The organism is Qipengyuania sp. ABI-127-1 (assembly GCA_022953095.1).
Classification (GTDB): Bacteria; Pseudomonadota; Alphaproteobacteria; order Sphingomonadales; family Sphingomonadaceae; genus Qipengyuania.
The window spans coordinates 1-55605 of the sequence record JALJCR010000003.1; the positions used below are offsets into that span (position 1 = coordinate 1).

General features: G+C 61.8%; 57 protein-coding genes and 1 pseudogene (1 of these 58 only partly in view). 28 read left to right on the forward strand and 30 right to left on the reverse strand.

The window, feature by feature from the left end; genetic code table 11:
* From MUY37_RS12700 to MUY37_RS12715, 4 genes and pseudogenes are all read right to left on the reverse strand, one after another.
* Positions 1-732 (reverse strand): outer membrane protein (locus MUY37_RS12700; RefSeq protein ID WP_499195733.1); only part of this gene is annotated, 732 nt, incomplete at its 3' end.
* Positions 733-949: 217 nt separating this feature from the next.
* Positions 950-1321 carry a DUF2793 domain-containing protein gene (locus tag MUY37_RS12705; RefSeq protein WP_499195734.1) on the reverse strand — a complete coding sequence of 124 codons (372 nt, stop codon included), beginning with the start codon at positions 1319-1321 and terminating at the stop codon, positions 950-952.
* 94 nt (positions 1322-1415) lie between these two features.
* Positions 1416-1898: pseudogene (locus MUY37_RS12710) on the reverse strand (terminase large subunit domain-containing protein); the annotation flags it as partial.
* Entirely contained in the window at positions 1816-2493 is a 678-nt protein-coding gene (locus MUY37_RS12715) for a hypothetical protein (protein ID WP_499195735.1), read from the reverse strand. The pseudogene MUY37_RS12710 and the gene MUY37_RS12715, both read right to left, overlap by 83 nt.
* Positions 2494-2740: 247 nt before the next feature.
* Between MUY37_RS12715 and MUY37_RS12720 the strand changes: the two genes are divergently transcribed.
* On the forward strand, positions 2741-3391 hold the full coding sequence (locus MUY37_RS12720) for a YqaA family protein (protein ID WP_499195736.1): 651 nt from the start codon (positions 2741-2743) through the stop codon (positions 3389-3391).
* Between the two features lie 16 nt (positions 3392-3407).
* Here the strand turns inward: MUY37_RS12720 and spt are convergent, their stop codons facing one another.
* The 3 genes from spt to MUY37_RS12735 form a co-directional block, all read right to left on the reverse strand.
* Positions 3408-4658: a serine palmitoyltransferase gene (gene spt, locus MUY37_RS12725; protein ID WP_499195737.1), complete on the reverse strand. Its 1251-nt coding sequence runs from the start codon at positions 4656-4658 to the stop codon at positions 3408-3410.
* Entirely contained in the window at positions 4658-4900 is a 243-nt protein-coding gene (locus tag MUY37_RS12730; protein WP_499195738.1) for an acyl carrier protein, read from the reverse strand. The genes spt and MUY37_RS12730 overlap by 1 nt, the downstream gene beginning before the upstream one ends.
* A gap of 233 nt (positions 4901-5133) precedes the next feature.
* On the reverse strand, positions 5134-5502 hold the full coding sequence (locus tag MUY37_RS12735) for a response regulator (RefSeq protein ID WP_236925562.1): 369 nt from the start codon (positions 5500-5502) through the stop codon (positions 5134-5136).
* 99 nt (positions 5503-5601) lie between these two features.
* On the opposite strand from MUY37_RS12735, the gene MUY37_RS12740 reads away from it, so the two are divergent.
* Genes MUY37_RS12740 through MUY37_RS12760 form a run of 5 tightly spaced genes read left to right on the forward strand, consistent with a single transcriptional unit; the run spans position 5602 to position 8794 of the window.
* On the forward strand, positions 5602-5838 hold the full coding sequence (locus MUY37_RS12740; protein WP_499195739.1) for a DUF3572 family protein: 237 nt from the start codon (positions 5602-5604) through the stop codon (positions 5836-5838).
* On the forward strand, positions 5835-6464 hold the full coding sequence (locus MUY37_RS12745; protein WP_499195740.1) for an HAD family hydrolase: 630 nt from the start codon (positions 5835-5837) through the stop codon (positions 6462-6464). The genes MUY37_RS12740 and MUY37_RS12745 overlap by 4 nt, the downstream gene beginning before the upstream one ends.
* Positions 6461-6916, forward strand: coding sequence for a RidA family protein (locus MUY37_RS12750; RefSeq protein ID WP_499195741.1), 456 nt, complete (start codon positions 6461-6463; stop codon positions 6914-6916). Before MUY37_RS12745 ends, MUY37_RS12750 begins: the two co-directional genes overlap by 4 nt.
* A complete protein-coding gene (locus tag MUY37_RS12755; RefSeq protein WP_499195742.1) occupies positions 6891-7661 on the forward strand; it encodes a glycerophosphodiester phosphodiesterase family protein in 771 nt (256 codons plus the stop codon). The genes MUY37_RS12750 and MUY37_RS12755 overlap by 26 nt, the downstream gene beginning before the upstream one ends.
* Positions 7658-8794: a GNAT family N-acetyltransferase gene (locus MUY37_RS12760; RefSeq protein ID WP_499195743.1), complete on the forward strand. Its 1137-nt coding sequence runs from the start codon at positions 7658-7660 to the stop codon at positions 8792-8794. The genes MUY37_RS12755 and MUY37_RS12760 overlap by 4 nt, the downstream gene beginning before the upstream one ends.
* On the opposite strand, the gene MUY37_RS12765 is transcribed toward MUY37_RS12760, so the two are convergent.
* Entirely contained in the window at positions 8791-9120 is a 330-nt protein-coding gene (locus MUY37_RS12765; protein ID WP_499195744.1) for an SEL1-like repeat protein, read from the reverse strand. The two genes, MUY37_RS12760 and MUY37_RS12765, sit on opposite strands and share 4 nt — an antisense overlap.
* Positions 9121-9410: 290 nt before the next feature.
* Here MUY37_RS12765 and dksA point away from each other — a divergent pair, with 290 nt between their 5' ends.
* From dksA to kynU, 7 genes are all read left to right on the forward strand, one after another.
* Positions 9411-9866 (forward strand): RNA polymerase-binding protein DksA, encoded by a 456-nt coding sequence (gene dksA / locus MUY37_RS12770; protein ID WP_115415716.1) that lies wholly within the window; start codon positions 9411-9413, stop codon positions 9864-9866.
* A gap of 96 nt (positions 9867-9962) precedes the next feature.
* Positions 9963-10346: a PilZ domain-containing protein gene (locus MUY37_RS12775; protein ID WP_499195745.1), complete on the forward strand. Its 384-nt coding sequence runs from the start codon at positions 9963-9965 to the stop codon at positions 10344-10346.
* A 44-nt stretch (positions 10347-10390) separates the two neighbouring features.
* Positions 10391-11851 carry an ABC transporter substrate-binding protein gene (locus MUY37_RS12780; protein WP_499195746.1) on the forward strand — a complete coding sequence of 487 codons (1461 nt, stop codon included), beginning with the start codon at positions 10391-10393 and terminating at the stop codon, positions 11849-11851.
* Positions 11852-11856: 5 nt separating this feature from the next.
* Entirely contained in the window at positions 11857-12273 is a 417-nt protein-coding gene (locus tag MUY37_RS12785; RefSeq protein ID WP_499195747.1) for a DUF4112 domain-containing protein, read from the forward strand.
* A 49-nt stretch (positions 12274-12322) separates the two neighbouring features.
* A complete protein-coding gene (locus MUY37_RS12790; RefSeq protein ID WP_499195748.1) occupies positions 12323-13114 on the forward strand; it encodes a tryptophan 2,3-dioxygenase in 792 nt (263 codons plus the stop codon).
* A gap of 10 nt (positions 13115-13124) precedes the next feature.
* Complete coding sequence (gene kynB, locus MUY37_RS12795; protein WP_499195749.1) at positions 13125-13775, forward strand: arylformamidase; 651 nt, start codon at positions 13125-13127, stop codon at positions 13773-13775.
* Positions 13768-14985 carry a kynureninase gene (gene kynU, locus MUY37_RS12800; protein ID WP_499195750.1) on the forward strand — a complete coding sequence of 406 codons (1218 nt, stop codon included), beginning with the start codon at positions 13768-13770 and terminating at the stop codon, positions 14983-14985. The genes kynB and kynU overlap by 8 nt, the downstream gene beginning before the upstream one ends.
* Before the next feature lie 175 nt (positions 14986-15160).
* Here kynU and MUY37_RS12805 read toward each other — a convergent pair whose 3' ends face one another.
* On the reverse strand, positions 15161-15769 hold the full coding sequence (locus MUY37_RS12805) for an HNH endonuclease (protein ID WP_499195751.1): 609 nt from the start codon (positions 15767-15769) through the stop codon (positions 15161-15163).
* 138 nt (positions 15770-15907) lie between these two features.
* On the opposite strand from MUY37_RS12805, the gene gluQRS reads away from it, so the two are divergent.
* The 5 genes from gluQRS to MUY37_RS12830 all read left to right on the forward strand — a co-directional run bounded on the left by gluQRS (position 15908) and on the right by MUY37_RS12830 (position 19233).
* Entirely contained in the window at positions 15908-16750 is an 843-nt protein-coding gene (gene gluQRS / locus MUY37_RS12810; RefSeq protein WP_499195752.1) for a tRNA glutamyl-Q(34) synthetase GluQRS, read from the forward strand.
* Between the two features lie 12 nt (positions 16751-16762).
* Positions 16763-16993 (forward strand): hypothetical protein, encoded by a 231-nt coding sequence (locus MUY37_RS12815; protein WP_499195753.1) that lies wholly within the window; start codon positions 16763-16765, stop codon positions 16991-16993.
* 13 nt (positions 16994-17006) lie between these two features.
* Positions 17007-17585 (forward strand): cob(I)yrinic acid a,c-diamide adenosyltransferase, encoded by a 579-nt coding sequence (locus tag MUY37_RS12820; protein WP_499195754.1) that lies wholly within the window; start codon positions 17007-17009, stop codon positions 17583-17585.
* Positions 17586-17758: 173 nt separating this feature from the next.
* Entirely contained in the window at positions 17759-18631 is an 873-nt protein-coding gene (locus MUY37_RS12825) for a 3-hydroxyacyl-CoA dehydrogenase NAD-binding domain-containing protein (protein ID WP_499195755.1), read from the forward strand.
* A gap of 257 nt (positions 18632-18888) precedes the next feature.
* Positions 18889-19233, forward strand: a complete 345-nt coding sequence (locus tag MUY37_RS12830; RefSeq protein WP_499195756.1) for a hypothetical protein — start codon at positions 18889-18891, stop codon at positions 19231-19233.
* Here MUY37_RS12830 and MUY37_RS12835 read toward each other — a convergent pair whose 3' ends face one another.
* From MUY37_RS12835 to mutS, 3 genes are read right to left on the reverse strand one after another with little or no spacing between them, the layout of a single operon-like run.
* Positions 19234-19641, reverse strand: a complete 408-nt coding sequence (locus tag MUY37_RS12835; RefSeq protein WP_499195757.1) for a YidH family protein — start codon at positions 19639-19641, stop codon at positions 19234-19236. It abuts the gene before it with no gap.
* 42 nt (positions 19642-19683) lie between these two features.
* Positions 19684-20088, reverse strand: coding sequence for a hypothetical protein (locus MUY37_RS12840; RefSeq protein ID WP_499195758.1), 405 nt, complete (start codon positions 20086-20088; stop codon positions 19684-19686).
* A 25-nt stretch (positions 20089-20113) separates the two neighbouring features.
* Entirely contained in the window at positions 20114-22738 is a 2625-nt protein-coding gene (gene mutS, locus MUY37_RS12845) for a DNA mismatch repair protein MutS (protein ID WP_499195759.1), read from the reverse strand.
* A 113-nt stretch (positions 22739-22851) separates the two neighbouring features.
* Between mutS and MUY37_RS12850 the strand changes: the two genes are divergently transcribed.
* On the forward strand, positions 22852-25110 hold the full coding sequence (locus MUY37_RS12850; protein WP_499195760.1) for an NADP-dependent malic enzyme: 2259 nt from the start codon (positions 22852-22854) through the stop codon (positions 25108-25110).
* A 135-nt stretch (positions 25111-25245) separates the two neighbouring features.
* On the opposite strand, the gene MUY37_RS12855 is transcribed toward MUY37_RS12850, so the two are convergent.
* Genes MUY37_RS12855 through MUY37_RS12865 form a run of 3 tightly spaced genes read right to left on the reverse strand, consistent with a single transcriptional unit; the run spans position 25246 to position 26199 of the window.
* Positions 25246-25458: a hypothetical protein gene (locus tag MUY37_RS12855; protein ID WP_499195761.1), complete on the reverse strand. Its 213-nt coding sequence runs from the start codon at positions 25456-25458 to the stop codon at positions 25246-25248.
* Entirely contained in the window at positions 25455-25904 is a 450-nt protein-coding gene (locus tag MUY37_RS12860) for a MarR family winged helix-turn-helix transcriptional regulator (protein ID WP_499195762.1), read from the reverse strand. The genes MUY37_RS12855 and MUY37_RS12860 overlap by 4 nt, the downstream gene beginning before the upstream one ends.
* Before the next feature lie 4 nt (positions 25905-25908).
* Positions 25909-26199, reverse strand: coding sequence for a putative quinol monooxygenase (locus MUY37_RS12865; RefSeq protein WP_499195763.1), 291 nt, complete (start codon positions 26197-26199; stop codon positions 25909-25911).
* A 591-nt stretch (positions 26200-26790) separates the two neighbouring features.
* On the opposite strand from MUY37_RS12865, the gene hutC reads away from it, so the two are divergent.
* The 4 genes from hutC (at position 26791) to MUY37_RS12885 (ending at position 31851) form a co-directional block, all read left to right on the forward strand.
* Positions 26791-27510, forward strand: coding sequence for a histidine utilization transcriptional repressor HutC (gene hutC, locus MUY37_RS12870; protein ID WP_499195764.1), 720 nt, complete (start codon positions 26791-26793; stop codon positions 27508-27510).
* Between the two features lie 176 nt (positions 27511-27686).
* Positions 27687-30401: a TonB-dependent receptor domain-containing protein gene (locus MUY37_RS12875; protein WP_499195765.1), complete on the forward strand. Its 2715-nt coding sequence runs from the start codon at positions 27687-27689 to the stop codon at positions 30399-30401.
* Between the two features lie 11 nt (positions 30402-30412).
* Positions 30413-31120, forward strand: a complete 708-nt coding sequence (locus MUY37_RS12880; RefSeq protein ID WP_499195766.1) for a PepSY domain-containing protein — start codon at positions 30413-30415, stop codon at positions 31118-31120.
* The gene (locus MUY37_RS12885; RefSeq protein ID WP_499195767.1) at positions 31069-31851 is read left to right on the forward strand and encodes a PepSY domain-containing protein; all 783 of its coding nucleotides are present in this window, start codon (positions 31069-31071) and stop codon (positions 31849-31851) included. The genes MUY37_RS12880 and MUY37_RS12885 overlap by 52 nt, the downstream gene beginning before the upstream one ends.
* A 474-nt stretch (positions 31852-32325) precedes the next feature.
* Here the strand turns inward: MUY37_RS12885 and MUY37_RS12890 are convergent, their stop codons facing one another.
* Genes MUY37_RS12890 through MUY37_RS12900 form a run of 3 tightly spaced genes read right to left on the reverse strand, consistent with a single transcriptional unit; the run spans position 32326 to position 37744 of the window.
* Positions 32326-33549, reverse strand: a complete 1224-nt coding sequence (locus MUY37_RS12890; protein ID WP_499195768.1) for a TolC family protein — start codon at positions 33547-33549, stop codon at positions 32326-32328.
* A 1-nt stretch (position 33550) separates the two neighbouring features.
* Entirely contained in the window at positions 33551-36655 is a 3105-nt protein-coding gene (locus MUY37_RS12895; protein ID WP_499195769.1) for an efflux RND transporter permease subunit, read from the reverse strand.
* 6 nt (positions 36656-36661) lie between these two features.
* Positions 36662-37744 carry an efflux RND transporter periplasmic adaptor subunit gene (locus tag MUY37_RS12900; protein WP_499195770.1) on the reverse strand — a complete coding sequence of 361 codons (1083 nt, stop codon included), beginning with the start codon at positions 37742-37744 and terminating at the stop codon, positions 36662-36664.
* Between the two features lie 115 nt (positions 37745-37859).
* Here MUY37_RS12900 and MUY37_RS12905 point away from each other — a divergent pair, with 115 nt between their 5' ends.
* Positions 37860-38516: a response regulator gene (locus MUY37_RS12905; RefSeq protein WP_499195771.1), complete on the forward strand. Its 657-nt coding sequence runs from the start codon at positions 37860-37862 to the stop codon at positions 38514-38516.
* Positions 38513-39883: an ATP-binding protein gene (locus tag MUY37_RS12910; RefSeq protein WP_499195772.1), complete on the forward strand. Its 1371-nt coding sequence runs from the start codon at positions 38513-38515 to the stop codon at positions 39881-39883. The genes MUY37_RS12905 and MUY37_RS12910 overlap by 4 nt, the downstream gene beginning before the upstream one ends.
* A 127-nt stretch (positions 39884-40010) precedes the next feature.
* Here the strand turns inward: MUY37_RS12910 and MUY37_RS12915 are convergent, their stop codons facing one another.
* The gene (locus MUY37_RS12915; protein ID WP_499195773.1) at positions 40011-43028 is read right to left on the reverse strand and encodes a TonB-dependent receptor; all 3018 of its coding nucleotides are present in this window, start codon (positions 43026-43028) and stop codon (positions 40011-40013) included.
* 777 nt (positions 43029-43805) lie between these two features.
* Between MUY37_RS12915 and MUY37_RS12920 the strand changes: the two genes are divergently transcribed.
* Complete coding sequence (locus MUY37_RS12920) at positions 43806-44495, forward strand: TetR/AcrR family transcriptional regulator (RefSeq protein ID WP_499195774.1); 690 nt, start codon at positions 43806-43808, stop codon at positions 44493-44495.
* On the opposite strand, the gene MUY37_RS12925 is transcribed toward MUY37_RS12920, so the two are convergent.
* The 11 genes from MUY37_RS12925 to MUY37_RS12975 all read right to left on the reverse strand — a co-directional run bounded on the left by MUY37_RS12925 (position 44492) and on the right by MUY37_RS12975 (position 55203).
* Positions 44492-46789 carry a porin family protein gene (locus MUY37_RS12925; protein ID WP_499195775.1) on the reverse strand — a complete coding sequence of 766 codons (2298 nt, stop codon included), beginning with the start codon at positions 46787-46789 and terminating at the stop codon, positions 44492-44494. The genes MUY37_RS12920 and MUY37_RS12925 overlap by 4 nt on opposite strands.
* Positions 46790-47047: 258 nt before the next feature.
* Positions 47048-47533, reverse strand: a complete 486-nt coding sequence (locus MUY37_RS12930) for a PraA/PraB family alkane oxidation protein activator (RefSeq protein WP_499195776.1) — start codon at positions 47531-47533, stop codon at positions 47048-47050.
* Between the two features lie 403 nt (positions 47534-47936).
* On the reverse strand, positions 47937-48359 hold the full coding sequence (locus tag MUY37_RS12935; protein WP_499195777.1) for a DUF2147 domain-containing protein: 423 nt from the start codon (positions 48357-48359) through the stop codon (positions 47937-47939).
* 153 nt (positions 48360-48512) lie between these two features.
* Positions 48513-49367, reverse strand: coding sequence for a metal-dependent hydrolase (locus tag MUY37_RS12940; protein ID WP_499195778.1), 855 nt, complete (start codon positions 49365-49367; stop codon positions 48513-48515).
* Positions 49368-49579: 212 nt separating this feature from the next.
* Positions 49580-50005 carry an ion channel gene (locus MUY37_RS12945; RefSeq protein WP_499195779.1) on the reverse strand — a complete coding sequence of 142 codons (426 nt, stop codon included), beginning with the start codon at positions 50003-50005 and terminating at the stop codon, positions 49580-49582.
* A complete protein-coding gene (locus MUY37_RS12950) occupies positions 50002-51285 on the reverse strand; it encodes an APC family permease (RefSeq protein WP_499196132.1) in 1284 nt (427 codons plus the stop codon). Before MUY37_RS12950 ends, MUY37_RS12945 begins: the two co-directional genes overlap by 4 nt.
* Positions 51286-51355: 70 nt before the next feature.
* Complete coding sequence (locus MUY37_RS12955) at positions 51356-53566, reverse strand: copper-transporting P-type ATPase (protein ID WP_499195780.1); 2211 nt, start codon at positions 53564-53566, stop codon at positions 51356-51358.
* Positions 53563-53841 (reverse strand): DUF5676 family membrane protein, encoded by a 279-nt coding sequence (locus MUY37_RS12960; protein ID WP_236925596.1) that lies wholly within the window; start codon positions 53839-53841, stop codon positions 53563-53565. The genes MUY37_RS12955 and MUY37_RS12960 overlap by 4 nt, the downstream gene beginning before the upstream one ends.
* Before the next feature lie 50 nt (positions 53842-53891).
* Positions 53892-54053, reverse strand: a complete 162-nt coding sequence (locus MUY37_RS12965; RefSeq protein ID WP_499195781.1) for a hypothetical protein — start codon at positions 54051-54053, stop codon at positions 53892-53894.
* A 39-nt stretch (positions 54054-54092) separates the two neighbouring features.
* Positions 54093-54548 carry a DUF411 domain-containing protein gene (locus MUY37_RS12970; protein ID WP_499195782.1) on the reverse strand — a complete coding sequence of 152 codons (456 nt, stop codon included), beginning with the start codon at positions 54546-54548 and terminating at the stop codon, positions 54093-54095.
* 19 nt (positions 54549-54567) lie between these two features.
* Positions 54568-55203 carry a DUF2231 domain-containing protein gene (locus MUY37_RS12975; protein ID WP_499195783.1) on the reverse strand — a complete coding sequence of 212 codons (636 nt, stop codon included), beginning with the start codon at positions 55201-55203 and terminating at the stop codon, positions 54568-54570.
* A 111-nt stretch (positions 55204-55314) separates the two neighbouring features.
* On the opposite strand from MUY37_RS12975, the gene MUY37_RS12980 reads away from it, so the two are divergent.
* The gene (locus MUY37_RS12980) at positions 55315-55599 is read left to right on the forward strand and encodes a hypothetical protein (protein ID WP_499195784.1); all 285 of its coding nucleotides are present in this window, start codon (positions 55315-55317) and stop codon (positions 55597-55599) included.
* A protein-coding gene (locus MUY37_RS12985) for a periplasmic heavy metal sensor (RefSeq protein ID WP_499195785.1) crosses the window boundary here: on the forward strand, positions 55596-55605 show its beginning. The gene runs 431 nt beyond the window's last position; 10 of the gene's 441 nt are visible here — the first part of the coding sequence; the start codon lies at positions 55596-55598; its stop codon lies beyond the right edge, outside the window. Before MUY37_RS12980 ends, MUY37_RS12985 begins: the two co-directional genes overlap by 4 nt.

Genomic DNA, 55605 nt, shown 5'->3' on the forward strand with positions numbered 1-55605 from the left:
GCACGCAATGGAGCTTCTGTGTCCCGGCGGAAGGCATGCTTGTCTTCGACCGTTCGGCGGGGGAGGCGGCGGGGGAGGCGGAGCACCGAAATTGTACTCGAGCGTACCCATCAGCGAGTGGCTGGTGAACGAATCTTCCAGCGCGTTGCCACCCAGGTCGACCAGTTCGACGCTGTCAGCGTTGAAGTAACGATAGCGCAGGCCGACATCGACATTGTCGGTCAGCGGAGCGCGAACACCAGCAAGAACCTGCCAGGCAAGCCCGCTGTCCGAATCGTCGATCGACGAAGCGAAGTTCGAATAGGGGGCGACCTCATAGCTCGTGCGCGCTACGCCGACACCGCCACCAACATAGCCCTGAAGGCCATCATCGGGGCCGAAATCTAGCAGGCCGTTCAGCATGAAGGAAAGCGCGCTGACATCACCGCCAGCCGAATAGGAGCCTGAAGGCGCAACAAAACCGGCACCATAAGGCAGACCGGGAGTGCCAACCAGGATGCTATCGATATCTGCCTGGCGATAGCTGACTTCGGCTTCCAGACGGAAAGCACCGAAATCGTAACCGACATAGCCACCGCCATCGAAACCATATTCATGGTTGATGGTGTGTGCGTCCGGACCGCCGTTGATTTCGAATTCTGTATCTTCGACGAGCATCGCACCGAATTCGGCGCCGATGTACCAGCTGTCGTCCTTTGCCAGGGCTGGCGATGCAAGGGCCGTAGAGGCCATCGCCATTCCTATGACGAATTTCCGCATTATAGTTTCCCCTTTTTGCGAATTGGAGCCACCGAGTGCATCATATCTAACTTTCAACCCTTGAGGTGGCAAGCAAACAATGGGCGGGAACTGTTGCAATAATGCCGCTTTTCCCGCGCCTTGAGAATGAGTTCCGTGCTTCGGACCCCTTCCGTATCTGGCGAACGGTACGAAGCGTATCGGGTTCCCGTCAAATTCGCGGAATTATCGCAAGTGTTGCAAGCAGGTCGACGATCGCCCCGATTGCCGTACGCGCTTCGCTGTCGATTACCGAACCACCGACCGGCGGCACCGGCTGAACGGGCCGGTTCCATCCGTCGAGAAAGGCCAGGCGTTCCCCCGCCGAACGGTCGAAGACAAGCATGCCTTCCGCCGGGACACAGAAGCTCCATTGCGTGCCGTCCCAGCTCGCCAGATGGTCTCCGCGATTCTCCCATTCGCCCGAGGCAGGTGCAGCGACGATCCAGCACTCCCCTATCGCAGGGGAGGCGGGCGGCGTGCTGGCTTGTCCCTCCACCACCGGGTGGAGGAGCGCGTCGATCCGCGCCAGCGCTTCGTTCACGAAGAATTCCTTCTGCGCCTGTCCTGCAGGCATGGCTGTGCTGGGGGCCGCGCAGCACTTCGGGCTCGTTCGCCGAATAGAGCCAGGCACTCGCCCCGTTTTCCCAGGTCAGCTTGCGCAGGCTCGGCTCGAACACCGGGGCCAGCGCACCGGGGGCGGCGGCCAGCACGCCGCTATCGCCTTCGACCATGACGTTGCGAACTTCGGTCAGGCTGGCGCCGACCAAAGCGATGCGGGCGGCCGGATCGTTGCGGGCGACGTCGCGCACCCATTCGGCGCCTGCCCGGGTCTTGCCGAAGCCGCGCCCGGCGCAGATCAGCCATGTCCGCCATAGCTGCTCGGGCGGAAGCTGGGCATCGCGTGCCCAGCCTTCCCAGTAATAGCTTCCCAGCGCCGCAAGCTCGTGGGCCGTGAGCAGGCGGCCCAGTTCCGCGCGATCGGCCTCGGCTTCCGGACTGTCGCGCCGCAGCCAGTTCCCGCGCGAGGGAATGGATTTAGCCTTCGCCATCGCGTGCGGCCTTCCGGCGAGATTTGCGGATCGTCCGGTCGTTGGCACGGGCGCGTTCGCGCAGGGCATCGATCTTGGCGTTGATCGATGCGATGGTCGTCACCTCGTCGGCCAGCGCGCGGCGGCCCTTTTCGCGGGCCACGTTTTCGCGGTGCGCGACAAGGCAGCGCAGGGCGGTCGCCGTGTCGAATTTGCGCGCGCTTGCAGGGGTGATTTCGCCTGCCCCCTGAGCGCGCAGGTGTTCGAGCATCTCCATTTCCAGATTGTCGTATCCTTCGGCGAGGGCCGCATACCAGGCACGCGCGAAGTCCGGGTCGTCGCGGCGCAGGCGGTAGACCGCGCGCGGTGCGATCCCCGCCGCATCGGCCGCGGCGCGGACATTGGAGCTCTCGGCCAGCGTTTCGAGGAAGCGTTCGATCTTCTTTGCGCCGATGCGGCGGGTGCCGCCCGGACCGGCTGCCCCGTCGCCGATGGGTATCCCGCGTGCCTCGTCCCATTCGCGGGCGAATTGCGGATCGATCCTGCGGCGGTGATAGGCGGTCGACAGGGCCACATTGGCTGCGCGGGCGGCGGCGCGCACCTTCGGCTCGCCCCGCAGGGCGGCGAGGAAAGGGGCCATCCATTCGGGTTCGCGAGGTGTCCCGGTCGCTGGTTTGCTCGGCACGTCGATCCCTTCCGCATTTGCACTGGGCACGAAACGACGAAGGGCGGCCCCGCAAGGACCGCCCGCCAGGCCCGATCATGGTCCGGGCCGTTCGAATCGCACTTTTCCGATGTTCCCTTTTGCTAGCCAAATAGCGTCACGATGTCAAGAAAAAAGAACCAAATAGGTTAGTTCGAAAGCGTTGCCAACAAGGATCGCCTCGCTTAATCCCGCACGTCTCACCGGGACGCGAGGAATCACCCCCACAATGATCATGAAACCGCTGCGCGGGCTGTACGACTGGACGATGGACAAGGCCTCGCATCCGCATGCGGTGGGCTGGCTGGCCTTTTTCTGCTTCGTCGAATCCTCGTTCTTCCCGATTCCGCCGCACCCGCTGCTCGGCCTGATGTGCCTTGCCGAACCGAAGAAGGCGGTGAAGTTCGCGCTGATCGCCACGCTGGCCTCGGTGGCAGGCGCGCTGCTCGGCTATGCGATCGGCTGGGGGCTCTACGACAGCGTCGGGGTATGGCTCATCGGCGCGCTGGGCCTGACCGAGGCCTTCCCCGTCGCGGCCTGCCATCTGCGCGAATACGATTTCGAGGCGATCCTGATCGCGGGCGCCACGCCGGTGCCGTTCAAGCTGCTGACGATCACCGCCGGCTTCGTCGGCATGAACCTCGTCACCTTCGTGCTGTCCAGCCTGTTCGCCCGCGCGCTGATCTTCATGACCGTGGGGATACTGTTCCGCGTGTTCGGCGCGCCGATCAAACGGGTGATCGACAAATATCTCGGCACGGTGACGACCCTGTTCGTGATTCTCGTGGTGGGCGGGGTGGTGATCCTCACCCAACTCGGCGGAAGCGAGGATGGCGATACCGGCCCCTGCGCCGCCCCGCCGCCGATCGAAGCGCGCTAAGGCGCGCGCGCCCGCTTCAGATAATCCCGACTTCCTTCCCGGCCTGCTCGAAGATCGAGAGGATTTCGCCGACCTCCTCTTCGCTATGTTCCGCGCAGAGCGAGCAGCGCAGCAACGTCATATTGGCCGGAGTTGCCGGTGGGCGGGCCAGATTGACGTACAACCCACCCTTGATCAGCGCTTCCCACATGGCCGCGCCCTTTTCGAGATCGGGCATGATCACCGCGATGATCGCGCTTTGCGGTTCATCCGTGCCGAGGGTGAAGCCCAGGTCCTTCAGGCCCTTGTGCAGATTCCGCGAATTCTCCCACAAATGCGCGCGCTTGTTCGACCCGTGCATCAGCTTGCGAATGCTGGTTTCGGCGGTCGCGACCACGGAGGGCGGAAGCGAGGCGGTGAATACATAGGGGCGGCATACCAGCCGCATGATTTCGAACTTGGGGTGGTTCGAAACGCAGAAGCCGCCGACCGTCCCGACGCTTTTGGAAAAGGTGCCGATAATGAAATCGACATCGTCCATGACGCCTGCGGTTTCCACCACGCCGCGCCCGTTCTCGCCGATGAAGCCCATCGAATGCGCTTCGTCGACCAGCACCATCGCGCCGTACTTCTTGGCGATGGCAACCATTTCCTTGAGCGGCGCGACATCGCCCAGCATCGAATAGACGCCTTCGAGCACGACCAGCTTGCCCGCGCCTTCGGGAATGCGCCTGAGGCGCTTTTCCATCGCCTCGATATCGTTGTGCTTGAACGGCACGACCTCGGCATTGCCCATGGCGCAGCCGTCCCAGATGCTGGCATGGCTGTCGATGTCGAGGATGACGTAATCGCCCTTGCCGGCGATGGTCGAGATGATCCCCAGATTGGCCTGATAGCCGGTGGAAAAGACCATCGCATGGTCCATGCCGTAGAAGTCCATGAGCGCCTGCTCGACTTCCTTGTGGCCCTGATAGGTGCCATTCAGGACACGGCTGCCGGTGGTGCCCGATCCGAAATCGGCCAAGGCCTGTTTGCCCGCCTCGACCACGTCGGGGTCGAAGGTCATGCCCATGTAGTTATAGGTGCCGAGCAGGATCGTGTCGCGCCCGTTGCAGATCGCACGGGTGGGCGAGAGGACCTTTTCCATCACCAGATTGAAGGGGTCTTCCTGCCCGCTGGCGAGCAGCCCTTCGCGCAAGGCGATGACGTCGTCGAACTTCGAGAACAGATCGCTGCCTTCGCCTTCGATGGTCTCCGGCTGGTCCGGTTGGATGATGCCCTCGCTCATCAGTTGGCCTGGAGCTTGGTTACGGCATCCACGAGCTGGCCGTAATTCTCGATCTCGGCCTGCTGGTTCATCGAGATAATGATGTCGAATTCGTCTTCGATCTCGGCAACGAAATCCATGACGGTTAGGCTGTCGAATTCCAGATCGTTGGCGAAGGTCGTTTCTTCAGTAATGGTCACACCCTTCTTGTTGAAGGGGGCCGCCAGTTCGCGGATTTTTGCGTCGACTTGGGCTCGGTCCATCGCGGGGCTATCCAATCCTTATTTGGCGCAGGCCCACCAGGGGCACGGTGCACATTTTGCTGCCGGGGCAAAGCGGCTTGTGGTGGCGTTTGTCAAGCGCAGCAGGCAGTGACGCCCCTGCCGCAAGCGGGCAACCCTCTGTTCGAGCGAGAGAAAACGGATACGTGATTTTGCCTCTGCGAAGCTGGCCCGTCTGCCGCGCTGGATGTCTTCGCTTTCGAGATGACCGCCCGCTAATCAGGCACGAGGGCGCGAACTGCCGCCATGAAAGGCCCGATGGAAACGGGCTTGGCCAGATAGTCGGCCGCGCCCGCATCGCGGATCCGCTCTTCGTCGCCCTTGCCGGCATAGGCGGTAACCGCCAGCACTGGAACATCGGCCAATGCACTGTCGGCCTTGAGCTGGGCGATCAGATCGATCCCGCTGATATTGGGCAACTGGATATCCATGATAACCAGATCGGGCGCGAATCGCTTCGCCGTGGCAAGCACGTTCTGCCCGTCGGCCACGGGCACCACTTCATGGCCATTGGCCTTCAACACGTCGCAGAACAGCTTACGGTTGAGATCGTTGTCCTCGACAACGAGGATTCTCTTTGCCACTTGGCGGCTCCTTCGCGTGTTTCGAAGGGGCCATATGAAAAAGCGGGAGCGCTGACAATTATTCGCGAACCATCCGGGCAGGAAACGAGGACCGCCGAGGTGCTGGCGCTCGAAGCACTCGGCTGGGCGCTGGCCGACGAGAGGCGGGCCGAGCGGCTGCTCTCGCTCACCGGCCTCACTCCCGAACGGCTGAGGAACGGGTTGAGCGATCGCGGCGTTCAGGCCGCGGTTCTCGAATTTCTCGCCAATCACGAACCCGACCTGGTCCTGGCCGCCGATGCGCTGGATGCCACACCGGGGGCACTGGTCGCAGCTGCGCAGGAGCTTGCTACATGAAACGGCCGCTGATCATTTCCGATTGCGACGAAGTGCTGCTGCACATGGTCTCGCCCTTCCGCGACTGGCTGGCCGAGACGCAGGGGGTGGAGTTCCGTATGGAGGGCAATGATTTCTCCAGGGCGCTACGCTGGCAGGATAGCGGGGAAGTTCTCGCGCCCGAGGAAATCTGGTCAAAGCTGGGCGGCTTCTTCGACACCGAAATGCACCGCCAGACCCCCATATCGGGCGCGATCGAGGGAATGGCCGCGCTGCGCGAACACGCCGATGTCGTGATCCTCACCAATCTCGTCGACAAACGGCAGGAGATGCGCCGCGCGCAATTGCTCGATCACGGGCTCGATGCGCGGGTCTTCACCAATCAGGGACCCAAGGGACCTGCACTTCAGGCGATCCTGGAGGAATACGAACCGTCGAAGGCCATCTTCATCGACGATCTGGCGCAACATCACCGCTCTGCGCGCGAGACCGTCGGCACCATCACCACGCTCCACCTCTGCGGCGAACCTTTGCTCGCCCCGCATATCGATTGCGCGCACACATCGGGTCATGCCGATGCACGGATCGATCGCTGGGACGAAGCGCTGCCGTGGCTGCTGGGCGAAATCGAGAAGGAAACCGCATGAGCATTCACGACCGTCTTCGTGCCCATGGCATCACGCTGCCCCCGGCGGCTGCGCCAGTTGCCAGCTATCAGCCTGTGATGGTCGATGGCCACACCGCCTATGTTTCGGGCCAGCTACCCTTCATCGACGGCAAGCTGGTGACCGGCAAGCTGGGCGAGGACATCGCGCTCGACCGGGGTATCGCCGCCGCGCGGGCCTGCGGTTTGATGATCCTGTCCCAGCTCGAAGCGGCAGGGCTGATCGAACGCGTGGCGCATATGGTCAAGCTGGGCGGCTTCGTCGCGTCGATCCCCGATTTCTTCGACCAGCCCAAGGTCATAAATGGCGCCTCGGACCTCATGGTCGAGGTGTTCGGCGATCCGGGAAAACATGCCCGCAGCGCGGTGGGCGTGTCGGTCCTCCCGCTCAATGCCGCGGTCGAGGTCGATGCGATCGTTGCTCTCAAGGCTTGATCGCTTTGTCGTACCGTCGCCTGATCCTGCGCGGGTCGGGTGGCTGCGCGAATGGACCTTTGCCCATCGCGGCCTGCATAACGAGCTTGCTCCGGAAAACTCGCTTGCGGCCTTCGCCGGCGCACTCGAACGCGGGATGGGCGTGGAATGCGATATCCAGCGCAGCCGCGACCATGCGGCGATGCTCATGCACGACTGGGAGCTGGAGCGGCTTACCGGCGTGACCGGTCCGACCGCGTGTTATTCGGCCGAAGAGCTGGCGCGGATCGCCTATCTCGACAGCGAACACATGCTGGCGCGGCTCGACGATTTGCTGGAACTGGTGGATGGCAAGGTGCCCATCCTCGTGGAAATAAAATCGCGTCGTCGCTACGATGTCGAGGAGAGCTGCGTCGCCGTGCGCGATGCGCTGGCCGGATATGAAGGGCGCCATGCTGTGATGAGTTTCGACCCGCGTGTCTCGCGCTGGTTTCGCAGGCATTCGCCGCACACAGTGCAGGGCCTGGTCATGCGCGAGGACCATTTCGGTATGACGCAGAAGGCCTGGCAGCGGCATGTGGCGTTGTGGTTCGCACGGCCTGAATTCATCGCCTATCACGTCGCGGCTTTGCCCAATCCGATGGTTTCTTCGCTACGCGCTGGCGGTATGCCGGTGCTCACCTGGACGGTGGATACGCCGGACTTGCGCGACCATGCGCGGGTCCATGCCGATGCGCCGATTGCCGAAGGGGCGGGGCTGGCATGAGCGACGGCGGCCTTGCCGCGCGCGTCGGCGGGTCGGTCGGCGCCTTCGACCGCGGCGAATGGAACGCGCTGGCGGGCACGGACAATCCCTTCGTCAGCCACGAATTCCTGACTGCGCTGGAAGATTCCGGCAGCGTCGGACCCGGGACCGGCTGGCAGCCGACCCCGCTGGTCATCGGCGAAGAGGGCGGGCCTTTGCTTGCCGCCATGCCAGCCTATCTCAAGGGGCACAGCCAGGGCGAATATGTTTTCGACCATGGCTGGGCCGATGCGTATGAGCGGGCCGGGGGCCACTATTACCCCAAGCTGCAGATCGCGGTGCCTTTCACGCCCGCCACCGGGCCGCGCCTGCTATTGTCTGACCAGGCCTATGCCGCGCCGTTGCTGGCGGCGGCGGAGCAATTGTGCCTGCAAAACGGCTTTTCCTCCGCGCATGCGACCTTCATCGAACCGGGCCAGCAAGCGCTGTTCGAACAGGCCGGGTGGATGCTGCGCAGCGACATCCAGTTCCACTGGCACAATCGTGGCTTTGCAACCTTCGACGATTTCCTCGCCACGCTGGCTTCGCGCAAACGCAAGGATCTGCGCAAGGAGCGCGCCGCCGCGCAGGCCGGTGTCGAGATACGCCGTTTTCGCGGCGACGGCATTCGCCCGGAGCATTGGGATGCCTTCTGGCAGTTCTACCAGGATACCGGCGCGCGCAAATGGGGCACGCCCTACCTGACGCGCGAGGCCTTCGACCTGCTGGGCGAGCGGATGGGAGAGGCATTGCTGCTGGTGCTGGGATTGCAGGAGGGAGAGCCGATTGCAGGCGCACTCAATTTCATCGGCGGCGATGCGCTTTACGGGCGCTATTGGGGGTGCACGCGCGACGTGCGCTTCCTGCATTTCGAGCTATGCTACTATCAGGCGATCGACGCGGCGATCGAACTGGGCCTGGCGCGGGTGGAGGCCGGGGCGCAGGGCGGGCACAAGCTGGCGCGCGGATATGAGCCTGTGGAAACGGTTTCGGCGCATTGGGTCGCCAATGTCGGCTTCCGTGAGGCAGTTGCCGATTTTCTCGACCGCGAGCGGGGCGGAGTGGCCGCGGATCGCAACTACCTCGCGACGCGCGGGCCGTTCAGAAAGGACTAGGCGATTTTGCGGGCGCCCTCGAGCAACCATTCGCGGGCGCGGCGCTGGGCTTCGGCTATTTCCCGCGCGGTCATTTCATCCGAAACGTCGGCGCGGCACCAGCTTGCTTCTTCATGCCCTTTCGACGCGGCGATGTTGAACCATTTATGCGCTTCGATGAGGTCGCAGACCGCGCCATGGCTTCCGGTCGAAAATGCGACGCCCAAGTCGTAGAGCGCGTCGATACTGCCCAGTTCGTATGCGGCGAGACATTCGGCGACCAGCGCCCCGGCTTCCTCGCTCTGGATGATCGTGCCGTTGCCCCCTTCGATACCGGTAAGCTGCATCGTCATTCCCCTGAAGGACCGGCATCCATCGCCGGACGTTCAAGAAGTTCACAAAGTATGGTCAATAAAAGGTTAATACACGCTCCGCTTTCTTAATCGGCGAGCGAATAACCGCATATCGGCCACGGGTGGCGGGCATTTACGCGGCTTGCCGGATTGACGCTTGTGCCGTGGGTGGCGCTTGCCTATAGGCTCGCGCCGAGCGGGTCATACGGGGCACCGGGAAAATCCGGGCTTGCGGGACGGCGGTGGTCCGATGTCTCAATTCGACCAGAATGAGAGGGTCCTCAATGGCCTCTGTGGCAAACGAAAAGCAAAGACTAGCCAAGGCGCGCGCCGCAATCGGCGACGACTACGTTCCCGACGAAAACGAAGAATATATGAACGAACGGCAGCAGGAATACTTTCGTATCCTCCTGCTCGACTGGAAAAAATCGATTCATGACGCCGCCGGGCAGACGTTGCAGTCGCTTCAGGACGGTCCGATCCGCGAACCCGATCTGAACGACCGCGCATCCTCGGAAACCGATTGGGGGATCGAACTGCGCACGCGCGACCGCCAGCGCAAGCTGATTTCCAAGATCGACGCGGCGCTGCGGCGCATCGACGAGGGCGAATATGGCTGGTGCGAGGTGACGGGTGATCCGATCGGCCTCAGGCGGCTTATTGCCCGCCCGGTCGCGACGATGACCGTCGAGGCGCAAGAAGCCCACGAACGGCGGGAAAAGATCTCGCGCGACGATTGAACGCGCGATAACGGATTTTTTAGGTCTGTCGCTTAACGTAGCCTGGCGCCGGGACTCGCCCGGAGCCGGGCCTGTACGGAATACGTCAAGGATACGATGAACGCCATGTCTTCGGTCGAGACGCGCAATGTCGCTCGCGACAGCCTGTTTCTCTTCGCCGAGCTGACCTTCGAGGGTCGGCCGGAGACGGTCCGGGTCAAGGTTCGCAATCTTTCTGCGGGCGGATTGATGGCCGAGTGTGCCGGTATCGCCGTATCGCGTGGAGACCGGCTGAAGATCAACCTGCGCAATGTCGGTATGGTGAAAGGCAATGTCGCCTGGGTACAGGATGCGCGCTTCGGCGTGTCGTTCGAAAGCGACATCGATCCCAAGGTGGTCCGTGCACCCGTCGGAGCCACGCGCGAAGCGCAAACCGCCGTGCCGGGTGTCGGTGTGGCTTCCGCCTTCTCTCCCGAAGAACGACGCCTTCGCAATCTTTGAACTGTAAGGCTGACGCCCGTCCCACAGGCTGCTAACCGGCAGTCATGCGCCCTTGGTTCCTCGCCTTCCTGTCCGCCTGTCTGGCCGCCTGCGGTACAGGCGCGGACGATGGCATAACCGATGTGGCTTTCATTGCCGAGCCCGAAGATCTGCAAACCGAGGGTGTGCGGCTGAGCAATGCGGGCCAACACCTGCGCGCGGCGCTTTCTCCCGGTCTGGTGCGGATCGACCCGCGCGGGGCAGTGGTTCCCGGCGTCGCCGAGCGGTGGATCGTGACCGATGATGGATCGAGTTATATCTTCCGCATCAACGAATTCGATCTCAGCGATGGTACGCGGCTGACGGCGCAAGTGGTCCGCGACGCCCTTCAGCGTCGGTTGCGGCAGCTCGATGGGACGACGCTCGGCTTCGATCTGGCCAAGATCCGGGACATTCGCGCGATGACTGGTCGTGTCATCGAAATCCGTCTTACCAGCCCGATGCCCGATTTTCTCCAGCTCTTGGCTCAGCCCGAACTCGGCATTGGTTTCGGCGACGGGGAGCCTGCCCTGATGACGCTTGCTGGGGCCGGAGATGTGCTGACGCTAAGGCCGCTGCCGCCGGAACGGCGCGGATTGCCGGAACAGCCCGGATGGGAAGATATCGTGCGCGAAGTTCGGGTGCGTGCCACCGATGCGGAGCAGGCCACCGAGGGCTTCTCACAGGGCGATTTCGACCTGGTTCTAGGCGGGCGGCTGGCCGATCTCCCGCTGGCCAATACCGGCCCCCTGTCGCGCGGAAATGTCCGGCTGGACGCAGCTATCGGCCTTCTCGGTCTCGATGTCCGCAATCCTCGGGGCTTTCTAGCCGCGAGCGCCCATCGCGAGGCTCTTGCCATGGCCATCGACCGGGCCGATCTCATGGCGCCGTTCAATATCGGCGGCTGGCTTGCGTCGACCCGGATCGTTCCCGTTGCCTTGTCGGGTGCGCAGGAACCGCCCGAAGAGCGATGGGCTGCGCTTTCGCTGGAACAGCGCCGCAGCGAGGCGCGCCAGCGGGTTGCGCGGTGGCGCTCCCAAAGCGGGAAGGAAGCGGAGGTCGCCATTCATCTGCCGCCGGGGCCCGGCTCGGACCTGCTGTTCGAGGGGCTGGCTGACGACTTTGCTGCCATCGGGGTGTCTGCCACGCGCGTCGAAGCGCTCTCGGCAGCCGATCTTGCCCTGCGCGACCGCGTGGCGCGCTATGCCTCGCCGCGCTGGTTCCTCAACCAGTTCAATTGCGGGATTCGGCAGGCGCAGTGCAGCGAAGATGCGGACTACCTCGTCTCGCTCGCACTCGATGCCCGCGACGGGACCGAGGAGGCTTCCTATCTCCACGAAGCGGAGAACACGCTTCTGGCAACGAATCTTTACATCCCGCTGGGTGCGCCGATCCGCTGGTCGCTGGTACGAGCGGATATCGACGCCTTCAGCGAAAACCCGTGGAACATCCATCCCTTGTTCCCGCTCTCCCGCGCCCCCATCTAGCGGAGATGGAAGACCCGAATCGTCCGCGACCCATGGGGATCGACCTGCCTACCGGCACCGATCCGGTTTCGATCCGCAAACGGATCGAGGCGATGGAACACCTGCTCGAACGCAGCATGGTGGTGCCGGGCACGAATTATCCGATCGGTCTCGACACGATCATCGGGTTCGTACCCGTGGTCGGCGATATCGTGACGGCAGTCATGGGCGCATATATCGTCTGGGAAGCCAGGAACCTCGGCCTGCCGCGATGGAAGTTGTGGCGGATGATTGGCAATATCGCGATCGACAGCGCGGTGGGCGCGGTGCCGGTGGTCGGCGATGCGTTCGACGTGGTCTATCGCTCGAATACCAAGAACCTGCGGATCGTGAAGAAGCACCTCGACAAACATCACCCGCAAACACGCGTGATCGAGGGCTAGGCCAGAGAACTAGTTTCATCGGCGACCAATGCGCGCTAGGGCTGTGTGCATGACATCCGATGTAACCTATTCCAGCTATCTCGACCTTGACCGTATCCTTTCGGCGCAGCACCCCGCGTCTGACGCGCATGACGAGATGCTGTTCATCATCGTCCACCAGGCGAGCGAACTGTGGCTCAAACTGTGTCTGCACGAGCTGATCGAGGCGCGCGAATCCATCCGGCAGGACCGGCTGCGGCCTTCGTTCAAGATGCTCGCCCGCGTGGCGCGCGCGCAGGGGCAGTTGATCCAGAGCTGGGACGTGCTGAGCACGATGACCCCGCACGACTATTCGACCATCCGCCCGCATCTGGGCGGATCGAGCGGGTTCCAGAGCGCGCAGTACCGGATGATGGAATTCCTCCTCGGCGGGCGCAATCCCGACATGATCACCATGCACGAGGCGACGCCCGAAGTGGCCGAAGCCTTGCGCGAAGAGCTGGCAAAAAAATCGATCTATGCCGAGGCTGTCGCGCTGCTCGCACGGCGCGGTTTGGCCATTCCGCAAGAGATACTCGAGCGCCCGGTCGGTGAGCCATGGGCCCACGCCGCCGAGGTCGAGGCAGCCTGGGCCGAGGTCTATCGTGACCCGAAGACATATTGGGACCTTTACGAACTGGCCGAAAAGCTGGTCGATCTCGAATACCACTTCCAGCGCTGGCGTTTCGGGCATCTTAAAACGGTCGAGCGGATCATCGGCTTCAAAAAGGGCACGGGCGGGACGCCTGGTGTGCCCTATCTCGCGGGCGTATTGAAAGCGGCGTTCTTTCCCGAATTGCTGAGCGTGAGGACCGCCCTATGAGGACCGCGCTGTGAGTTCCTGGCGGTCCAAGCGGCGCATCTGGGATATTTCGCAGACGTTGCGGCCGGGACTGCCGGTCTGGCCGGGCGATACCGAATTCGCGTTCGAACGGACGTGGACGATGGAAGACGGCTCGCCGGTCAATGTCGGACGAATGACGCTGTCGACCCATTCGGGCACGCATGGCGATGCGCCGCTCCACTATTCGGCAACCGCGCCCGATATCGCCAGCATCGAACTCGATCCCTATATCGGCGAGTGCCTGGTGATCGATGCTACCGGCGTGAGCGGCGGCGCGATTTCGGTCGGCGATCTGCCGCATATCGAAAGCGCCGACCGGGTGCTGTTCCGCACCTTCGAGCACTTCCCGCATGATGCATGGGACAGCAGCTTCACCGCGATCGACGCGGAAGTCGTCGATTGGCTCGCGCTGCAGGGTGTGAAGCTGGTCGGCACCGACGCGCCCAGCATCGATCCGCAGGAGAGCAAGACGATGGATGCCCATAAATCCGTGCTCAAGCACGATATGCGTATTCTCGAAGGGCTCCTACTCGATGGCGTGCCCGAGGGGCGCTACGAGCTGATCGCGCTGCCGCTGAAAATTGCGGGCGGCGATGCCGGCCTCACCCGCGCGATCCTGCGAGAGCTCCCCGATGCTTGAGCGCGCAAGATGTCTCGACGCGGGCGATCCGTTGAAGGAATTTCGGGAGCGCTTCGATGTACCGGACGGGGTGATTTACCTCGATGGCAATTCCCTGGGTTGCTTGCCCAGTGCGACACCCGCCCGGCTGGAGCAGGTGGTTCGCGAAGAGTGGGGGCGGGACCTCATCCGTAGCTGGAACTCGGCGGGCTGGATCGATCTTTCAAGCAAGATCGGCACCAAGATCGCACCGCTGATTGGGGCGCGGGCAGAGGAAGTCATCGCCTGCGACTCCACCAGCATCAACCTGTTCAAGCTGATCTCAGCCGCGCTCGCCATGCGTCCCGGGAGAAAGGTCGTGCTCAGCGAACCGGGCAACTTCCCGACCGATCTCTATATGATCGAAGGGCTGGAACGGCAGGGCCTCGCCGAGCGACGATTGGCTCCGCGCGAAGCGCTGGTGAACGCGCTCGACGGGGATGTCGCCCTCCTGCTTCTCACCCACACGCACTACAAGACGGGCGAGCTGTTCGACATGGCTGCCCTGACGCACGCCGCGCATGAAGCGGGCGCGCTGGTGCTGTGGGACTTGTCGCATTCAGGCGGCGCCTTGCCGGTCGATCTGAACGGCTGCGAAGCGGACTTCGCGGTCGGCTGCGGGTACAAATATTTCAATGGCGGCCCTGGCGCGCCGGCCTATGCCTTCGTCGCCGAAAGGCACCTGAAGGCCGCGCGGCAACCGCTGACCGGCTGGATGGGCCATGCCGCCCCTTTCGCCTTCAGCGACGATTACGAGGCGGCGCCCGGCGTGGAAAAACTGCTTTGCGGCACGCCTCCGATCCTCGGCCTCGCCGCCCTGGAAGTCGGCGTGGATCTTGTCGCGGAAATCGGCGTGGACCGGCTTTACGAGAAATCGCAGGCCCTGTCCGAGTTCTTTCGCCAGTGTTTGTCGGAACGTGGAGTCGGTCTCGATCTCGTCAGCCCGACCGATCCCGATGCGCGCGGCAGCCAGCTCTCCTTCCGCCACGAGGAGGCCTACGCCATCTGCCAGGCGCTGATCGCGCGCGGCGTCATCGGCGATTTCCGCGATCCCGATATCCTGCGCTTCGGCTTCGCCTCCGCCTATTTGTGCTTCGAGGACATGGCCGAGGCCGCAAGGCACCTCGCCGAAGTGCTGGAAACCGGAGAGTGGCAGCGCGAGGAATTCCGCGAACGCGCAGCGGTTACCTGACCTCGCCTCGTTATCGCGAGGGAAGGAGCTGAAAGCTGAGTCGCGCTCGAAGAAGGCTGTCCAGATGGAAGCTTCCGACCCCGATCGGCGGCCGTTTCCCTCGGATTAAAGGTTTAGGCTATGGATTGCCGCGCCGCCCTTGGCGGCTCGTAATGACGAAGGTGTTTGTGCTCCCTCACGCCTCCAATTCGATGTCCCAATAGAGCCAATCCCGCCAGGTTTCGTGAAGGTAGTTCGGCGGGAACTGCTTGCCGTGCTGTTGCAACTGCCAATGCGTCGGGCGGATCGGCTTGGTGTAGAGCTGCATCCCGGCCTGCTTGGGCGTGCGGCCGCCCTTCTTCATGTTGCAGGGCGCGCAGGCCGTGGCGATGTTTTCCCATGTGGTCTTGCCGCCAAGGCGCCGCGGGACGACATGATCGAAGGTAAGGTTATGCATGTCGCCGCAGAACTGGCAACTGAAGCGGTCGCGCAGGAACACGTTGAAGCGCGTGAAGGCGGGAAACTCGCTCGGTTTCACATATTGCTTGAGCGCGATCACGCTGGGGATCTTCATATCGAGCGAGGGGGAATGCACCTCGCGGTCATAGGTCGAAATCACGTCGACCCGGTCGAGGAAGATGGCCTTGATCGCGGTTTGCCAGGGCCACAGGCTCAGCGGGTAATAGGATAGGGGCGTGTAATCGGCATTGAGGACGAGTGAGGGGCACGACTGCAGATTGCGCGTCGGATCTTCCTCGGTACTTCGGAACCTAACGGCCCGGTCCAGCAATTCGGCCTTGAACACCTGTGCGTCCCTCCCGATAGCTTCGAGAATGCATTTGCAAGGTAAAGCGTCAAGACTGTTACAGACAGGCTATCCACAGCCTTTCCACCGACTTGCCGCCTTTCCCAGCAAGCGGAGCGCGGATGCGGCGGCTGGATCGTGGTGATTACGCGGTTCGCGCCCAGCCCCAATGGCCCGCTGCATCTCGGCCATGCCTATTCGGCGATCGTCGCGCATGATCTGGCGCGCGAAGCGGGCGGTCGGTTCCTGCTGCGGATCGAGGATATCGACGGACCGCGATCACGCCCAGAGCTTGCCGACGAGTTTCGCCGCGATCTCGAATGGCTGGGGCTCGAATGGGAAGAGGTTCCCGCGCAATCGACCCGGCTGGCAACTTACGACAGGGCCGCAAACGAATTGCTCCGGCGCGGCTATCTCTACCCCTGCACCTGTACCCGGGCGGAAATCGAGGCGCTGGAGCCGCGACTGGGCTCGCAGGGGGCGATCTATCCCGGCATCTGCAAGGGGCGCCTGCTCGATCCCGCCAAACCTGCCGCACTGCGGCTCGATGTCGATCGCGCCTTGGCAGAGGCAGGGGAGCTGGTTTGGGTAGATGAGCTCGCGGGGCCACAGATTGCCGATCCGCGCGAGGCGGGCGATGTGGTGATCGTGCGCAAGGATGCGCCGGCGAGCTATCATCTCGCCGCGACGCTCGACGATGCAGCTGACGGGGTGACGCTGGTGACGCGCGGGGCCGATCTGTTTCCTGCAACGCATGTCCACCGGCTGCTGCAGGCGCTGCTCGGCCTGCCGGTGCCGCGCTGGCATCACCATGGGCTGCTGCTCGATCGGAGCGGGCAAAAGCTCGCTAAGCGCCGCGGATCGGGTGCTTCGGGCTCCGGGCTGGCAGACAGGCGACAGGGCGGGCAGGATGGGCTGTTGCTTGCCGAGCAACTGCGCTTGCACAGATTTCCGGCTGGTATTTCGCTGCTGAGCGCCTAAACCTGTGGGGCTATGACTACATTCCTCACCATCCTTCTCGTCATTATGATGGTCCTCGTGGTGGCTTCGCTAATCCGTGGGATCGTCGCTTTCATGAAGAGCACCAAGATCGATCTGGAAAGCGGGGAGCAGACTGACGCGACCGATATGCAGCTGGCGCAGAACAGGATGATGTTCGCGCGCATCAAATATCAGGCGCTTGCCGTGGTGGTGGTCGCGGTGATCCTCGCCATTGCGAACTGATCCCTAACGCGGCGTGGTCAAGCTCAACAGGATCTATACCCGTACCGGCGACGATGGCACCACCGGCCTGGTCGACGGGTCGCGTCTGCCCAAGCACGATGCCCGGATGGAAGCGATCGGCGCGGTGGACGAAGCCAATTCGGCGGTAGGGCTGGCGGCGGTCGCATGGGCACAGAGCGCGTTTGCCGAGCCGCTTTATCGCATCCAGAACGATTTGTTCGACCTTGGTGCCGACCTTGCGACACCGGCTGCCGAAGACGACGACTTCGCGCCCTCGGAGATGGTTCTCCGGGTTGTTTCCGCGCAGGTCGAATGGCTGGAAAAAGCCATCGACGCGGCCAATGCGCGGCTCGAGCCCCTGACCAGCTTCGTCCTTCCCGGCGGGAGCGAAGTCGCGGCGCGCCTCCACCTTGCTCGCGCCGCGACTCGCCGCGCCGAACGCGCGATGACGGCAATGGCCTCGCATGTGCGAGCCAATCCGCAGGCGCTCGCCTATATCAATCGTCTGTCGGACTATCTCTTCGTGCTGGCCCGCGTGGCCAATGACGATGGGCGCGCCGACGTGAAGTGGATCCCTGGCGCCAACCGGTAGTCGGCCTGCGGGCCATTCAGGCCTGCTCGGTCATACCGGCCTCGATCCGGGGTGACGATCGCAATAGAGGCGCGGGATGCGCTGGTCGGCCATGCCAGCCGGAAAGGCGCTGGTATTGTCGCAATGCGCCCGTTAGACCGCGCACTTTGCTGCACATGCGAAGGGAATTCTCGATGAACAAGACGGTCGCCATTATCGGTGCGGGGCAGATGGGTTCCGGCATTGCGCAAACCGTGGCCGCGCACGGCATGGATGTGCTGCTGGCCGACATAAGCCTCGATGTCGCCGAGAAGGCGCATGCGGGCATCGACAAGGCGCTCGGCAAGCTGGTGGGCAAGGGCAAGATCGAGATTGCCGATGCCGAAGCGACGCTGAAGCGCATCAGGCCAGTGGCCGATTATGCACCGATGACGGATGCCAGCCTGATCGTCGAGGCGGCGACCGAAAGGGAAGAGGTCAAGAAGACAATCTTCGAAAAGGCTGGCGAATTCCTCGCCCCCGATGCGATCATGGCCTCCAATACCAGCTCGATCCCGATTACCCGCATGGCCAATTACTCGCCCGATCCGGCGCGTTTCATCGGTTTGCACTTCTTCAACCCGGTCCCGATCATGGGACTGATCGAGGTCATCCCCGGCCTTGCCACGGCGCAGACGACAACCGACAAGACCGTGGCCTTTGCGGAAGGGCTGGGCAAGGAGGTGGTGCTGAGCCAGGACGAGCCGGGCTTCGTCGTCAACCGCATCCTGCTGCCGATGATCAACGAAGCGGTCTTCGTGCTCGGCCAGTCGACCGCCGGGATCGAGGATATCGACAAGGGCTGCCGCCTCGGCCTCAATCATCCGATGGGGCCATTGCAGCTTGCCGACTTCGTCGGGCTCGACACCTGTCTCGACATCATCATGGTGCTCTACAACACCACGGGCGACAGCAAATACCGGCCCGCGCCGCTGCTGGTGAAATATGTCGAAGCAGGCTGGCTCGGCCGCAAGACCGGCCGCGGGTTCTACGATTATTCGGGCGAAGTGCCTGTTCCGACGCGTTAGTTTGCTCGCCTGACGGCTCGGCTGTTCCATCCCGCTCCCCCTCCCGACCACCCAATCAGGATGATGCTATGGGTGGTCGGGAGGGGGAGCGGGATGGAACAGCAAGGTCGGGACGGACGTCCCGACCGCACCTATAAAAAGCTCCGGATTGGGGCGAGGGCTGGCACCGAAGGGCCGGACGAGCGACCAGCCCGCACCCCACAAATATCGGAACCCCAGGCCCCGGCTCCCCGTTTCTCCTCCAAAGGAGATATTCGATGAGTACCACCAAGTCCGAAAGCCAGGAAAAGCGTCAGTCGGGCCTCGCCCCCGAAACGCATAATGACGAGCAGGACGATCACCGTAGACAGGCGCAGGAAGTCGCCGAGCAGGCGCGGGAAGTGACGTCCGAGACAGGCTCGCCGACCGAGAGCATCAAGAGCGACAAATCGTCGGGTCTGATGGGCGACTCCACGCAGGATACGGTCGATCACATGCGCGATATGGAAAGCTCGGGCCGGATCGACATGGATGCCTATACCGGCGAGCCCAACCACGACGACAATGTCGACAAATACGGCAAGGCGCGCAAACCCGACGGATTGCGCGGCGACGGTAGCTGATTATTCGATCGAGCCGTCGTTCAGGATCCACAGGCCGGCGGTAAGCACCGCCGCGCCCGCAGCGATGGCATAGGCCATGACGCGGAAATTGGGTCGCGGGATCGCCTCGAACTGATGCGGATCGAGCCGTTCCAGTGTGCGGCAGGCGCGGCGTTCCGCAGTGACGGCCAGCCAACCGCCGCCAACGATGAAAACCGTTGCAATCGCCTTGGCCAGCCATGGCGGCTCGAACTCGCCGAACACCGCGCGAAAACCCAAGCCGATACCGATCGCGGCGAAGGCCGTCCGCATCCACCCGGCGAAGGTACGTTCCATCGCCATGATGTTGCGATCTTCGGCAAGGTCGGTGCGAAATTCCGCCCATTGCGTCGATTTATCGGGTTTGTCCGGGGGATCGTCCTGCGCCATGACGTGTCAATGGGCGAGAGGCCGCGCCGGTTCCGGCGTTATCTATCGCACCTCTTCCGCAATGACAGGCTCTTCGTCCGGCGCGGCCCTGGGGGCTCGTCCGTGAGATTGTCCTGCCATGGGATTGGTGTCGCCGGTAAAACGGCTGTGATCGATCGGTTCTGGCTCGAATGGTTGGGGGTTGGCCGGACCGGTGGTGTCGCTTTCGGCATACCAGGTGGACTGCGCCTGGTCGTTGCTTTGCAATTTCCGGGGTTCAGGCCCGGGCCATTCGTCCCCGCCTGCGGGCTGCGCCCCCGCAGCCCGGCCCTCGATGGCCGGCGCGTCGCCCAGTTGGCCGATCACGCCGGGATCGTCTTCCCCACCAATCAGCAGCGCCACGGCCACCAGAAACGCGCCGACCAAGGCCAGCTTCTTGACCAGTCCGGGAGGAAATTCCTGATCCATTGCCGCAGATCGTAGCGGATGGGGGTTAAGCGTCTGTTGCTGTGGCTTGCGCCTTCAAGGCATACAACGTTTCGAGCGCCTCTCGCGGCGAAAGTGAATCGACATCGATTGCCTCCACCGCCGCATGCAGCGGATCTTCCTCGGCCTCCTCTATCTGCGCAGTGACTGCGAAGAGCGGCAGTTCGCCAAGGCCCGCCGCGAGCCCGCCGGTAGCCTCGCGGCCTTTCTCGAGCTTGTCGAGCACCGCCTTGGCGCGCTTGATAACCGGCGCGGGTACGCCCGCCAGCTTCGCGACCGACAGGCCATAGCTGCGGTCCGCCGCGCCCCTGGCCAGTTCGTGCAGAAGCACCAGATCGCCCTTCCATTCGCGCGCACGAACGTGGTGCAGGCTCAGCGCATCGCAAGTATCGGCGAGGCGGCTGAGCTCGTGATAATGCGTCGCGAAAAGGCAGCGGCAGCCGAGTTGCTCATGCACCGCCTCGACCACCGCCCAGGCGAGCGCCATCCCGTCATAGGTCGAGGTACCGCGGCCGACCTCGTCGAGGATGACGAAGCTGCGTGTCGTGGCCTGCGACAGGATCGCGGCGGTCTCGACCATCTCCACCATGAAGGTCGACCGGCCGCGCGCGAGGTTGTCGCTCGCGCCCACACGGCTGAACAGGCGATCGGCCAGCCCGATCCGCGCTTTCGTGGCGGGTACAAAGCTTCCCGCCTGTGCGAGCAGCATGATCAAGGCGTTCTGACGCAGGAAGGTCGATTTGCCGCCCATGTTCGGGCCGCCGATCAGCCATAGCCGGTCGTCCGGCCCAAGCGTGCAGTCGTTGGCGACGAACCGTTCCCCCGCCTTGGCTAGCGCCTGTTCTACCACCGGATGCCGCCCGCCGCTGACTTCGAGGCACGGTTCGTCGATTACTTCCGGGCGAGCCCAGTCATCTTCGGCGGCACGTTCGGCCAGCGCTGCGGATACGTCAATCCGCGCCAGCGCAGCCGCGGTTGCGGCGATAGCCTCGCGTGCGTCGACCACTTCGCTGACAAGGCGGTCGAAATGCATTTCTTCGGCCGCCAGCGCATGCGCTCCGGCCTCCGCGATCCGCGAGGCTTCTTCATGCAGGCCGACCGAGTTGAACCGCACCGCGCCCGCCATGGTCTGGCGGTGGGTGAAGCCGCTATCCGCCGCCATCAGCTTGTCGCCGTGCTTGGCCGGTACTTCGATGAAGTAGCCGAGCACCTTGTTGTGCTTGATCTTGAGCGAGGGGGTCTTGGTTTCCTCTCGATATCTTGCTTCCAGCGCGGCGATCGCCTTGCGCGCATTGCCGCTGGTTTCGCGCAAGGCGTCGAGCGAATGGTCGTAACCGCTAGCGATGAAACCGCCCTGGCTGCGCTCGGTCGGCGGAGAGGGGATCAGCGCGCGCGCCAGATGGTCGACCAGCGCGGCATGACCACCCAAAGCATCGCTCATCCGCGCAAGTAGTGCAGGCCGGTCGTTGCTGGCTGCCAGCATGTCCCGCACGCGCCGCGCTTCGGCCAGACCGTCGCGGATCTGCCCGAGATCGCGCGGGCTGCCGCGCCCAGCCACCAGCCTGCCGAGTGCACGGCCGAGATCGGGCGCCTGTCGCAGGACGGCTCGCAGATCCGCCCGCAGCAGCGGGTCGGCGTAAAAGTGCTGCACGCTGGCGAGACGCTCTTCGATCGCGCCACGCTCGGCGAGCGGGGCGGCAAGGTCCTCGGCCAATTGGCGCGCGCCGGCCCCGGTGGAGCAGCGATCGACGCAGGCGATCAAGCTGCCTGTCCGCCCGCCGCTTTGCGCCTCGAGTATTTCGAGGCTGGTGCGTGTCGCCGCATCCATCGCCAGATGCGCGCCCGATCCGCGAGTCACCGGCGGCAGCAGGAAAGGCAGCGTGCCGCGCCCGGCATGATCGAGATAGGCAATCAGCCCGGCCACCGCCGCGAGCATCGGCCGGGTGAAGGTGCCCAGCCCGTCGAGCGTTGCGATCCCGTGAATGTTCTTGAGGCGTGTTTCGCCATCTTCGCTACGGAAATCCGCGCGTGGCCGTGCGATCATCTCGGGCTGGGCGGCGTCCCAGTCCTCGGGGGCGACCACCTCGCTCGCTCCCAGACGTGCGAGGGCAGCATCGAGCGCCTGCGGATCGCATTCCTCGAGCTCCATCCGTCCGGTCGAGATGTCGCACGCCGCCAGTCCGACGCCGTCGCGCACCGGTGCCACTGCGACCAGCAGGTTGGCGCGGCGCGGTTCGAGCAGCGCTTCCTCGGTCAGCGTCCCGGCAGTGACGAAGCGGACGATGTCACGCGCGACCAGCGCCTTGGATACCGGTGTGCCTTCGCGTCTGGCACGTTCCTTTGCCTGCTCGGGCGTCTCTGTCTGTTCGGCGATCGCGACACGGCAGCCGCCCTTGATCAGCCGGGCGAGATAGCCTTCGGCCGAATGGACCGGGACACCGCACATCGGGACTGGTTCGCCATCGTGTTCGCCCCGCGTGGTCAGCGCGATGTCGAGCACGCCCGCTGCCACCTTGGCATCCTCGAAGAACAGCTCGAAGAAATCGCCCATGCGGTAGAACAGCAGTGCATCGCCTGCCTCGCGCTTGAGCGCCAGATATTGCTGCATCATCGGAGTAGGCTTGCTGGGCATGGGAGGGGCCTAGCGAGCATGGCGGCGATTCGGGAGTCGGGCTAGCCCTCCTTTCCCCTATGACTTCGCCGCCCGAACGGTTAGGGGCAGCAGCGCAAGACAAGGGGACGCCAATGGCCGACGAGAAATCCGCATTCACCACCCGCGAAGCGCTGTTCTACCACGAGACGATCCGTCCCGGTAAGATCGAGATTATCGCCAGCAAGCCCATGGCGACCCAGCGCGATCTCAGCCTGGCCTATTCGCCCGGCGTGGCCGCCCCGGTGGAAGCGATTGCGGCAAATCCCAAAGATGCGGCACGCTACACCGCGCGTTCGAACCTCGTCGCGGTCATTTCCAACGGCACCGCCATCCTCGGCCTCGGCAATCTCGGCGCACTGGCCTCGAAGCCGGTGATGGAAGGCAAAGCAGTCCTGTTCAAGCGCTTCGCCGATGTCGACTCGATCGACCTCGAACTCGATACCGAGAACCCGGAAAAGTTCATCGAGGCGGTCGCGCTGATGGAGCCGAGCTTCGGCGGCATCAATCTGGAAGACATCGCCGCGCCCGAATGCTTCATCATCGAACAGGCTCTGCGTGAGCGGATGAATATCCCCGTCATGCATGACGACCAGCATGGCACCGCGATCATCGCTGCGGCGGGTCTTATCAATGCCTGCCATCTGACCGGGCGCGATCTCAAGGACTGCCGAATGGTCGTGAACGGGGCGGGCGCGAGCGCGCTGGCCTGTACCGCGCTGATCAAGGCGATCGGCGTACCGCACGAGAACGTAATCGTGTGCGACCGATCAGGCCCGATCACGCCGGAACGCGACAATGTCGACCAGTGGAAGAGCGCGCATGCGGTCGAAACCGCAGCCACCCGCCTCGAAGAAGCGCTCGAGGGGGCCGATATCTTCCTCGGTCTCTCGGCGGCGGGCGCGCTCAAGCCCGAATGGGTCGCGCACATGGCCGACAAGCCGATCATCTTCGCCATGGCCAATCCGGTGCCCGAAATCATGCCCGAGGATGCCAAGGCGGTCCGGCCCGATGCGATCATCGCGACCGGGCGCAGCGACTATCCCAACCAGGTCAACAACGTCCTCGGCTTTCCCTTTATCTTCCGCGGTGCGCTCGATGTGCAGGCGACCGCGATCAACGAGGAGATGAAAGTGGCGGCGGCGCGTGCGATCGCCGAACTGGCGCGCGAGCGTGTGCCCGAAGAGGTGGCTGCCGCTTATGGTGTCACGCATCAATTCGGGGAGGAGTACATCATCCCCGCTCCGTTCGACCCGCGCCTGATGGAGGTCGTATCCAGCGCGGTGGCCAAGGCGGCAATGGACACGGGAGTCGCACAGGCACCGATCGAGGATTTCGAGGAATACCGTCATCAGTTGAAGGCGCGTCTCAACCCGACGACTGCTGCCCTGACCAATATCTATGAACAGGCGAAGGCCAATCCCAAGCGGATGGTCTTCGCCGAGGCGGAAGAAGATGTGGTGCTGCGCGCCGCAGTCCAGTTCCGCGACTTCGGCTATGGCGAACCGATACTCGTCGGTCGGACGGAGAAGGTGCGCGAGAAGCTGGCCGAACTTGCCGTCGACGATCCCGACGACTGGATCGTCGAAAACTCCGCCCTGTCGGACAAGGTCCCGGCCATGGTCGATTTCCTCTACAGACGGCTGCAACGGCGCGGCTATACCGAGCGCGACGTGACCCGCATGGTCAATCAGGAGCGCAACGTTTTCGCCGCGCTGCTCGTCGCGCTGGGCCATGGCGACGGCATGATTTCCGGTCTGACCCGCACCTTCAGTCAGACCGCACGCGAGGTCGGAAGAGTGCTCGATCCGGCTCCGGGCGCGGTGCCCTTTGGTGTGCATATGATGATCGGCAAGAACACCACCGTGTTCCTGGCCGATACCACGATCAATGAACGCCCCACGGCCGAACAGCTTGCGCATATCGCCAAGGAAACCGCTGCCGTGGCACGCCGGATGGGGCATGAACCGCGCGTCGCCTTCTTGTCCTTCTCGACCTTCGGCAACCCCAGTGGGCAGTGGCTCGACAATATTCGCGACGCAGTGGCGATCCTCGACGCCGAGGAACCGGGCTTCGAATATGAGGGCGAAATGGCGCCCGACGTGGCGCTCAATCCGACAGTGATGAAGCTCTACCCCTTCAGCCGCCTGTCCGGCCCGGCCAATGTGCTGGTGATGCCTGGCCTGCAATCGGCGAACCTCTCGGCCAAGCTGCTGCGCGAACTGGCGGGCGAAACCACGGTCGGCCCGATGATGATCGGGATGGAAAAACCCGTCCAGATCGCCCCGATGACGGCGATCGCGCCGGACGTGCTGACCTTGGCGGTGTTGGCGAGTGCGGGCGTGGTGGGCTGACGGGCCGAGCTTCGCGAGGGCTTCGATTTCGCCGCGTGGCGGCGGAACGGAGCCAAGCGCTTTGCGTGGGGCAAATACTGCCCGCCGGCTTGCTCTACTGCAGGCAGTGCATACGGCCCGCTCTGGAATGGCCCCTCACGGATTTTCCTGCGTGAGGTAGCTTGCGAGCCGACGCATTTTCGGGCCGAGAACGAGGTTGGTCAGCGGAACCAGAATTCCGGTCAAAATCAAGGTTTGCACGCCCAGCGGAAGGGGGCGGGCCAAGCCTGAAAGCAGGATCAGCAAGCACGTCACGAGCGGCCATACGGTCAGCCAAACCAGCAGAAGATGGAGGAGGACGGTTTTCACGAGTCGGCCTTTGCCGAAGACATGGCGCGATTCAGGATCGAGAAATAGCCCGGCATGATCTCGGCAAGTTTCGCCTGGCCTGCTGCGGTAAGGGAAATCTCGCGCGATCGGGCATCATCAGAACTGGACGCGATGCTGATGAGGTTCGCGGATTCCAGGCTGCGCAGCACTCTCGTTACGACGGGTTTCGACACATCCAGCCGATCGGCGACCTCGCCCGCCATCAGCGATGAGCGATCCGGTTCGCGATCGATGACGACCAGAGTGAGAAAGCGCAATTGCGAGAAACCATGGTCTGCGAAATACGCCTCCAGCTCGCGGATCAGGAGACTTGCCTTACGCATCAGATCGAGCGCGTCCATGACGTTGCCGACATCGACCCCCTCGAACCGATCGGAATAGCCTTCCACCATCTGCCGGCTTGGTAAGTTCTTGAGAAAGAACATCGTACTAGGCTACCGGGCGGAGCCGAAGTATCTCCGGCTCCTCGGCGAGCCAGTTTTCATATGCTTTGAAAACCGCAAGGGTATATGGCTGCTCGTGATGGGCTTTAAGAGCCGCTTCGTCCTCCCATTCCTCATAGAGATGCAGGGTCCCGGTTTCGATATTCTCGCTCAACCGGAATTCGATACAGCCCGGTTCCGCGCGCGTTCGATCGATTATGCCGCACACGGCTTCGCGGGCGGCATCGAAATATTCAGGATGCGGCGTGATCCGCGCCATGATGTTCAATCGTGCCATTACAAAGCTCCTATAGTTAGCATGATAACTATATCCGGAAGTGCTGTGCGTCAAGCTCGCGGCATACCGGGTGATCCGATAGCTATTCGCAAGAATGCCCGATCACCCCCGCCGTCAGCGCCATTTACTTGCTCCAGCCCTATGTATATACAAAACTTTGTCGAGGGAGGCTTTGTCGCAGGCGAGGAGCGGCCAAGTACTCCGCTGTTAGGCGGTGCTTGCGGGCGGATAAGGAACGCGTGCCGGAGAAGGGTCAGCGATGATTGGTTTGCGGTCCGGGGTTCTCTCCCGAAGCCCTCGATACTCAACTGGACCAAGCCCGCTTTCTGTCGGGCGCTCATCGCGAGATTTTGTCCCGCAGCGGCTTGCTTCTCGCAGCACGGACACCGTGAATCATACCATTTACGAAGAACTGCGCGGCTTGGTATGCCACTATTACCCCGCCGGCCGTGTTAAGTTTGGGCCTATGAAAGTTGGGCTTTGCGTCGACCGCGCGGGTTGCGGGGGCGCCGCCGAAATGCACAGTGGCGGTCTTTGCAGACACGGGAAGATCGAACGAAGTCCCTTGGGCAATTTGTGGAGATTATTTGCATGACCTCCCTTCACGAGCGCATTCGCTCCGACATCGAAAACCGCATCATGGGCGGGGATCTAGCTCCGGGCGACCGGTTGCCGATCGAAGCCAAGCTGATGGAGCAATATGGGTGCTCCCGCATGACGGTAAACAAGGCGATTTCTGCCCTTGCCGCGACCGGTTTGGTCGAACGACGCCGCAAGGCCGGTAGTTTCGTGGCCCGGCCTCAGGCTCATGCAATGGTTCTGGACATTCCCGATCTTGCCGAAGAAGTGCGCGGGCGTGATCAGGAGTACCGTTTCCGGCTTATCCATCGTGAAACCGCCCCGGCAGAGGCGTCCGATCTGCAGCCGACGCATCAATTTGGAATAGCGCCGATCACGGGTCCGTCCCTGTTGACGATCGGGGTTCATATGGCGGACGGGCGCCCCTTCGCTTACGAGCGCAGGGTGGTGAGCCTGACCGCGGTTCCGGAGATCGAGGACGCGGCATTCGACCCGGAATCCCCCGGAAGCTGGCTTCTCCAGCACGTCCCCTGGACCGAAGCCGAAACCAACATCTCGGCAACCGGTGCGAATGAGCGAGAGGCCCGGAGTCTGAAGATCACTCCGGGGGCGCCGTGCCTGGTTCTCGCACGTCGAACTTGGCGTGGCGAAGAGCACATAACCGCAGTGCGCCAGCTTTTCATCGGCGAGTCCTACAGCCTTGACGCCCGATTCGGCTCGGCTCGGAAATAATGTTTCATAACGTCGATAATTAATTGCCATACAGAGCAAGGATTACAGGTCGCTGCCGAAAAAATTCGCATAAAAATCAGACATTTGTGATGTTTTTGATGTATATACAAAAAGTTATTGACTGAGATCAGCGGTGTGTTCACTCTCCTGCAAATCAATTTGGGAGGGTGAATTCGATGCGTTGCAAGAGCATTTTAATCGGAACCAGTGTGCTCGCGGTGGCGATCTCGAGCCCGGTCGTGGCACAGGATGCTGCGGACGAAGCCGCTGGCGAAGCGAGTGCTGCGGACACATCGACCGAAGCCGACATGTCCAATGCCATCCTCGTCACCGGATCGAGAATTCGCCGTGCGGATATCGAGGGTGTTGGACCAACGACGGTCGTTGGTGTGGAAGAAATGGAAAACACCGGCATCGTGAACGTCGAGACGCTTCTGCAACGGCTTCCCGCCAATGCGGGCTTCGCAGGTAATCAGACATCGGCCTACTGGACGGGCAATGGTTATGGCACCGCCCAGGTCAACCTGCGCGGCCTGGGGATCAAGCGAACTCTGGTGCTGCTCAATGGTAGGCGCCTGGTCGCCGGCGGGACCGGTGCCAATTCTTCGCCCGACCTCAACATGATACCGGTCAACATGCTGGCTCGCACCGAGGTGCTCAAGGATGGTGCTTCCGCCGTATATGGCGCGGACGCAATGGCCGGCGTCGTGAACATGATTACCCGTACGGATTTCGAGGGTATCCGGGTCGGCGGGCGCTACGGCATTACCGAACAGGGCGACGGCGCAGATGCTTCCATCGATGTGCTGGCGGGCTGGCGATCGGACAGCGCCGGAATTATGGTTGCGGCCAATTATCAGAACACCGATCCGGTCAGTATGTTCAGCCGGGCACCGTGTTCGCTTGCCGAAACCACACCGGGCTCTCTTTCCTGCGTGAACAGTTCCTCCACCATTGGTGGGCGGGCCGTGCTTCCCAATGGGCAGCAGATCAACTTCAACCAGGTCTTGGGTGGGGACGGGGATTTCTACGAACCCTATGATGCGGCCAAGCACAATTACAATTCGGCCCTTACGCTCAATGCGGTCAATCCGATCGAGCGCTGGAGCTTCGGGGTGTTCGGCGATGCCGAACTGGGGGCTGCGGTCGAAGCGTTCGGCGAATTCCTCTATACCAAACGCAAGAGCAACCAGATCGCGACACCGGGGACTTTGCGCAACTTGGCCATCCCGGCCAGCTTCCCCAGCAACCCGACGGGCGAGGATTTGGTCGTTATCCGGCGCCGTCTGGCAGAGGCGGGTCCCCGTCAGTTCTTCCAGGATTCCGAGACCTGGCAGGCCACCGGTGGGCTGCGCGGTGACTTAGCCAATGCCTGGCATTGGGAAGCTGCCGTAAGCTGGGGGAAGAACACCGCGATCGACGGTTCCACCAATGTCGCGAATCTCGAGCGGGTGGGCAACGCGATCGATCCCGCGACCTGTGGTACGGGCGGTATTCCTTGCGCAGACTTTCTTGGCTTTGGCGACCTTACCCCGGAAGTCCTCGACTATATCCTCTTTACGTCGAGAGACAGGGGCGGAAACGAACTCGTTAGCGCGACCCTGGATCTGACCGGCGATCTCTTCACGCTTCCCGCTGGAGCGGTATCGTTCGCGACCGGCATTGCGTATCGTGAGGAGAAGGGGTGGAGGGACCCCGACCCTCTGACCGTTGCCGGTATCGCGAACACGAATCAACAGGATCCAATTTCCGGGAAGAGCAAGGCCAAGGAAGCCTATCTGGAATTATCGGTTCCGGTCTTCTCAGGCGCTGCATTTGCGGAGGCCTTGACCGTCAATGGCGCGCTGCGCGTATCCGATTACGATCTCTTCGGTACCGACTGGAACTACAAGTTGGGTGCCGATTGGGAAGTGTTCGACGGTTTGCGGTTTCGGACCACTTACGGCACCGGCTTTCGTATTCCCAACGTGCCGGAACTGTTTGGCGGCGTTTCCGAAGGCAATCTGACGACCACGGACCCGTGCAGCAATTACAGCACGAGCGGCGACGCGACGCTTATCGCGAATTGCCAGGCCACCGGCGTGCCGGCGGGATATGTTCAGCTCGGCAATACCATTCTGACCACAGTCGGGGGCAACCCCGATCTCCAGCCCGAGAGCTCCGCGACCTGGACCATCGGGGCGGTCGTGCAGCCAAGAAACCAGATCCCCGGCCTTTCTCTGACGGTCGACTGGTTCGAAATCGATATCGAAGACGCAATCCGCGCCATTCCCGGTTCGACCAAGCTGGCAGTCTGCTACGCCAGCCCTAATCTGAGCAGCGAATTTTGCGATGATTTTAAGCGGAGCACGCTGACCGGTGAAGTTACGCAGCTTTCCGCCCAGCCGATCAATACCGGCCTGGAGAAGATGAGCGGGCTCGACGTCGGGATGGTGTATAATCGATCGATCGGCTCGTTCGACGTGTCCCTGAATTTGAACGTCACCTGGCTGAACGAATACACCGTCTATCCCTTCGAGGGCGGCGATCCGATCCAGTTCGATGGCTTTATCGGTGGCGGCAATGGCGGCTATCCCGAGTGGCGCGGCTATGGCACGCTTACGGTCGAAAAGGGGCCGGTCGGCGCAACTTGGTCTACCCAGTGGATCGGCTCTGCCACCGACTTCAACGCCAGCCCCGGCGATATCGGCTATTCGACGCCGGACGTATTCTATCACAATCTGCAGGTGCGTTTCGATGTGAATGACCGCACCAGCTTCCGCCTAGGGGTCGACAATCTCTTCGACCGAGACGCTCCGTACATCCAGAGCTTTACCGATGCCAATACGGATACCATGACCTATGATCTTATGGGTCGCCGCTTCTATGTCGGCTTTCAGACCGGCTTCTGATCGGGCGTATCATGAAAATCAGATGGCCACTCTTCGTTCGGCGCTTCCACAAGTGGCTAGCCCTGATCATCGGGCTGCAGGTGGTATTCTGGACGGCGACCGGATTTTACATGGTCGTCGTCCATATCGACCGGATCCACGGCGATCATTTGATCAAGTCGGCACCTGCACAGGTGTTGGATGTTGACAGGATGGTTTCGCCCGAGGATGCGCTGCGTCTCTACCCAGGGGCGACCGACATGCGCAGTTCGTCCTTGTTGGGCCGGACGGTGTGGGAAATCTCCGGGCCGTCGGGAGTAAAGCTGGTGGATGCGGGGACGGGGGAAGTGCTTCGTCCCGTCTCCCGCGACGAGGCCGCCGCCGTCGCTCGCGAAATCTACGCGTTCGACGAGCCGATCCGCTCGGTCGAGCTGCTTACCAGAGCCCCGATGGAAATGCAGGGCCGCAAGCCACCCTATTGGCAGGTGGTATTCGACCGCTGGGACAGTCCCACCTTCTATATCTCGCCGGAATCCGGCGCACTCATTTCACGTCGGCATTCGCTTTGGCGGATCTTCGACTTTGCCTGGATGCTGCACATCATGGACTATGACGAACGCAGCGACATCAACAATCCCCTCCTTCGGGTAAGCACCTGGCTCGCGGTTCTGATGGCGCTTACCGGCGCGTGGCTGCTGGTTTGGGCCTTCCCGAAACGCCGGAAAAAGAAGAAGCGCTGATGAAGAAAATCCGATTCTCGCCCCTGTTTTTTCGCCGGATACACAAATGGGTCGGCCTGGTTCTCGGCATTCAGTTCATTCTGTGGGCTGTCAGCGGGGCCATGATGGCGACCATCGATATGGAGGCGATGAAAGCGCGGCCCGATGTCTCTCCAAGCCGAATCCCCGCCGGTAATTTTGTCGATCCGGCAGAAATCACTGATGAGCAGATTACGGGGCTCGCCGTCCGTAGCATCGGCGACAGACCGATCTATGAGGTCTCTTATGATGACGGGATCGGGCTTTTCGATGCGCGTACGGGAAATGCGATAGCGGTCGATCCGGCGTTCGTTCGCGCGCGCGCTGAAGAGATCGCTCCCGCACATATTAAGTCCATCAAGCGGATGGACCGCCCGAACCTCGAGGCAAGGGATTATGAGGGGGCTGTATGGCGGGTCGATTTTGCAGACGCTGAAAACTCGTCAGCATACTTCTCGGCCACCTCAGGTGAGCTTCTGACGATGCGCGGGGATATGTGGCGGTTATGGGACTTCTTCTGGATGCTGCACAATATGGATTACCTGGATCGCTCCAGCTTCAATCATCCCCTGATCATTATCGTCGCATTCGGAACGCTGTTCCTCTCGGGGACCGGATTTTACCTCCTCTTCAAGTCCTTCACCAAACGGGATTTTTCTTGGATCGTCCGCCGAAAACTCCCGTCGAAAACTGTGTTGGCCAATGATGATTAGAGGCTGCCGACAAACCGCTGGAGCACGAACCCAAGCGCCCTTTCCATCACTGCGATGGAATTCCGCGCGCGATTTAAGGAACTATCGAGGCGTCAAGGGGAAGCCCTTCTGACACCTCACCCAAACCTTTGCGCTGGAGGCGTCACGGCGTCTCCAGCAATTTTCGGGCAGTGTCATCCCACCGTCCTTGCAGGCACGACGCTGAGATACGCCCAACACCTCCTTCTCAAGATCCTTCAGCCGCCGACCTTCTCTCCTTGAGCAAGCCGAATTTCGGTCCCTCGCAGCATCGCAACAATATGTTCTGGCATGTATCTCTTCCGCGCCACTCCTCAGCTCGTTTCAAGCTGTAAATGGCCGCAATTCCAACTCTCATAACGGACCACCTTCTTGGGGAAAGGCCAGCAAGGATGCTTACTGGTCGGCTTTCGAACCGCTTGCGGGATGAGGCGCAGGGGAACGTACCGCTTCTCTTCAATCCGCAAGCCATAATGCGTGGCTGTCGATGCGCAGCTTGGTGATCGCACGCATCGCTCCGCCCCGCGCTTCGGTTTCGCTTCGAAATGCATGGTGGACCATCCGTTCGCCCAGCAGCAGGTCGGTCAGATCGATCTCGCCGAGTTCATAACCCTTCCGCAGTTTGCGCAACGCGGCAATCTGCGCCTCGACTGCTTCGCGCGAACGCCGCCATGCTGCAGTCCGATACCGCGCCTCGACAAGGTCTGCATCGGCGGTTTCTTCGACATTGTAACGCGCCAGACCTTCTTGCGCTCGCGCGGCTGAAGCAAGTGCCGCCGCCTCGCCAGCCAATGCCCTGCGATGACCTCCGCCGAGCGGCATGGAGAAAACAAGCCCGGCGCCGGTTTCCGCGCCGCCGAATTCGGAAAACACTCTCACACCCACCGAAGGGTCGGCGAGCCGATCCTTGTCCATGCGATCGGCAATAGCGGCCCTGCGGTTTGCCTCGGCCCGGGCAGCACCGATCTCGTGGCTGTTGAGGACGACCAGATCGCGCAACTGGGAGAGGCGCATATCGGTGATTTCGGGAGAGGGCAGATCAGGCGCTTCGATCGGAAGCGGAAGGCCCGGGAAATGCGCCTCCAGGCGAGCACGCGCCAAGGCGGCATTACCCTCTGAGCGGTCCAGTACCACCCGCGCCTCTGCGAGTGCGGCGCGCGCCAGATCGACATCCAGTCGAGCCGCATCGCGCAAGTGCATCCGCCGAGTTACGGCGGCAAGCGACTTCTCGTAATTCGCCACTGCCGTGCGATCGACTTTCGCCCGTGCGGATGCGGAAAGCCAATCGACCCATTGTTCGGAAAGAAGCAATGCGGCCTGATGGCGAGCGTCCTCCGCGAGGTTGCTGGCGGCCGCGATGCCATGTTCGCCGATTTCGCGATCGAGCCGTGCTTTTCCCGGCAATCGGAATGCGCGCGTCACCTGGGCATCGTATTCATCGAATTCGCCGCCGAGATCCACGCTCCGCCGCGTGTAGCTGCCCGACAGGGTGACTTCATGTGGCCCCCTGCGCAAGCCTGCGGCCCGCGAGCGTGCCGCTTCGAGGCGGGCGCGCGCGGCGACGACCGAGGGATGATCGTCGAGCACCTGCTGGACGGTCGCCTCGTCGGGCAAGCCAGGTTCGGCTGCGAGGGGAGAGACCAACAGGAATGTGGCCGCCATGGTCGTGATCGGGCGCATTCTAGCCCTCCTCCAACCGCAATGCATCGCTCGCCTCGCGTTCGGCTGCGGTTTCTCCAAACCGCTCGTAAAGGATTGGCAAGAGGATGAGCGTCAGCAGCGTCGCAGTCACGAGCCCACCGATGACGACGATTGCGAGCGGCTTCTGAATTTCCGATCCCGGCCCGGTTGCGAACAGCAGCGGCACAAGCCCAAAGGCGGCGATACTGGCAGTCATCAGGACGGGGCGCAGCCGCCGTTCGGCTCCGCGCCGCACCGCTTCGGACAGAGGCATGCCCTGTTCGCGAAGCTGGCGGAAATATGTCACCATCACGAGACCGTTGAGCACGGCGATACCAAGCAAGGCGATAAAGCCGACGGACGCCGGGACGGAAAGATACTCGCCCGAAACCGCCAGGGCGATCATCCCCCCCACGGCTGCGAAAGGAATGTTGGTAAGGATCAGCAGGGATGCCCGCATCGATTTCAGCGTGAAGAAAAGGATGGCGAAGATCAGCACGATCGAGATCGGCAGGACCACCATCAGCCGTGCCGAAGCCCGCTGCTGGTTCTCGAACTGGCCACCCCATTCGATCCGGTAGCCCTGCGGCAGCGAGACATTTGCAGCGATATCCGCCTTTGCGTCCTCGACATAACCGACGAGATCGCGCCCCGACACGAAGGCCTGTACCATGGCGAAACGCGAACCGTTCTCGTGCTCGAGCTTGACCGGTCCGTAGGCTTGGCTGACATGCGCCACATCGCTCGCCCGCACGAGCTGGCCGGAGGGCGCGCTGTAAACCAGATCGGCGAAACCCTGCGGTGTCAGCCCGCGAGAACCGTCGCCCTTCAAGACGATCGGTACACGGCGGACCCCATCGGCGACGATGCCGGTACGCACACCTTCGACCTGAGCACGCATCATATCCTGCAAGTCGGACACCGGCATGCCAACGCGGCCCGCAGCAACGCGGTTGATATCGATCAAGAGGTAATCCACCTGATCGTTGGCGACGGTCATGGCTTCGCTCGTTCCCTCGAGGCTTTCCAGCCGCGTCTGGATTTCCCCTGCGAGGCGCGAGAGTTCGTCAAGATCGGGGCCGAACAGCTTGATCGCCAGATCGCCGCGTGCGCCGGTCAGCATTTCCGATGTTCGCATGTCGATCGGCTGGGTGAAGGTCGGTTCTATCCCGGGAAACTGCTCCATGACCTTGCGCAATTCGCCCAGTAGCCAGTCCTTGTCCTCCACGCGCCATTCCTCGCGCGGTTTGAGCTTGAGGAAGCTGTCGGTTTCATTGGGACTCATCGGGTCGAGCCCGAGCTCGTCCGAACCGACGCGGGCGATTACCGCTTCGACTTCCGGGACCTGATCCAGAATTGCGCGCTGCACCTTCATGTCCCCCTCGACGCTGTGGTCGAGCGAGATCGAAGGGAGTTTGGTGAGCTGCACGATGATCGAGCCTTCATCCATCACGGGCAGGAAGGTCTTGCCGGTAACGGTGTATGCCCCGGCCGCCAGCGCGAGCCCGAGCCCGGCCACCCCGAACACGCGCTTTTTGTTTTCGAAGCTCGCCGCCAGGGCCGCCGAATAACGCGGCGCGATCTTGCGCATCAACCAAGGTTCGGAATGGCCTTGCTTGACCTTGAGCAGATAGAAAGCGAGCACCGGGACAAGCATCAGCGACAGAACCAGCGCCGAACCGAGCGCCAGCACGATGGTCAGGGCGACCGGCGAGAAAAGCTTGCCTTCCAGCCCCTCCAGCGTCAGCAGCGGCAGGAATACCAGCGCGATGATTGCAAGGCCCGAAGCGACCGGTTTGGCCACTTCGACAGCAGCGACGAACACGTTGTGGATTTTGCTGTTCGTCGAGTGTTTGGGATCGGAAAGCCTCTCCACGACATTCTCGACCACGACCACCGCGCCATCGACGAGGATGCCGACGGCGATCGCAAGCCCGCCCAGGCTCATGAGATTGGCGCTGAGGCCGATCGATCGCATGAAGGTGAAGGTCAGCAGGACGGCCATCGGCAATGCGAGCGCGACGATCACCGAGGCGCGGACATCGCCGAGAAACAGAAGGAGCAGGATGATGACCAGCACGGTCGCTTCGAAAAGCGCCGTCTCGACGGTCCCGACCGCGCGTTCGATCAAGTCCGAACGATCATAGAAGACCGCGACGCTCATTCCCTCGGGCAGGCTGGGCTGAATCTCCTCGAGCCTTTGCTTCACTCCGTCGACGATCTGGCTAGCGTCGGCACCGCGCAAGCCGATGACGAGGCCTTGTACGGCTTCGGCTTCGCCGTTCTTGGAAACCGCGCCATAACGGGTGAGGCTTCCCATGCGGACAGTGGCGACATCGCCCACTCGGACGACCAAGCCCGTGTCGGCTTTGACAACCACGGCTGCAAGGTCCTCCAAAGCGCGGATGGCGCCGGTCGAACGGACGATCAGCGATTCCTCGCCAATGGTCAGCCTTCCGGCGCCATCGTTGCGGTTGCTCATCTCGATGGCATGGGCGAGGTCGGCGGTGGAAAGGCCGGCTGCCGCCAGGGCTGAGCTGTCCGGTGCGACCTCGTAAGTTTCAACGAAGCCCCCGAGTGCGTTGACGTCCGCCACGCCGGGCACGGTGCGCAAGGCCGGGCGGATCGTCCAGTCGAGCACCCGACGTTTCTCGGCCAGCGATTGCGGCCCTTCGAGCGTGAACATGAACATCTCGGAGAGCGGCGTCGAAATCGGGGCAAGTCCGCCCTCCACCGTCGCCGGCATGTCTCCCACCACCGCATTGAGCCGCTCGGAAACCTGTTGCCGTGCCCAATAGATATCGGTGCTATCTTCGAAATCGATAGTGATGTCGGCGATAGCGTATTTGGCGACCGAGCGGAGTACGGTCTGCTCGGGAATTCCGAGCATCTCCATCTCGATCGGCGTTACCACGCGGCTCTCGACTTCTTCCGGCGTCATCCCCGGAGCCTTGAGGATGATCTTGACTTGCGTGGTGCTGATGTCGGGGAAGGCGTCGATCGGTAGCCTGGCGAAGGACCATGCTCCGACCCCGGCGAGCACCAGCGTCAGACCGATGACGCCCAGGCGCAGATCGAGCGCCTTTCTTATCAGATTGCGAAGCATGTCGGCTTACTCCGCGCTCATGGCTTTGAGTTCCGCCACGCTGCTCGCGGCGACGACTTCGCCCGCCGTCAGGCCTTCGGAGATGATAGCCTGTTGGTCGGTCGTTCCGACCACCGTGACCTTACGCGGCTCGTAGCTCTCTTCGTCGCGCACGAAGACATGCGTTTCTCCGCCGATCTTCGTCACAGCGTTGGCGGGTACGGCAATGCCGGGCGGCGACGCCTTTCCGGTGATCGTCACGCTGACATTGCGACCGGCGACGATACCTGGGGCGCTGCCTATGCTGGCGCGGGCCAGTACCGACCGGGTGGCCGGGTCGATCGAGGGCGAAACCGCGAGAATTCGGCCCCCGACGGGCACCGATCCGCCGCCATCGGTGGAAAGCGCGATCTCGACCGGCATGCCGGGACGGACCTTTCTCGCCAGCCGTTCGGGCAATTGCAACTCGACCTGATAGGCACCTTCGGCCTCGATCACGAAAGGGGCCTCCATGCCGTCCACCGGGCCACCTGTGACCGCGCCGACATGCGCGACACGGCCCGAGATCGGCGCGCTCAGCGTCATGGTGCCATCCGGGCCGACGCCCGCCAGGGAGGCCAGCCGCCGCTGTTCGGCGAGGCTGGCGCGAGCCTGCGCCAGCTCCGCATTCGCCTCGTCGGCACGGGCCGACGCTATGATCCCCTCATCGGCCAGTTGCGTCAGTCGCTTTGCGCGCGCCTCGGCGAGCCCGAGCGCGGATTGCGCCCGTGCCAGTTGACCGCGAATCTGGACGGGTTCGGCGGCACGCACGAGTGCCAAGGGCTGGCCACGGCGCACCGCTTGGCCTTCGATCACATAGACCCGCACCGCAGCGCCGGGAAACGGCACTGTTACGGCAACGCGCGCGTCGGGCGGGAAAGTGACGGTGCCGGGCACGCTACCGATCGGCACGTGGGCCACCTCCTGGGCCAAAGCCGTTTCGATCGCGAGACCCGATAGCGGATCGGCCCCGGCCGCATTTGCTGCATCTGGCGGAGCTGGGTCGGAGCATGCGGACAGCCCGAGCAGGCTGGTGGCGAACCCGAGAGTAACGAGAGATCGAGCAATCATTCCCCGAAAATGACGCACCAAGCTGACAGCAACTTGTCAGTTTGGCAGCTTGTTGTCAGTTTCGAGAACCATATTCGATGGCTGTCCGCCAGCGTGCCATTGCGAGGCTTGTTCGATGCGCCTGCTCCTTGTCGAAGACGATCCCGAACTCGGTCGGCGCCTCGGCGAACGTCTGCGCGGCGCCGATTTCGCGGTGGAGGTTGCGCGAAGCAGGAGCGAGGCGGAGGACTGGCCCGATGTTGACCAGATGGCTGCGGTGATCCTCGATCTGGGGCTGCCGGATGGAGACGGGATCGAGCTCCTCAGGCATTGGCGCGATCTGCGTATCGATACGCCGGTCCTGATTCTCACGGCACGGGGAAGCTGGCAGGACAAGGTCGAGGGCCTGAATGCGGGAGCAGATGATTTCGTTGTAAAGCCGGTCCGGTTCGAAGAGTTGCTCGCTCGGCTCAATGCCTTGTTCCGGCGCCAGCAGGGTAAGCGCCGCAACCTTATCGAAATAGGCGACCTCGCTCTCGACCCGCTGACGCGTCTGGTCGAGCAGGCCGGCCGACCATTGTCCCTGAGCAAGCAGGAATTCAAGCTGTTGCACCTGTTCATGCGCCGGGCGGGCCAGGTGATGTCGCAAGGCACGATCCTCGACGATCTATATGAACTTGGACACGAACGTGAACCCAACACGGTTGAGGTTCTGGTCGGCCGCTTACGCCGCAAGATCGGGCGTGATCGAATCGTCACTCTCAGGGGCATGGGCTACAGGTTCGAGAAATGAAAAAACGGCTCGTCCCCGGCAGCCTGCGCCTGCGCTTCCTGCTCGCAATCACAGTCTGGGTGACGCTGGGGATTGGCGCGATCTGGTTTTCGGCTGTCGGAATCTTCACTGCTCATGTTGAACGGTCCTATCACGAAGAACTCGAAGTCCACGTGCGTGAACTCGCCAGGCTGGCCGTGTTGGATAGTCAAGGCGAAATCCGGTTGAGCCGCCCCCTTTCGGACCCGCGTTTTGAGGAGCCACTGTCCGGCTTCTACTGGCAAATCAGTGTCGACGGCCGGAAGCCCTTGCGATCCAGGTCTATGACGAAAGGCACTCTCGACGAACGCATAGCCCAATCTTCCGAAATCTTGCACACGCTCGACAGTGGCCCCACTGGACCGACGATCACTTACGGCCTCGTCGAGAAAGGCCCGTCCGGTCAGATGATCCATTATGTCATCGCGACCGATCAGAGCGAACTCGACCGGCTTATCGACAGCTTCACGGGACACCTCACCTTATGGCTTGCGGGGCTCGGCAGTCTCTTGCTTGCAACTGGCCTTGCGATAATCGGCTTCGGCCTGCACCCCCTCGACCGGCTTGCACGAGCTATTGCCCGCTTGCGGCAAGGTGAGGCGGAAAAGCTCGAGGGAAGTTACCCGGCCGAGATTGCGCCGCTCGTTGGCGATCTCAATGCATATATTCGGCAAAACGCGGACATGATCGCCCGGGCGCGTGTCCAGGCGGGGAACCTCGCGCATTCGCTGCGCACTCCGCTGACCATCATCACAGACGAAGCCGAGCGCCTCGCTGGCAACCCGGAATGTTCGCAAGCGGCCCAGGTCCTTTTGGAACAAAGCAGCGCGATGGAGCAGCAGATTGCCTATCAGCTTGCCCGCGCGCGATCGTCTTCAGGCCAGCCCTATGCTGCGCGTCCGACCCGCGTCCCCGATGTCGCAGAGCCCATTATGCGAGCCATGAAACGTCTGCACCCGACCAAGCGCTTCGTTATGAGTGCGGCTGAATGCAGTCGGCTGACCATTCCGGTGGACGCGGTGGACTATGCAGAGTTGCTCTCCATTCTTCTGGACAATGCCGGCAAGTGGGCGCGTAACGAAGTCCGGCTAGTGTTCGACAGCGACGAAGACGGCGCTGTTGTGGCGAGGATTAGCGACGATGGCCCGGGCATAGAGCCCGAGAACATCGACCAAGCGTTTGTTCTGGGATCGCGCTTCGACACGAGCAAGCCGGGCGCTGGTCTCGGCTTGGCAATTGCCCACGAAATCGCCGAGGCGATAGGCGTGGGGCTGCATCTCGAAAACGCGGCGACAGGCCTGGCCGCCATGATAGTCTATCGCCCCTCGGGTCGGCCTGAGAGTAGCTGACATCCCGCACCGTTCCCCTCGTTAATCAGGCAGACCTTGTCGAGCCATGCCAACGAACATCAACCCGATGTGCTTCGTTCCCCATACGGGGCACCCATTGCGCGACGCATGGTCACCGATTCATGTGTCAGAACCGCTTGGTCACATTGAAGCCGAATATGCGCGGATCGAGTGTGAACACATTCGTGGTCAGCCCGGAATCGTCGCTGTTCGTGAAGAAATCCGTGATCGGAGTATCGTTGAACAGGTTCTTCACGTAAAACTGGAAAGCTATCTGGGATGCCGGTCGCTCCAGCGTGATTGCCAGGTTCGCATTGTCCCACGCCTTCAAACGGTCGTATTCGGTATTGTAGACCCGGGCGAAGCTCTTCGATTGACGGTAATAATCGCCGCGAAATGTGAGTTCCCAATCGCCCTCGTCGATGAAGAATGTGTATTGTGCACCGATATTGAACGTCAATCTGGGGGCATTGGGCAGTTCGTTGCCTTCGAGATCAGCATAGAAGCCCCTTCCTCCATTGGGAGCATCGGTAAGCGGATTATATTCGAAGCCATAGAACTGGTAGAGCGGCAAGCCGTCGATTTCCGGAGTAAAGGTGCCGAGTTCGGCCGTTCCACCACACAATGCGCTGAGCGCGGGGAAACCTATGCCGAATGACGTAATGGGATTGGCCAAAACCTGTTCGACGATGTCCCGCGGCGCGATGCAGTTCGACGGGACCTGCAGCCATGGGCGGATCACAACCCAATCCTCGTTCCCCTGGGTACGGTTCATGACATCTATCGACTGAGCGCCTTCCTTCAGCCGCGTTTTGAGATAACCCAGATTGGTATCGAGGCGAAAGGCGCGGGAGGGCCGCCAGGCAGCCTCGAATTCGAGACCCCAGACCGTCGCGTCGAAGTTCTCGTTCAAGGAAATGCGATCGACGATCTTGGATATCTGATAGCCCTGATAATCGTAATAGAATCCCGTCGCGTTCAAGATCAGACGGCCGCCATCGAAGCTGTTTTTCGTGCCGATTTCGAAAGCCGTCAGATATTCTGGTTCGAACGTGGCGGGCAGGGGCTGGAACTGAACGACAAAGGGATCGATGTCGGGACGCGGCGGATTGGTGCCGCCGCCCTTATAGCCACGCGAAACCGATGCGTAGATCAAAGTATCGTCGGAAAAACCCAGGTTCGGCCGCCAGTCTACGACGATCCTGCCGGTGGGCTCCGACCATTTTTGTACCACCGGATCGCCTTGGGGATAGCCACCTGCGATCGATCCGCCGCTGGTCCCGTTCGTGCCTGCGCCCAGCAGGAGCTGGCTTGGAACGGGGGTGGTGGTCTTTTTGTCCTTGGTCCAGCGGATGCCAGCGGTGATATTCACCGTATCGGCAATATTCCAGTAACCTTCCGCGAACACGGCCCAGGATTCGGTTTCGACCAGGTTCCGGCTGAGGAAATAATTGTGCCCCATCTCGTCCAGGCTGCCGAGGGGATTGGGGTCGACATAGACGCAGTCATACTCCGTCGTGCCTGGCTGGCAGTCGATATAGTCGAGCAGAGTGCCTCTACGGTTGTAAAGGTTGTAGGCCAAATAAGTGAATGCGTTGTTCAGGACGAAATAGTCATCCTGAGTTTTGAAATTCAGATAATTCGCGCCGATATTGAAGTTGAATGCTCCATCGTAATCGGATTGAAGGCGGAACTCCTGCGACCACTGGCGATTGCGCGATCGGCTTATGTCGATGGCGAGAAGCCGGTTCGATGCCCCGAGTTGCGGGTCAACGAATATGCCCCCAGGCGCGGCGAATTCCTGGTTTATGGGTATCCGTGACCCGTTCAATCCCAGCGTAAGGAGGCCGGTTGTGTCGGTGAAAATGGGGCCAGATACGAAACGGTTGTAATCCTGCGACGAATAATACCTGTCTCGTGCGTAGGCCGTTTGCGAAACCAACCGCAAACCATCCGATACTCCGAAATCGAGATTGAGCTGTACCACGTCGTTCTTGGCGCGAAAGACGGGATCGTAGCTGGTGGCGATCTCGCGGAGATCGCGCGATTGGACCACATCGGCGAAGGGGTCGCCTGGCAGAAATGCGGGAGTATTGACAAATGGGTTGTCGGGGTCCTCGCCCATGTTCACAACAAGCCGACCCGCGGCGATAAAGGCCAGGGCTTCGGCATTGGGAGCGCCATAGGCATCATCGCTGTACAGAGAGCCGGGAAGGCAGCCCTGGCTGAATTTTGAAGACAGAGGCACAGGCTCGAACTGCGAGACGGGGACCGGAGTATCCCCGATCATGGTTTTCCCAGGATCGCGGGTACACAGGTTCTTGCCGGTACGAGACCTGTTATCGTCTTCCTCGAAATGCTGCCAGACCAGATTGGCGTTGAAGCGTTTGCTCGGCTCCCATTCGAGGATGGCTCGGGTGGACCACAGGTCACGGCCATTCACCTTCTTCCCGGTAAAGGTGTTGAAGTCGTACCCGTCGCGCTTCGTCCAGGCGCCGGCTACGCGTGCTGCCAGAGTGTTGCTCAAGGGGATGTTGACCATCCCGCTTGCGCGAGTGGTCCCGAAGCTGCCGACCTCTGCCCTTATCTCCCCGGCGAAGTCCGGGGTCGGCATTGCGGGGATGAGGTTGACCACCCCTGCGGTTGCATTGCGCCCGTAGAGAGTGCCCTGGGGGCCGCGCAACACTTCGATCCGGGCCATGTCGAAGAACTCGGATTCGAACAGGCGGTTACGGATCAGCGCTGTATTGTTGAAGCTGACCGCAACGGCCGGATCCGAAGCCGCCGAGATCGATTTTGTCCCGACACCGCGGATCGAGAAATTGTACATGCTGAAATTGGATTTCGAAAAGTTGACGTTCGGCACCGCCCTGAGAAGCTCCGAACCGCCTTCGATCTTCTGATTGTTGAGCGCTTCGGCCGATATGGCCGATATGGCAATCGGGACATCCATGATGGATTCTTCGCGCTTTTGCGCCGTAACGATGATCACGTTCCCGCCGGGCGCCGACTCCGCGGTTTCGCCCGTAGCCGCCGATGCGGCTGGTTGATCGGATTCCTGACCGTAGCCTGGTGCCGATGTAAGTGCGGTGATCGCGACAATGCTCGTCGTGCATGCTGCGCGAGCGAAAAAACTTCCCTTCATATCCTCTCCCCATGTCATCGCTCGGATTGCCTCGCCGGCCCTTCGAGTGGCTCGTGCGCAGGCAAAAAGCGTAATTCTCTCGTCGTCCCGAGGTGGCCCGTGATCGGCGATTCTCATTGCCCCTCAGCAACGAAAGCCCGGATCGCATCCCGACATGACGGGCCGAAAGCTACCAATGCTGACACTCATGTCAATAAGGTTTGACATTGGCACCCATGTCAGTGATCCATTTTCGAGGAATGTTTGCGGCGATATCATCTATCGTTCGCTGGCGTTCTTGGCGCAGCTTTGGCCTTGTTATTCATGAAATATTTGAGGCGCGACGAGGCGCCAAACTGTTCTGTGATATCACGCAAATTGCGAGGTTATAAATATTTTGTAATGCCTATGATATGATGTATCAGATAGCAGAATAGGATATGTTATTTGGTCGATTACAGGATTGATTTAGATCTGTATGCGTCTTCCAAAGCATACGATCCGACAAGCCAGGGGTTGCCCCCAATATCGTCGTGATTCATCCGCTAAGTCCATGTCTGGTCGTGCATCATGAGAAGGTTGTAGTATACGATACTATAGACCTTCGCCCTTAATTATTTAGAAGAATTACACCGCGCAGCGGGCGCTCGACCAGCGCTGGCAGCGCGGGACGATTTGCATTGTATAACATAACCGTCCCATCAGCGCACAATCGACAAGAAGGGGGGCGGATCGATTTGTCAGAGCCGGATATCGGCGTATGATGCCGGGATGAAAAAACCGGAAAGGCGAGGCGGTATGGGCAAGGGAACCGTCACACCAGTCGTAGCGCGAGGCAAGTATGCCAAATCGAGCGCGACGGGCAAGAAGGCCCCCCGGCGCAAGCGCAGCGCGGAGGAAGCGCGCGAAGAAAGCATCATGGCCGCCCGGTCGCTGTTGCTGGAAGGCGGACCCGGCGCGGTGACGGTGTCCAACATCGGGAAACGGGTTGGTATGTCGCATGGCAATATCATCCATCACTTCGGTTCTGCCGCGGGGCTGCAGGCTTCGCTCATGGGCAAGATGGTGGACGATCTCGCCGAGGCGCTCGAGAGTGCGGTGGAGCAATTTCGCGAAGACCCCGATGCCCCGCGGACGGTCGTCGAGCAGGTGTTCGATGCGTTCGATTCCGGGGGCGCCGGCCAACTGGCCGCCTGGATAGTGCTGGCGAGGGATTACGAACATCTCGAACCGATTCGCGATGCGGTTCGGTCGCTCGTAGGTGCCTTTGCTGAAAAGATCTCCGGGCCCCATGCCGAAGAGCGGGTCAAGGGGGCAGTACTGACAATCGCCATTTCGGCCTTCGGGGATGCGGTCATCGGGCCGCATCTACGCGAGATGCTCGACATGGAAGACGACGAAATGCGCAGGCTGACGTCCAATATGCTGCCCCTGCTGATCACTATGCCGTTCAAGGAGGAAACCACAAAACCGGATGAAGCGGCCTAGAGCTGCGCGGTTATAGCAAACCGGATCGTCCGCCCGAGCGGGTCGAGTTCATAGCGCGAAAACCCTTCCATCCTGGTCGACGATTCGACCCATCTCCTGCTGTCGAAAAGATTCCGGACCTCGAGGGACAGCTTCAGTGCATCCACACAGTCCTTGGTTTTGGCACCGCGAATTAGCATCCCGAGTTCGAAAAAACCGCCGAAATCGAAGGTAGACGAAGGCGGATAGCGATAGGCGACTGTTCCATCGCGCGTGACCCTCGCAGGTCCGGTCCAGGTTCCGCTGAAATTTGCGCCCAGCCCCTTGCGTCCGACATTGAGATGAAAGCCAATACTGTGGCGCGCCTGGCCATTTGCGTCGAGACGATCGATGACACTCAGGCCCCTTCGGATTGCCGTCTCGCTCTTCAATTCCCACCGATGGGTTAGCGATCCCGTGATCGTCCATGGTGTGAACGCACCGCCAACTTCTTTGGCGTCCCGATGCGAATTTCGCGACTCGCTCCAACGCAAAGACAGCCCGCTTGTGAGGCGTTTGGTCACGTCCGAACCGATATTGATGGGTCGGGCATCGATTGCGATCAGCGCGCCGCTCGCGTTCCGAAAAACCCGTTCGGGGAAGGCGGCCTCCACTTCGGGTGTCAACGCCGGCAGAGAGGCGATCCCGCCTTGCGCCTTGGCGTGGCGGTATCCAAGATCGAGGGAAAGAACGTGCCCGTCGAAAGGCGAGGCGCGCAGGTCGGCCGTGAAACTCTCGAGGCTCCCCCCAACCAGGGCGTCATTGCCGCCCAGGCGGAAAAGGGGCTGGACATACTCTCCGCGCGTGAAATCGAACACCCGCTTCAATATCTCGACCCTCGGAGCGTAGAGTTGATCGTATGTGGGTTCGGTATTCTCATGCGAATAGGCGACGCGAAGGTTCACCGACTTCACGGGTGACCAGTCGATCGCACCGCCGATCCGATAGTTCGTCGGCGCACCGCTAACCTTGCGGAAAGCCCCCGTTGCGCTGGCATCTACCTTTCCAAGCCCGGATAGCAGCTCTGTTCCCGCGCCAGCCAGGGGGAGCGAAAACGAAAGCAGGCCGTCCACCTGCTCGCTATGCGTTACGCTGCTAGAAGAGCCGTCGGCGGAAGGGGCGAAGTCGGTGAACTTCACGCGCCGATGGCCCGCGTTCAAAGACAGGCTCGCGCGGGCAAGGCCGGCTGGAAGAGAGGCGATGGTATTACCCGTGGTCAGAGAGAGGGTGTAGGCTTCCGATTTCGAACGCAGGCGGTTCGTTTGCGAGAGCAGACCACCATCACCGGCCGTTCGAGTTTGGCCATCATCGACGACCTGCTGCGGCCCATCGGTGCGATAGCCGCTTTCCCTGTCTGTGGTTGCCCAATCCACACTGTAGCGCAGCCCCAGATTGGACTGCCATCCCGCAACGGGGCCGGAGATCGCGAGACCTGCGGCAAGGCTTTCGGACGTCTGGCGATTTTCCAAGGCCGTGAGATGGCGCCGTAAAGGCCGCGAAACGGTGTCCGGGGGCAGGCCGATCTTCTGTATGCTCTGGCTGCGATTTGCCGCAATGCTCAGCGTGCCGCTGAAAGCGCCGAAGGGATGGGTGGCGCTTGCATTGACCCCAGCGGAGTGCGCTCGCGGCAACAAGGCTTCGTATTCGGCCGGATCGATTGAATCGTTGCTCCGGTGGAGATTATCGACCTCATGTGAAACTGCCGCCCGTGCCGGAAAAAAGCGCTCGCTCTTGAGAAGCTCGGTGTCATGCGAATAGGTCGCCCCGATATTCCACCGCGTATCGTGATCGATGGCGAACCGGCCGACCGAGAGCTTGCTGCTCCCCCTGCCGCCGGCCGTGGGGGCTTCCGCGCCCGCTTCCGAGCGCCAGGTTGCAAAGCGCCGCTTGAGTTCGAGGTTTACGACACGCTTACCCTGGGCAAAGCCATAGGTTGCCGCCGCGTTTTTCGGTAGAATGGCAATGCGGGCCAAAGCTTCCTTGGGATACTCGTCTAGTTCGCCAGGATTGGCAATGCGCCTGCCATTGACGAGCACTTCGGGCATCTGCCCGGAACCGCTCACCAGAAAGGCGGTGGCTTCCAGAAGTTCGCCGATCGTCGTGGCCGCGAAGGAGGCTATCTCGCTCTCCCCGATCTCGGCCTCCGCGTCGATTTCCGCACGGCCCCAACGTTTGCCTTCGACGATAATCGGCTGGCCTTGAGGATCGTCCTCGCCCGCTTCTGCGATCTGGTCGGGTGCCTCGTCGCTTGTCACCGGGCCGGTCCGGGCAAACACCGAACCGCCTTCACCAATTGGAAAGGCGCACAAGATGATGGACCAAGCTATTCGCACGCGTACCCGGGAGGTGCGCGGCGTTTGGCCGCGGCAGGACTGCCGCAGTCCCTTCCACTCGAGGTTGGCCTTGAAGGTAATGAGACGCCTTTATCGTTTTGCGCGGCAATTGTGCTGGGCTGAGCCGACCAAAAAAGGCGCGCGTACCACGCGCGCCCTTCAAGGCTGAGGAGCTTGCCAGCTACTCTGCTGACGTCAACGTCACGGGGTGATGCTCAGCGGGGAGCCGGCAGTCTGGCTCAGAGTGCCCTCCATCTTGCAATCGGCGCCACTGGTCGCAGAAGAATTCGAAAGCGGGACGCTCAGAGTGATATTGCGCGGCGAGGCGGAGTTGCCACCCCAGACAGTCTTGATCGGCCCGGTGCATGTGCCCGAGCTGAGCGGCGGATCGATCACCAGACCGGAAATGGTCACGTAAGTGCCATCGTAAACAACCGAGCCTGTGCCGTTGACGGCGATCAGGCCGCATGGGAAGCCGCCGCCGATTGAAGCCGTAGCCGATGCACTGGAACCCGCCGTAGCGTCGACATTGACTGTCAGCGTGCAATTGTACTTGAGGCCGTCTTTCTGGACTGAAACGGGTCCGGAGAAGGTCGAAGTGCTCGCTGGCGTATAAGTATCGGCCATGGCCGCCGGGGCGATAACAAGTGCCGCTGCACCAGCCAGAATTCCTACATTCTTTAACATATTCCATCCTCTCCATTGTTTATCTGCATCGAAGCGAATCGATACAAGTAAAGAGTAGTCGAGTCGACAATGATGTCAATGTTGGTTATAAATGGCATTTTAACCCACTCGGGTAACTTCCACGGGGGCCGGTGCCAGTGGATCATCGCTTAATATGGGGCCGATTGAAGCGCGGCGGTGTTTACTGGCGGGTGATTTGTTTTGTTCGGCGTGTGCTCCGTAATTGTCGGATCGGTGTCGGTATTTGGGCCTGCCCGGCCGGCTCTATGGAGCTCTCCAAACTGGCTTTCGAAATTGACCTGTCTCAATCGCCACAATCCACCCAAACGATCCCCCGATGAGCCCGCGCCCGATCGGGACCGAACCTCTGTCATCAAGTGTAAACTCGCTGCTGCTGCAGCGCTTAGTTCGCCCGCGTCCAGATCTTGGTCCGGCAGAACACCGCGACGCAGCCCTTGATCCTGAGCTTGCCATTGGACAGCAACGTTATCTTCGCCGAACGTGCACCATCGCCTGTTTCCGGATCGTAGACTGGCCCCCCGGACCATTCAGTCGGTCCGCCGGTTACGTCCCGCAGCACGACCAGGCCCTTGAGCTTGCGATTGCGGAGGCGAGGGTTGGAATTACGCTCGTCGCGCTGATCTGGATTGGTGCGTAGTCGCGCCGCGTCGACGATCCTGCCGCAATAGGCGTCGCCGCAGCGGTAGATCTGCACTTTTCCGCCCTCACTGCCGGTATTCCATACCCCAGTGATGCTCGCCCCCTGAGCCAATGTGGGGGTGCCGAGTGTGGCTGCCACGGCAACTGCCAAGACTGCTTGTTTCATTGGGCTTTTCCTTCGGCGAAACCGCCTTTTGCGCGAGCGATTTCTCGCAGCAACGGTAATACCTGCCAGGATTGGGAGGCCAGGCTGACGTTCGGGTGTGGTGCGACGGCGGCTGAACCCGCTGAGGGCAATGGTTGTCTTGATCATAGCTCATCACCCCGTCGACAGATCGTATCGCGCATGCGTCTTGGCGAGCAAATCGCGATCGTCGTGGTCCCATGGATGAAAACCGGGGCGATAATATCGGGCATATGGCACCATAATTCGCCGCAGAGCGCCGGGTGCCACCAGTAGGTATTTCAGGGTTCTCCACCAGGTCTTCGGTGTGTTTATCCCGTCCTGGCGATAGAGCGAGGCCATGTTCGCGCCGATCACGCCCATCACCACCCAGGTTGAAATCATCATGGCCGCGACGCGGACCAGATAGCGGCGCGTCCGCGACCAGTCCTTGGTCGCCAGCAGGAACGTGTCATAGGCCACGGCCTTGTGCTCGAGTTCTTCCACCGCATGCCAGCTCCAAAGCCGTCGCGCTTCCTCGGGCGCTCCGGCAAGATCCGCGCTATCAGCGGAAAGCAGGGCATGGGCGAGAATGGCGGTGAAGTGCTCGAGCGCACAGGTTGCGGCGAGTTTGCGGACATCGCTCCTTTTTTCATGAGAGGTCAGCGCACGCTTGGCTCTGCGTTCGAGCGCGGCGATGTCGTACCCTCCCTTGGCGGCGAAGGCGTTGAACTCGAGATGTTCGCGGCTGTGCACCGCCTCCTGACCGATGAAACTCTTGATCTGTGATTTGAGGGGTTCGCTTGCGAGCCCCTGAAAGCGACGAACACTGTCCATGAAAAATCTCTCCCCATCGGGGAAAGTCGATGACAGCGCATTGAAGAACGCGGTCGGCACCGGATCTCCGCCGTGCCACCAGCGCTCAGCATCGGACGGCCCGGACTCGAGCCGGAATTTAAGGTTCCGTACCGGAATTACGAGATTGTCCGGGCTTTTCGAATGATAAGACATCGCTCGACTCCATTTTGACATCAATGTCAATCTACGATGTTTGGAGCCGGTGTCAACGATATGTGATTTGGGGCCCGACCGGCCGGGATGCACGCTGTTTCCAGAAGGGTCCTGTGTTCGATTCGCGGCGAGGGTTCCCGCGCGGGCACTTCACGTTCGCGGTATGCGTCTGCAAGGCAGGGCGGAGAGCGGCTGACGGAGGGTGTGCTCGGTTAGCCGTCTTGCGAGTGCTGTTCGTGCATCATGGACCAGAAGATCTGTGCCGAACAACTGATGAGCACGAAGCCCGCCAGCGCCTCGACGCCGGCGATTATGCGTAGATGGCCGGTCGGATAGATGTCGCCCAGGCCGAGAGTCGTCATGGTCACGAGCGAAAAGTAGAAATGATCCATCCAGCCGAGCGATTGCGTCCCGGCGAACGTGCCGAGCCCCCATTCTACGCCAAGCCCAAATCCGGTGGCGAACAGGGCGACGACGAGCAGGTGGGAGAGGAACACGAGCAGCGAAATAGCCAGTTTGACTGCGAAGTCGTTGCGCCGTGCCAGCCATCGATGACCCACACCGAGACTGGCGAGATGAAGTCCCACCGAGAGCAGAAACAGCGCCATGGCGAGGCCGAGCGCGATCACCATCGTCATCGGACGGGTTCTTCACGCCCCGCTTCGTTCGAGGCACGCGCCTCCGGTTTGCGGCTCAGATAGATACGCTCCGCCAGGAAGACCGTGCCGATCAGCACAGCGGCGATAACCAGGATCATCGGATCGCTGGCCAGCTTGATCGATGCGAACGCGACCAGCACCACGGCATCGGCAGCAAGTGCGGTCAGCAATATCCAGCTTTTGGCATCGATCTCGTGGCGCAGGTGGCGCCACACGCCCCAATGTACCAGCATGTCCATTACCAGATAAAAAATCGCGCCGAGGGAGGCGATGCGCGCCAGGTCGAAAAGGACCGCCAACGTGCCCGCAATAACAACCGTGTAAACCAGCATATGACTGCGGATGCCGCCGCTCATGCCGAAATGGCTGTGCGGGATCATCTCCATCTCGGTCAGCATGGTAAGCATGCGGGAGACGGCAAAGACACTGGCGATCACGCCCGACATGGTCGCGGACAGTGCGATGACGATCGTGAAGTAGAAGCCAAGCTCGCCCAGTGCGGGACGAGCGGCTGCGGCCAGCGACGTATCGCGCGTGGCGACGATTTCGGGGATCGTCAAGCTTGCGCCGACGCCAAAGGCGACCAGCAGATAAACTGCCACGCAAATGGCAATGGAAATCATGATCGTGCGACCGACATTGCGGTGCGGATCGACGATTTCGCCGCCACTATTGGTGATAGTGGTAAAGCCCTTGAAAGCCAGGATCGAAAAGGCGACGGAGGCGAGCAGCGCCTCGCCATTCGTCACACGCACAGGCCCGGCGAACGCGCCGCTGTCGAAACCGCTGGCCCAGATTGCCGCCAGCGCAAACAGCGCGATGCCGCCGATCTTGATTGCGGACATGACCAGCGATAGCCAGCTGACCGAGCGGTTGCCCGACGCATTGACCAGATAAGCGAAGGCGATCAGCCCCAAAGCCAGCGCGGAGACCAGAAGCCCTTTGCCATCGGCTTCGAAGGGGCGCAGCGCATAGGTGGCGAAGGTCCGCGCGACGAGGCTTTCGTTGATGACCATCGACAGGGCCATCAGCAGCGAGGCCGAGGCCGCGACCGTGCCCGGACCATAAGCCTTTTGCAGGATCATGGCGATGCCACCCGAGGACGGCCAGGCGTTGGACATCTTGATATAGCTGTATGCGGCGAGCGACGTGATGATCGCGCCCGCAACGAAGGAAAGTGGGAAGAGGGGACCGGCCAGTTCGGCAATCTGGCCGGTCAGCGCGAATATACCCGCACCGATCATCACGCCTGTGCCCATGGCGACGCCACCTGCAAGGCTGATCGAGCCCTTCTCGGAAGGGTCCGTGTGGCTGTGTTGCTCCATTCGCCTAGAGTTTCGCGCTACGCAGCCGCAGCGAATTGAGTACCACCGAGATTGAGGAGGCGCTCATCGCGAAGGCAGCGAACATCGGGCTGATGAGGATGCCGAAAAAGGGGTAAAGCACGCCTGCTGCGACCGGCACGCCTGCTGCATTGTAGATCAACGCGAAGAACAGGTTCTGTCGGATGTTGCGCATCGTTGCGCGGGCAAGCCGCCGAGCGCGGACGATCCCGTCCAGATTGCCCTTCACCAGCGTGATCCCGGCACTTTCGATCGCGACATCGGCACCGGTGCCCATGGCGATTCCGACATCGGCCTGAGCCAGGGCAGGCGCGTCGTTCACGCCATCACCGGCCATGGCGACCTTCGCGCCAGCCTGCTGCAATTCGCGGATGATCCGCGCCTTGTCCTCGGGCAGCACGTCGGCACGCACTTCGTCGATCCCCAAACGCGCCGCCACGGCATTCGCGGTACGCTCATTGTCTCCGGTCGCCATGATGATGCGCAGACCGAGCGCGTGCAGGTCCGCCAGTGCGGCGGGAGTCGTCCGCTTGACCGGGTCGGCGACCGCGACCAGCCCCGCCAGAGTGCCGTCGACACTCACGAACATGACCGTTTCGCCATTGTCCCGGCGCAGACCGGCTTTTTCCCGTGCGGCCGCATTGCGGCCCACACCGATCAGATCGAGCATCGCACCGTTTCCGAGCGCTATCGCCCTGCCGCCTACCGCGCCGCGCACGCCCTTGCCGGTTACCGCCTCGAAATCCTCGGCGGTTTCCATGGCAACCTGGCGCTCCTCGGCTCCGCGCACAATGGCCTCGGCAAGCGGATGTTCGGATCCCCGTTCGAGCGAGGCTGCGAGCGCCAGGACCTCGTCCTCAGTGAAATCGGCCTCGGGCAGCACCGCGACCAGTTGCGGCTTGCCTTCGGTCAATGTCCCGGTCTTGTCGACGATCAGCGTGTCGATGGTTTCAAACCGTTCCAGTGCTTCGGCGTTCTTGATCAGCACACCCACCTGAGCGCCGCGCCCGGTTGCGGTCATGATCGACATCGGTGTCGCAAGGCCAAGCGCGCAGGGGCATGCGATGATCAGCACCGCAACCGCAGCGACCAGGGCGTAGGCGAGCGCCGGGGCTGGACCCCATATCGCCCAAGCGATGAAGGCGAGCGCCGCGATCGCGATCACCGCAGGCACGAACAGACCCGCCACCTTGTCGGCATATTTCTGGATCGGCGCGCGCGAACGCTGGGCTGCGGCGACCATCTCCACGATCTGGGACAGCATGGTATCAGCGCCGACACGCTGCGCTTCGATCACGAGGCTGCCGGTGCCGTTGATTGTCGCGCCCGTGACGGCGTCACCAACGGTCTTTTCAACCGGAACGGGTTCGCCGCTGATCATGCTTTCATCGATCGAGGAGCGGCCTTCTGTGACGGTGCCGTCAACCGGCACTTTCTCGCCCGGGCGCACGCGCAGCAGGTCTCCGACCGCGACATGGTCCAGCTCGATTTCCTCTTCCGTGCCGTCGGGGCGGATTACGCGGGCGGTCTTGGCGGCGAGATCGAGCAGGGCACGGATCGCCTTGCCCGTGCCTTCGCGCGCGCGCAGCTCCATCACCTGGCCCAGCAGAACCAGAGTGACGATGACCGCGGCGGCTTCGAAATAGACGCCGACATGGCCTTGGGCATCGCGGAAGCCGGCAGGGAATATTTCGGGCGCGATCACGGCCGCTACGCTGAACAGCCAGGCCGCGATAACGCCCATGGATATCAGCGAGAACATGTTGAGGTTGCGCGTGCGAAAACTGGTCCACCCGCGTACCATGAACGGCCAGCCGCTCCACAGCACGACCGGCGTGCCCAGAACTAATTCAAGCCACAGCGTGCCGCGCTCGCCGAGGATGTCCCGCACTTCGGGAAAGCCGAGATATGGCGCCATGGTGAGCACCAGCAGCGGGATGGTCAGAACCGTGCCAATCCAGAACCGGCGGGTGAAATCGACCAGTTCGGGATTCGGCTCGTCGACGGCCATGGCGGCCGATTCCAGCTCCAGACCCATGCCGCATAGCGGGCAACTGCCCATACTGGTGCGGCGCACTTCGGGGTGCATCGGGCAGGTCCAGACCGGACCGTCGTAACCGGCGGGAACTTCGTCGTAACGTCCGTCGGTGGATGCAGGTGTGTCGTGGCCTTGATGGCAACCGGAATGATCGCTCATGCCGGATACCGCTTTGCGAAGAACCGATAGAGCGGAACGCCGATCAGGGCGATATACCAGCCATAGGCAAAGGCGCTGATCAGACCGGACAGGAATGCCGTCCAGGTCAACCATTCGAAACCTGGCAGGAGAGGCGCCCAAGCCGTCCACATGCGCATTGCGTCCGGCATAAGGAGGCCGAAGCCAATACAGATCAAGTAGGAAATCGCGAGGAAGGTGGAGATCGTCCAGCCCCAGCGCGATATTGCATTACCCATTGTTTCCTGAATTGCCATGTCAGCCCCCTTGCTGTCGGCGTTCCGTGTCGTGTCTTTTGTTGGCCAACTCAGTCCGGCCGACGGGCAATTTGCCCTGTTGCAAGGGCCGCTTCGTTGTCGGCCTTTGCGCTTTTATTCTCATCCATCATCGAGCCCGAGAACGTCCTGCCCTCATCCTTTTTGCAGCGCTCCATGGTGCCGCCTTCGCGGTTCTGGCAGCATTTGGTCATGTCGCGCTCCGTTGCGATCAGTGGCTATCACGCGTCGTTTTAGCGGTAGCTGGCATAGGTGCGGATGCCGGCCTTCCCGAAGGAAACGACCTTGTAGGGCTGGTAATGTTGTTCATGGCCGACAGCCTCCATACCGGGTGAGCCGAGCGGCATTCCGGGTACGGCGATGCCGGTTACACCGTTGGGCTTTTCCTTCAGCAGGCGAGCGATTTCCTTGGCCGGGACATGGCCTTCGATCACGTAACCGGCCACCGTCATCGTGTGGCAGGATGCAAGGTCGGCGGGCACGCCTCTAGCCTTTTTGATCTGCGCCATGTCGGCGCGGTTGACCACCGCTATATCGACCTTGAGCTTGGCTTTCATTTGCTCGGCCCATTTGTGGCAGCAACCGCAGTTCGGATCACGATACATGGTGTAAGTGGCAGCCTGCGCCGCCTGCGACAGGGCTGCGAGCGACAGGGTGGTTGCGACCGCGAGGGACTTGAGCGTTTTCATGTCTCGATCCTTGTTCTGTTCATAGTCCGAGGTGATTGGGTCCGAAGACCATCTCGCCACCGAGATAGCCCTGGTAAAGAATGGCAGCTCCCAGCAACGCAAGAAGAGCGCGTAGGGGTGTCCGCGAGGGGCGTGCTGTTGCCCACCAGGCGACCAACGAGACGATTGCGATCACCGTGCCATTCCACCGATGCAGGCCGAGCGTTTCGGACCTGTCGGTCAGGCGCCAGCCTGCGGCAAACCAGCCGAGCACAGCAGCAAAGGTGGCGCCCAGTGCCCCGCCGGCGACAAGAATACGAATGCTCGTTTCCAGTCCGAGAGCTGGGCGGGCCAGCAATACAAGCTCGGCGAGAAACGCCGTTAGGAGCAAGGCGATCGGGAAATGCGCGGCAAAGGGATGCAGGCGGCCAAGGACGTCGGAGAGGGAGAGGGATCTATCCTCGACCGCCTGCGAGACGGCTGGGCCATCCAGCGTCTCGGAGGGTGCTGTTGCACCCATCTCGATTGACGCCGCCGCCTCGCCATGCGTGGACGCCATAATTGCTGCCATTTCCGCGTCAGACATATCCTGCTGATGCGCTTCGTGGGCGAACGCGCCGGTGGCTGGACCCGCGAATAGCAGAGCGGCGAGAAGGGCGGAGAGAACGAGCTTCATGTCGAACAGTACGTGGGTGTGCCAACCATCCCTCAAAAAAATTGTTGAGTGTCAGTTCGGTGCAGCGCGTATAAAGGGCATGAAGAGCCATTTCACGAAAGACCGAATACGATGAGCGATTACGATCAGATCGACCAGGGCCTGAAAGGCCTTTCCCGGCTCACCGCTTCATCGCAAGCGAGTATCTCTTTCGATGCGGTATGGGAGCGAGCCGGACAGTTACAGGCAAAGCACGAGGCCAGGCAGCGCAGTGCGATGTTCGCGGCGCTCTTCGCGATCGGGCTGGGCGCGGGCATGGGTGTGCCCCAGACAGCGGCGTTCGCCTCCGATGTTCCGTCCATCACTCTTTCGGGCGGCGACCTGACGCCTTCTGCCCTGCTTCATGTAACACGATGAGCATAA

Bases quoted from the DNA above. Each gene is read 5' to 3' on its own strand.
- MUY37_RS12780 (WP_499195746.1), top strand. From the start codon at position 10,391: ATGCGCCCTTGGTTCCTCGCCTTCCTGTCCGCCTGTCTGGCCGCCTGC.
- MUY37_RS12755 (WP_499195742.1), top strand. From the start codon at position 6,891: ATGCGATCGTTGCTCTCAAGGCTTGATCGCTTTGTCGTACCGTCGCCT.
- MUY37_RS12890 (WP_499195768.1), bottom strand. From the start codon at position 33,549: ATGCGCCCGATCACGACCATGGCGGCCACATTCCTGTTGGTCTCTCCC.
- MUY37_RS12905 (WP_499195771.1), top strand. From the start codon at position 37,860: ATGCGCCTGCTCCTTGTCGAAGACGATCCCGAACTCGGTCGGCGCCTC.
- MUY37_RS12835 (WP_499195757.1), bottom strand. From the start codon at position 19,641: ATGGCGCAGGACGATCCCCCGGACAAACCCGATAAATCGACGCAATGG.
- MUY37_RS12785 (WP_499195747.1), top strand. From the start codon at position 11,857: ATGGAAGACCCGAATCGTCCGCGACCCATGGGGATCGACCTGCCTACC.
- MUY37_RS12920 (WP_499195774.1), top strand. From the start codon at position 43,806: ATGGGCAAGGGAACCGTCACACCAGTCGTAGCGCGAGGCAAGTATGCC.
- MUY37_RS12915 (WP_499195773.1), bottom strand. From the start codon at position 43,028: ATGAAGGGAAGTTTTTTCGCTCGCGCAGCATGCACGACGAGCATTGTC.
- MUY37_RS12895 (WP_499195769.1), bottom strand. From the start codon at position 36,655: ATGCTTCGCAATCTGATAAGAAAGGCGCTCGATCTGCGCCTGGGCGTC.
- MUY37_RS12875 (WP_499195765.1), top strand. From the start codon at position 27,687: ATGCGTTGCAAGAGCATTTTAATCGGAACCAGTGTGCTCGCGGTGGCG.
- MUY37_RS12880 (WP_499195766.1), top strand. From the start codon at position 30,413: ATGAAAATCAGATGGCCACTCTTCGTTCGGCGCTTCCACAAGTGGCTA.
- MUY37_RS12940 (WP_499195778.1), bottom strand. From the start codon at position 49,367: ATGTCTTATCATTCGAAAAGCCCGGACAATCTCGTAATTCCGGTACGG.
- MUY37_RS12790 (WP_499195748.1), top strand. From the start codon at position 12,323: ATGACATCCGATGTAACCTATTCCAGCTATCTCGACCTTGACCGTATC.
- hutC (WP_499195764.1), top strand. From the start codon at position 26,791: ATGACCTCCCTTCACGAGCGCATTCGCTCCGACATCGAAAACCGCATC.
- MUY37_RS12935 (WP_499195777.1), bottom strand. From the start codon at position 48,359: ATGAAACAAGCAGTCTTGGCAGTTGCCGTGGCAGCCACACTCGGCACC.
- MUY37_RS12840 (WP_499195758.1), bottom strand. From the start codon at position 20,088: ATGGATCAGGAATTTCCTCCCGGACTGGTCAAGAAGCTGGCCTTGGTC.
- MUY37_RS12815 (WP_499195753.1), top strand. From the start codon at position 16,763: ATGACTACATTCCTCACCATCCTTCTCGTCATTATGATGGTCCTCGTG.
- MUY37_RS12730 (WP_499195738.1), bottom strand. From the start codon at position 4,900: ATGGACCGAGCCCAAGTCGACGCAAAAATCCGCGAACTGGCGGCCCCC.
- MUY37_RS12950 (WP_499196132.1), bottom strand. From the start codon at position 51,285: ATGGGCACAGGCGTGATGATCGGTGCGGGTATATTCGCGCTGACCGGC.
- MUY37_RS12910 (WP_499195772.1), top strand. From the start codon at position 38,513: ATGAAAAAACGGCTCGTCCCCGGCAGCCTGCGCCTGCGCTTCCTGCTC.
- MUY37_RS12955 (WP_499195780.1), bottom strand. From the start codon at position 53,566: ATGAGCGATCATTCCGGTTGCCATCAAGGCCACGACACACCTGCATCC.
- MUY37_RS12720 (WP_499195736.1), top strand. From the start codon at position 2,741: ATGATCATGAAACCGCTGCGCGGGCTGTACGACTGGACGATGGACAAG.
- MUY37_RS12980 (WP_499195784.1), top strand. From the start codon at position 55,315: ATGAGCGATTACGATCAGATCGACCAGGGCCTGAAAGGCCTTTCCCGG.
- MUY37_RS12945 (WP_499195779.1), bottom strand. From the start codon at position 50,005: ATGACGATGGTGATCGCGCTCGGCCTCGCCATGGCGCTGTTTCTGCTC.
- MUY37_RS12900 (WP_499195770.1), bottom strand. From the start codon at position 37,744: ATGATTGCTCGATCTCTCGTTACTCTCGGGTTCGCCACCAGCCTGCTC.
- MUY37_RS12745 (WP_499195740.1), top strand. From the start codon at position 5,835: ATGAAACGGCCGCTGATCATTTCCGATTGCGACGAAGTGCTGCTGCAC.
- MUY37_RS12975 (WP_499195783.1), bottom strand. From the start codon at position 55,203: ATGAAGCTCGTTCTCTCCGCCCTTCTCGCCGCTCTGCTATTCGCGGGT.
- kynU (WP_499195750.1), top strand. From the start codon at position 13,768: ATGCTTGAGCGCGCAAGATGTCTCGACGCGGGCGATCCGTTGAAGGAA.
- dksA (WP_115415716.1), top strand. From the start codon at position 9,411: ATGGCCTCTGTGGCAAACGAAAAGCAAAGACTAGCCAAGGCGCGCGCC.
- MUY37_RS12775 (WP_499195745.1), top strand. From the start codon at position 9,963: ATGAACGCCATGTCTTCGGTCGAGACGCGCAATGTCGCTCGCGACAGC.
- MUY37_RS12960 (WP_236925596.1), bottom strand. From the start codon at position 53,841: ATGGCAATTCAGGAAACAATGGGTAATGCAATATCGCGCTGGGGCTGG.
- MUY37_RS12825 (WP_499195755.1), top strand. From the start codon at position 17,759: ATGAACAAGACGGTCGCCATTATCGGTGCGGGGCAGATGGGTTCCGGC.
- spt (WP_499195737.1), bottom strand. From the start codon at position 4,658: ATGAGCGAGGGCATCATCCAACCGGACCAGCCGGAGACCATCGAAGGC.
- MUY37_RS12830 (WP_499195756.1), top strand. From the start codon at position 18,889: ATGAGTACCACCAAGTCCGAAAGCCAGGAAAAGCGTCAGTCGGGCCTC.
- MUY37_RS12970 (WP_499195782.1), bottom strand. From the start codon at position 54,548: ATGAAAACGCTCAAGTCCCTCGCGGTCGCAACCACCCTGTCGCTCGCA.
- MUY37_RS12750 (WP_499195741.1), top strand. From the start codon at position 6,461: ATGAGCATTCACGACCGTCTTCGTGCCCATGGCATCACGCTGCCCCCG.
- mutS (WP_499195759.1), bottom strand. From the start codon at position 22,738: ATGCCCAGCAAGCCTACTCCGATGATGCAGCAATATCTGGCGCTCAAG.
- MUY37_RS12760 (WP_499195743.1), top strand. From the start codon at position 7,658: ATGAGCGACGGCGGCCTTGCCGCGCGCGTCGGCGGGTCGGTCGGCGCC.
- MUY37_RS12850 (WP_499195760.1), top strand. From the start codon at position 22,852: ATGGCCGACGAGAAATCCGCATTCACCACCCGCGAAGCGCTGTTCTAC.
- MUY37_RS12765 (WP_499195744.1), bottom strand. From the start codon at position 9,120: ATGCAGCTTACCGGTATCGAAGGGGGCAACGGCACGATCATCCAGAGC.
- MUY37_RS12865 (WP_499195763.1), bottom strand. From the start codon at position 26,199: ATGGCACGATTGAACATCATGGCGCGGATCACGCCGCATCCTGAATAT.
- MUY37_RS12860 (WP_499195762.1), bottom strand. From the start codon at position 25,904: ATGTTCTTTCTCAAGAACTTACCAAGCCGGCAGATGGTGGAAGGCTAT.
- MUY37_RS12930 (WP_499195776.1), bottom strand. From the start codon at position 47,533: ATGTTAAAGAATGTAGGAATTCTGGCTGGTGCAGCGGCACTTGTTATC.
- MUY37_RS12965 (WP_499195781.1), bottom strand. From the start codon at position 54,053: ATGACCAAATGCTGCCAGAACCGCGAAGGCGGCACCATGGAGCGCTGC.